55 protein-coding genes (2 of these 55 running past the window's edge) are annotated in these 55,355 nt (G+C 67.4%); 36 read left to right on the forward strand and 19 right to left on the reverse strand.

Annotated features, from left to right (window positions below; translation table 11 throughout):
• From serC to aroA, 5 genes are all read left to right on the forward strand, one after another.
• Positions 1-603 carry the 3' portion of a 3-phosphoserine/phosphohydroxythreonine transaminase gene (serC, locus tag CBM2586_RS04060; protein ID WP_115662784.1) on the forward strand. Its footprint begins 555 nt before the window's first position, so the window shows 603 of its 1,158 coding nt (coding positions 556-1,158); its start codon lies beyond the left edge, outside the window; the stop codon is at positions 601-603.
• A gap of 104 nt (positions 604-707) precedes the next feature.
• Positions 708-1,871 (forward strand): prephenate dehydratase, encoded by a 1,164-nt coding sequence (gene pheA, locus CBM2586_RS04065; protein WP_115686894.1) that lies wholly within the window; start codon positions 708-710, stop codon positions 1,869-1,871.
• A gap of 27 nt (positions 1,872-1,898) precedes the next feature.
• On the forward strand, positions 1,899-3,029 hold the full coding sequence (hisC, locus tag CBM2586_RS04070; protein ID WP_115686895.1) for a histidinol-phosphate transaminase: 1,131 nt from the start codon (positions 1,899-1,901) through the stop codon (positions 3,027-3,029).
• Positions 3,030-3,116: 87 nt separating this feature from the next.
• On the forward strand, positions 3,117-4,016 hold the full coding sequence (locus CBM2586_RS04075; RefSeq protein ID WP_115688629.1) for a prephenate dehydrogenase: 900 nt from the start codon (positions 3,117-3,119) through the stop codon (positions 4,014-4,016).
• A 49-nt stretch (positions 4,017-4,065) separates the two neighbouring features.
• A complete protein-coding gene (aroA, locus tag CBM2586_RS04080) occupies positions 4,066-5,370 on the forward strand; it encodes a 3-phosphoshikimate 1-carboxyvinyltransferase (protein ID WP_115662781.1) in 1,305 nt (434 codons plus the stop codon).
• On the opposite strand, the gene CBM2586_RS04085 is transcribed toward aroA, so the two are convergent.
• Positions 5,360-5,605, reverse strand: coding sequence for a DUF2061 domain-containing protein (locus tag CBM2586_RS04085; RefSeq protein WP_115686896.1), 246 nt, complete (start codon positions 5,603-5,605; stop codon positions 5,360-5,362). The genes aroA and CBM2586_RS04085 overlap by 11 nt on opposite strands.
• Positions 5,606-5,730: 125 nt before the next feature.
• Here CBM2586_RS04085 and cmk point away from each other — a divergent pair, with 125 nt between their 5' ends.
• The 11 genes from cmk (at position 5,731) to cysM (ending at position 17,171) form a co-directional block, all read left to right on the forward strand.
• Positions 5,731-6,399 (forward strand): (d)CMP kinase, encoded by a 669-nt coding sequence (gene cmk, locus CBM2586_RS04090; RefSeq protein ID WP_115686897.1) that lies wholly within the window; start codon positions 5,731-5,733, stop codon positions 6,397-6,399.
• A 164-nt stretch (positions 6,400-6,563) separates the two neighbouring features.
• A complete protein-coding gene (rpsA, locus tag CBM2586_RS04095) occupies positions 6,564-8,258 on the forward strand; it encodes a 30S ribosomal protein S1 (protein WP_012352088.1) in 1,695 nt (564 codons plus the stop codon).
• Positions 8,259-8,288: 30 nt separating this feature from the next.
• Complete coding sequence (locus tag CBM2586_RS04100; RefSeq protein ID WP_111518906.1) at positions 8,289-8,708, forward strand: integration host factor subunit beta; 420 nt, start codon at positions 8,289-8,291, stop codon at positions 8,706-8,708.
• Between the two features lie 280 nt (positions 8,709-8,988).
• A complete protein-coding gene (locus CBM2586_RS04105) occupies positions 8,989-9,330 on the forward strand; it encodes a lipopolysaccharide assembly protein LapA domain-containing protein (RefSeq protein WP_115686898.1) in 342 nt (113 codons plus the stop codon).
• Positions 9,331-9,333: 3 nt separating this feature from the next.
• Positions 9,334-10,563, forward strand: a complete 1,230-nt coding sequence (gene lapB, locus CBM2586_RS04110; protein ID WP_115686899.1) for a lipopolysaccharide assembly protein LapB — start codon at positions 9,334-9,336, stop codon at positions 10,561-10,563.
• Positions 10,564-10,598: 35 nt separating this feature from the next.
• The gene (locus CBM2586_RS04115) at positions 10,599-11,990 is read left to right on the forward strand and encodes a UDP-glucose dehydrogenase family protein (protein WP_115686900.1); all 1,392 of its coding nucleotides are present in this window, start codon (positions 10,599-10,601) and stop codon (positions 11,988-11,990) included.
• 78 nt (positions 11,991-12,068) lie between these two features.
• The gene (rfaE1, locus tag CBM2586_RS04120; protein WP_115662775.1) at positions 12,069-13,016 is read left to right on the forward strand and encodes a D-glycero-beta-D-manno-heptose-7-phosphate kinase; all 948 of its coding nucleotides are present in this window, start codon (positions 12,069-12,071) and stop codon (positions 13,014-13,016) included.
• A 27-nt stretch (positions 13,017-13,043) separates the two neighbouring features.
• Positions 13,044-14,039 (forward strand): ADP-glyceromanno-heptose 6-epimerase, encoded by a 996-nt coding sequence (rfaD, locus tag CBM2586_RS04125; RefSeq protein WP_115662774.1) that lies wholly within the window; start codon positions 13,044-13,046, stop codon positions 14,037-14,039.
• A gap of 164 nt (positions 14,040-14,203) precedes the next feature.
• Positions 14,204-14,608: a ComEA family DNA-binding protein gene (locus CBM2586_RS04130; RefSeq protein WP_115662773.1), complete on the forward strand. Its 405-nt coding sequence runs from the start codon at positions 14,204-14,206 to the stop codon at positions 14,606-14,608.
• Between the two features lie 236 nt (positions 14,609-14,844).
• A complete protein-coding gene (locus CBM2586_RS04135) occupies positions 14,845-16,146 on the forward strand; it encodes a solute carrier family 23 protein (RefSeq protein WP_115662772.1) in 1,302 nt (433 codons plus the stop codon).
• Positions 16,147-16,268: 122 nt separating this feature from the next.
• The gene (gene cysM / locus CBM2586_RS04140) at positions 16,269-17,171 is read left to right on the forward strand and encodes a cysteine synthase CysM (protein ID WP_115662771.1); all 903 of its coding nucleotides are present in this window, start codon (positions 16,269-16,271) and stop codon (positions 17,169-17,171) included.
• A gap of 69 nt (positions 17,172-17,240) precedes the next feature.
• Here the strand turns inward: cysM and mltB are convergent, their stop codons facing one another.
• Positions 17,241-18,347 (reverse strand): lytic murein transglycosylase B, encoded by a 1,107-nt coding sequence (gene mltB / locus CBM2586_RS04145; RefSeq protein ID WP_115663807.1) that lies wholly within the window; start codon positions 18,345-18,347, stop codon positions 17,241-17,243.
• A 169-nt stretch (positions 18,348-18,516) separates the two neighbouring features.
• On the opposite strand from mltB, the gene CBM2586_RS04150 reads away from it, so the two are divergent.
• The 8 genes from CBM2586_RS04150 (at position 18,517) to CBM2586_RS04185 (ending at position 26,746) form a co-directional block, all read left to right on the forward strand.
• Positions 18,517-19,440 carry a histone deacetylase family protein gene (locus tag CBM2586_RS04150; protein WP_115686901.1) on the forward strand — a complete coding sequence of 308 codons (924 nt, stop codon included), beginning with the start codon at positions 18,517-18,519 and terminating at the stop codon, positions 19,438-19,440.
• Between the two features lie 12 nt (positions 19,441-19,452).
• Positions 19,453-20,256, forward strand: coding sequence for an enoyl-CoA hydratase (locus CBM2586_RS04155; RefSeq protein WP_115686902.1), 804 nt, complete (start codon positions 19,453-19,455; stop codon positions 20,254-20,256).
• A gap of 165 nt (positions 20,257-20,421) precedes the next feature.
• Positions 20,422-21,456 (forward strand): methionine ABC transporter ATP-binding protein, encoded by a 1,035-nt coding sequence (locus tag CBM2586_RS04160; RefSeq protein ID WP_115663806.1) that lies wholly within the window; start codon positions 20,422-20,424, stop codon positions 21,454-21,456.
• Positions 21,446-22,099 (forward strand): methionine ABC transporter permease, encoded by a 654-nt coding sequence (locus CBM2586_RS04165; protein ID WP_115662768.1) that lies wholly within the window; start codon positions 21,446-21,448, stop codon positions 22,097-22,099. The genes CBM2586_RS04160 and CBM2586_RS04165 overlap by 11 nt, the downstream gene beginning before the upstream one ends.
• A gap of 32 nt (positions 22,100-22,131) precedes the next feature.
• The gene (locus CBM2586_RS04170) at positions 22,132-22,929 is read left to right on the forward strand and encodes a MetQ/NlpA family ABC transporter substrate-binding protein (protein ID WP_115662767.1); all 798 of its coding nucleotides are present in this window, start codon (positions 22,132-22,134) and stop codon (positions 22,927-22,929) included.
• A gap of 219 nt (positions 22,930-23,148) precedes the next feature.
• Positions 23,149-23,898, forward strand: coding sequence for an electron transfer flavoprotein subunit beta/FixA family protein (locus CBM2586_RS04175; RefSeq protein ID WP_115662766.1), 750 nt, complete (start codon positions 23,149-23,151; stop codon positions 23,896-23,898).
• Positions 23,899-23,916: 18 nt separating this feature from the next.
• Positions 23,917-24,852 carry an electron transfer flavoprotein subunit alpha/FixB family protein gene (locus CBM2586_RS04180; protein WP_115662765.1) on the forward strand — a complete coding sequence of 312 codons (936 nt, stop codon included), beginning with the start codon at positions 23,917-23,919 and terminating at the stop codon, positions 24,850-24,852.
• 109 nt (positions 24,853-24,961) lie between these two features.
• Positions 24,962-26,746 (forward strand): acyl-CoA dehydrogenase, encoded by a 1,785-nt coding sequence (locus CBM2586_RS04185; RefSeq protein WP_115662764.1) that lies wholly within the window; start codon positions 24,962-24,964, stop codon positions 26,744-26,746.
• An 87-nt stretch (positions 26,747-26,833) separates the two neighbouring features.
• Here the strand turns inward: CBM2586_RS04185 and CBM2586_RS04190 are convergent, their stop codons facing one another.
• Complete coding sequence (locus CBM2586_RS04190; RefSeq protein ID WP_115662763.1) at positions 26,834-28,138, reverse strand: D-amino acid dehydrogenase; 1,305 nt, start codon at positions 28,136-28,138, stop codon at positions 26,834-26,836.
• Positions 28,139-28,247: 109 nt separating this feature from the next.
• Here CBM2586_RS04190 and CBM2586_RS04195 point away from each other — a divergent pair, with 109 nt between their 5' ends.
• On the forward strand, positions 28,248-28,751 hold the full coding sequence (locus CBM2586_RS04195; RefSeq protein ID WP_115662762.1) for an Lrp/AsnC ligand binding domain-containing protein: 504 nt from the start codon (positions 28,248-28,250) through the stop codon (positions 28,749-28,751).
• An 11-nt stretch (positions 28,752-28,762) separates the two neighbouring features.
• Entirely contained in the window at positions 28,763-29,989 is a 1,227-nt protein-coding gene (locus tag CBM2586_RS04200) for a PA0069 family radical SAM protein (RefSeq protein WP_373424213.1), read from the forward strand.
• 318 nt (positions 29,990-30,307) lie between these two features.
• Here the strand turns inward: CBM2586_RS04200 and CBM2586_RS04205 are convergent, their stop codons facing one another.
• From CBM2586_RS04205 to CBM2586_RS04220, 4 genes are all read right to left on the reverse strand, one after another.
• Positions 30,308-30,799 (reverse strand): NINE protein, encoded by a 492-nt coding sequence (locus CBM2586_RS04205; protein ID WP_115662759.1) that lies wholly within the window; start codon positions 30,797-30,799, stop codon positions 30,308-30,310.
• A gap of 144 nt (positions 30,800-30,943) precedes the next feature.
• Complete coding sequence (locus CBM2586_RS04210) at positions 30,944-31,102, reverse strand: hypothetical protein (RefSeq protein WP_172583272.1); 159 nt, start codon at positions 31,100-31,102, stop codon at positions 30,944-30,946.
• 270 nt (positions 31,103-31,372) lie between these two features.
• The gene (locus tag CBM2586_RS04215) at positions 31,373-31,768 is read right to left on the reverse strand and encodes a hypothetical protein (protein WP_115662758.1); all 396 of its coding nucleotides are present in this window, start codon (positions 31,766-31,768) and stop codon (positions 31,373-31,375) included.
• Positions 31,769-31,921: 153 nt separating this feature from the next.
• On the reverse strand, positions 31,922-33,046 hold the full coding sequence (locus tag CBM2586_RS04220) for a PQQ-dependent sugar dehydrogenase (RefSeq protein WP_115662757.1): 1,125 nt from the start codon (positions 33,044-33,046) through the stop codon (positions 31,922-31,924).
• Positions 33,047-33,198: 152 nt separating this feature from the next.
• Between CBM2586_RS04220 and rpsP the strand changes: the two genes are divergently transcribed.
• From rpsP to CBM2586_RS04245, 5 genes are all read left to right on the forward strand, one after another.
• Positions 33,199-33,450: a 30S ribosomal protein S16 gene (gene rpsP / locus CBM2586_RS04225; RefSeq protein ID WP_115662756.1), complete on the forward strand. Its 252-nt coding sequence runs from the start codon at positions 33,199-33,201 to the stop codon at positions 33,448-33,450.
• Positions 33,451-33,571: 121 nt separating this feature from the next.
• Positions 33,572-34,195: a ribosome maturation factor RimM gene (gene rimM, locus CBM2586_RS04230; protein ID WP_172587058.1), complete on the forward strand. Its 624-nt coding sequence runs from the start codon at positions 33,572-33,574 to the stop codon at positions 34,193-34,195.
• Between the two features lie 53 nt (positions 34,196-34,248).
• Complete coding sequence (trmD, locus tag CBM2586_RS04235; RefSeq protein ID WP_115662754.1) at positions 34,249-35,031, forward strand: tRNA (guanosine(37)-N1)-methyltransferase TrmD; 783 nt, start codon at positions 34,249-34,251, stop codon at positions 35,029-35,031.
• A gap of 74 nt (positions 35,032-35,105) precedes the next feature.
• Positions 35,106-35,498, forward strand: a complete 393-nt coding sequence (gene rplS / locus CBM2586_RS04240; protein WP_115662753.1) for a 50S ribosomal protein L19 — start codon at positions 35,106-35,108, stop codon at positions 35,496-35,498.
• Between the two features lie 143 nt (positions 35,499-35,641).
• Positions 35,642-36,322 carry a CoA pyrophosphatase gene (locus tag CBM2586_RS04245; protein WP_115663805.1) on the forward strand — a complete coding sequence of 227 codons (681 nt, stop codon included), beginning with the start codon at positions 35,642-35,644 and terminating at the stop codon, positions 36,320-36,322.
• A 15-nt stretch (positions 36,323-36,337) separates the two neighbouring features.
• Here the strand turns inward: CBM2586_RS04245 and CBM2586_RS04250 are convergent, their stop codons facing one another.
• Entirely contained in the window at positions 36,338-37,186 is an 849-nt protein-coding gene (locus tag CBM2586_RS04250) for a sulfurtransferase (RefSeq protein ID WP_115662752.1), read from the reverse strand.
• Positions 37,187-37,393: 207 nt separating this feature from the next.
• Between CBM2586_RS04250 and dnaE the strand changes: the two genes are divergently transcribed.
• Entirely contained in the window at positions 37,394-40,906 is a 3,513-nt protein-coding gene (gene dnaE / locus CBM2586_RS04255; RefSeq protein WP_115688633.1) for a DNA polymerase III subunit alpha, read from the forward strand.
• A 30-nt stretch (positions 40,907-40,936) separates the two neighbouring features.
• Here dnaE and CBM2586_RS04260 read toward each other — a convergent pair whose 3' ends face one another.
• Entirely contained in the window at positions 40,937-42,001 is a 1,065-nt protein-coding gene (locus CBM2586_RS04260) for a glycosyltransferase family 4 protein (protein ID WP_115686905.1), read from the reverse strand.
• A 51-nt stretch (positions 42,002-42,052) separates the two neighbouring features.
• On the reverse strand, positions 42,053-42,817 hold the full coding sequence (locus CBM2586_RS04265) for a glycosyltransferase family 2 protein (protein WP_115662750.1): 765 nt from the start codon (positions 42,815-42,817) through the stop codon (positions 42,053-42,055).
• Between the two features lie 289 nt (positions 42,818-43,106).
• Here CBM2586_RS04265 and CBM2586_RS04270 point away from each other — a divergent pair, with 289 nt between their 5' ends.
• Both CBM2586_RS04270 and msbA read left to right on the forward strand, forming a co-directional pair.
• Complete coding sequence (locus CBM2586_RS04270; protein WP_115662749.1) at positions 43,107-43,880, forward strand: glycosyltransferase family 25 protein; 774 nt, start codon at positions 43,107-43,109, stop codon at positions 43,878-43,880.
• A 99-nt stretch (positions 43,881-43,979) separates the two neighbouring features.
• Positions 43,980-45,704, forward strand: coding sequence for a lipid A export permease/ATP-binding protein MsbA (gene msbA, locus CBM2586_RS04275; RefSeq protein WP_172587086.1), 1,725 nt, complete (start codon positions 43,980-43,982; stop codon positions 45,702-45,704).
• 74 nt (positions 45,705-45,778) lie between these two features.
• On the opposite strand, the gene waaC is transcribed toward msbA, so the two are convergent.
• Positions 45,779-46,756 carry a lipopolysaccharide heptosyltransferase I gene (gene waaC / locus CBM2586_RS04280; protein WP_115662747.1) on the reverse strand — a complete coding sequence of 326 codons (978 nt, stop codon included), beginning with the start codon at positions 46,754-46,756 and terminating at the stop codon, positions 45,779-45,781.
• Positions 46,757-46,936: 180 nt separating this feature from the next.
• Between waaC and CBM2586_RS04285 the strand changes: the two genes are divergently transcribed.
• Positions 46,937-47,527, forward strand: a complete 591-nt coding sequence (locus tag CBM2586_RS04285; protein WP_092308235.1) for a peroxidase-related enzyme — start codon at positions 46,937-46,939, stop codon at positions 47,525-47,527.
• Between the two features lie 30 nt (positions 47,528-47,557).
• Here the strand turns inward: CBM2586_RS04285 and CBM2586_RS04290 are convergent, their stop codons facing one another.
• Entirely contained in the window at positions 47,558-48,067 is a 510-nt protein-coding gene (locus CBM2586_RS04290; RefSeq protein ID WP_115662746.1) for a hypothetical protein, read from the reverse strand.
• Positions 48,068-48,358: 291 nt separating this feature from the next.
• On the opposite strand from CBM2586_RS04290, the gene CBM2586_RS04295 reads away from it, so the two are divergent.
• Positions 48,359-48,682, forward strand: coding sequence for a hypothetical protein (locus tag CBM2586_RS04295; protein ID WP_115686907.1), 324 nt, complete (start codon positions 48,359-48,361; stop codon positions 48,680-48,682).
• 85 nt (positions 48,683-48,767) lie between these two features.
• Here the strand turns inward: CBM2586_RS04295 and rng are convergent, their stop codons facing one another.
• From rng to purD, 7 genes are all read right to left on the reverse strand, one after another.
• Positions 48,768-50,234, reverse strand: coding sequence for a ribonuclease G (gene rng, locus CBM2586_RS04300; protein WP_092308241.1), 1,467 nt, complete (start codon positions 50,232-50,234; stop codon positions 48,768-48,770).
• Between the two features lie 137 nt (positions 50,235-50,371).
• Complete coding sequence (locus CBM2586_RS04305; protein WP_115686908.1) at positions 50,372-50,986, reverse strand: Maf family protein; 615 nt, start codon at positions 50,984-50,986, stop codon at positions 50,372-50,374.
• Positions 50,987-51,017: 31 nt separating this feature from the next.
• Positions 51,018-51,497 (reverse strand): 23S rRNA (pseudouridine(1915)-N(3))-methyltransferase RlmH, encoded by a 480-nt coding sequence (gene rlmH, locus CBM2586_RS04310; protein WP_092308244.1) that lies wholly within the window; start codon positions 51,495-51,497, stop codon positions 51,018-51,020.
• Between the two features lie 50 nt (positions 51,498-51,547).
• Entirely contained in the window at positions 51,548-52,279 is a 732-nt protein-coding gene (gene rsfS, locus CBM2586_RS04315) for a ribosome silencing factor (protein ID WP_115662742.1), read from the reverse strand.
• Positions 52,280-52,341: 62 nt separating this feature from the next.
• Positions 52,342-53,079 (reverse strand): nicotinate-nucleotide adenylyltransferase, encoded by a 738-nt coding sequence (locus tag CBM2586_RS04320; protein ID WP_115686909.1) that lies wholly within the window; start codon positions 53,077-53,079, stop codon positions 52,342-52,344.
• A gap of 10 nt (positions 53,080-53,089) precedes the next feature.
• Complete coding sequence (gene hemF / locus CBM2586_RS04325) at positions 53,090-54,001, reverse strand: oxygen-dependent coproporphyrinogen oxidase (protein WP_115686910.1); 912 nt, start codon at positions 53,999-54,001, stop codon at positions 53,090-53,092.
• Between the two features lie 137 nt (positions 54,002-54,138).
• On the reverse strand, positions 54,139-55,355 hold the 3' portion of the coding sequence (gene purD / locus CBM2586_RS04330) for a phosphoribosylamine--glycine ligase (RefSeq protein WP_115686911.1). 52 nt of this gene lie beyond the right edge of the window; the window shows 1,217 of its 1,269 coding nt (coding positions 53-1,269); its start codon lies beyond the right edge, outside the window; it ends in the stop codon at positions 54,139-54,141.

Consider the following 55,355-nt stretch of genomic DNA (forward strand, 5'->3'; position numbering starts at 1 on the left):
GGCCAGGTCAAGGGCGACCGCGTCGTGGTGGCGGATGCTTCCAGCCACATCCTGTCGCGCCCGATCGACTGGTCGCGCGTGCAGGTGGTCTACGGTGGCGCGCAGAAGAACATCGGTCCGGCCGGCGTCACCATCGTGATCGTGCGCGAAGACCTGATCGGCCATGCCCATCCGCTGTGCCCGTCGGCATTCAACTGGCGCCTGGTGGCCGAGCACAACTCGATGTACAACACGCCGCCGACCTATGCGATCTATATTGCCGGCCTGGTGTTCCAGTGGCTCAAGCGCCAGGGCGGCGTGCCGGCGATCGAGCAGCGCAATATCGCCAAGGCCTCGGCGCTGTACGACTACCTCGACCAGAGCGATTTTTATCGCAACGAGATCCACCCCAGCTGCCGCTCGCGCATGAACGTGCCGTTCTTCCTGGGCGACGAGTCGCGCAACGAGGCCTTCCTGCAGCAGGCCCGGGCCAACGGCCTGGTGCAGCTGAAGGGGCACAAGACCGTGGGCGGCATGCGCGCCAGCATCTACAACGCCATGCCGCTGGAAGGCGTGATGGCCCTGATCGAATTCATGCGCGAGTTCGAGCGGACTTCCGCCTGACGCGCATTCCCGCTGGCGGGCGCGCGCATGCCAGGCACGGCATGCCGGCCCGCGCGGGCAGTTTTCTGGCCGCCGCGCCCGGCGGTCCATCGGATTGATACAACATGACAAGCGAAGACCGCACCCCCGCGCGCGAGGAGACGCCGCCCAATGCGCCGCAGAACGGCGACAGCCACCTGAGTGATGCCGAGCGCAAGCTGTCGGTCGAATTGGGGCCGCTGCGCGAGCAGATCGATACCGTCGACCGCGAACTGCTGGCGATGCTGAACCGCCGCGCCAGGCTGGCGCTCGAGGTGGGCGAGGTCAAGAAGAAGTACGGCGCGCCGGTGTTCCGGCCGGAGCGCGAGCTGCAGGTCATCCGCAAGGTGCAGGGGGCCAACCCCGGTCCGCTGCTCGGCGAAAGCGTGGCGGCAATCTGGCGCGAGGTGATGTCCGCCTGCCGCGGGCTGGAGAAGCCGCTTGAAGTCGCGTTCCTGGGTCCGGCCGGCACGTTCTCGGAGCAGGCGCTGTACGCGCATTTCGGCCACGAGGTGTCGGGCGTACCCTGCCCCAGCATCGACGAGGTGTTCCGCGCGGTCGAGGCAGGCACGGTCGAATACGGCGTGGTGCCGGTCGAGAATTCCACCGAAGGCGCGGTGTCGCGCACGCTTGACCTGTTCCTGCAGACCTCGCTGAAGATCAGCGGCGAGATCGCCCTCAAGGTGCACCACAACCTGATGGCGTCGACGCCCGACATGAGGGGCGTCACGGTGGTGCGCGCGCATGCGCAGGCGCTGGCGCAGTGCCAGCACTGGCTGACCGCCAACTATCCGCAGCTCGAGCGCCAGGCGGTGTCGAGCAACGCCGAAGCGGCGCGCATGGCCAGCGAAGATCCGACCGTGGCCGCGATCGCCGGCGAGTCCGCCGCCAACCGCTACCACCTGCACCTGGTGCGCACGCATATCCAGGACGATCCGCACAACCGCACGCGCTTCGCCGTGATCGGCCGCTATGAGACCGAGCCCTCGGGCAGCGACCAGACTTCGCTGATCCTGTCGGTGCCGAACAAGGCCGGCGCGGTGTACCAGCTGCTGGCGCCGCTGGCGGCGAACGGCGTGTCGATGTGCCGCTTCGAGTCGCGTCCGGCGCGCAGCGGCGCGTGGGAATACTACTTCTACGTCGACGTGGAAGGGCACCAGCATGAGCCGGCGGTGGCCCGCGCGATCGAAGAACTGCGCCGCAACGCCGCCTACCTGAAGGTGCTGGGCTCGTATCCGTCGAGCAAGTAAGGCAGCCGCAACGCAAAAGGAGACGAGATGGCAGAGCAGGGCAAGCAGGGCGGCGCAACGGCTTTCGGGCCGGATTATGTGCGGGCGATTTCGCCATACGTGGCGGGCAAGCCGATTGCCGAAGTCGCGCGCGAGTTCGGCCTGGACGAGGCCGGCATCGTCAAGCTCGCTTCCAACGAGAATCCGCTGGGCATGCCGGAATCGGCCCGCCTGGCGGTGGCCGAGGCCGTGGCCGAACTGGGCCGCTATCCCGATGCCAACGGCTTTGCGCTGAAGGGCGCGCTGTCGGCGCGTTTCGGCGTCCCGGCCGACTGGCTGACGCTGGGCAACGGCAGCAACGACATCCTGGAACTGGCCGCGCATGCGCTGGTGGAGCCGGGCCAGTCGATCGTCTATGCCGAGTACTCGTTCGCGGTGTACGCGCTGGCAACGCAGGAGATCGGCGCCCGCGCCATCGAAGTGCCCGCGCGCGCCTACGGCCACGACCTCGACGCGATGGCCGCTGCGATCGCCCCGGATACGCGCCTGGTCTTTATCGCCAACCCCAACAACCCGACCGGCACCTTCCTGCCGGCGGCGCAGATCGAGGCCTTCCTGCAGCGCGTGCCACGCCAAGTCGTGGTGGTGCTGGACGACGCCTACAACGAGTACCTCGACGCCGACCAGCAATACGACGCGATTGCCTGGGTGCGCCGCTACCCCAACCTGATGGTGTCGCGCACGTTCTCCAAGGCCTATGGCCTGGCGGGGCTGCGCATCGGCTACGCGGTGGCGCAGCCGGAGCTGACCGACCTGCTGAACCGCATCCGCCAGCCGTTCAACGTCAACAGCGTGGCGCAGGCCGCGGCCATCGCCGCGCTGGCCGATGCCGGCTTCCTGCGCCGCAGCGCCGAGCTGAACCGCGACGGCAAGCGGCAACTGACGCAGGCGTTCGAGCGGCTGGGCCTGGAATACGTGCCGTCGTCCGGAAACTTCGTGCTGGTGCGCGTTGGCGACGATGACGGCGCCGGCGCGCGCGTGAACCTGGCGTTGCTCAGGCAGGGCGTGATCGTGCGCCCGGTGGGCAACTACAACCTGCCGCGCTGGCTGCGCGTGACCATCGGCTTGCCGGAAGAGAACGCGGCGTTTATCGCGGCGCTGGAGCGGGCGCTGGCCTGAGGCCGGCCGCGGCGAACGCCGCGGGTTGCGCCGCCCATTGATTGACCTCGGTCTGGACCGAACTACCGCCGCTTGCGGCCTGTGATTGTGAGTGCATTGCATTTTTCCCGTGTTGTCATTGTCGGCGTCGGCCTGATCGGCGGCTCGCTCGCGCTCGCGCTCAAGCGCGCCGGCGTGGTGGGCTCGGTGGTCGGGGTCGGGCGCTCGGCGGCTTCGCTGCAGAAGGCGCTGGACCTGGGCGTGATCGACGAGGCCGCGTCGCTGGCCGATGCCGCGCGCGGCGCCAGCGTGATCGTGCTGTGCGCGCCGGTGGCGCAGAATTTTGCCCTGCTGCATGCGCTCGAGCCGCACCTGCAGCCCGGCACCATCGTCACCGATGCCGGCAGCACCAAGTCCGACGTGATCATCGCCGCCAAGACCGCGCTGGGCGACAAGGCGGCGCAGTTCGTGCCCGCCCATCCGATCGCCGGACGCGAGCTCAACGGCGTCGAGGCCGCGCTGCCGGACCTGTACCACGGCAAGAAGACCGTGCTCTGTCCGCTGCAGGAAAACGGGCGCGCAGATGTTGCCGCCGTGCGCGCCATGTGGGAAAGCGCCGGCGCCCATTGCCATGTGATGTCGGCGGTCCAGCACGACGCGGTGTTCGCCGCGGTCAGCCATCTGCCTCACGTGCTGTCGTACGCGCTGGTGGCGCAGGTGGCCAATGCCGAGGATGCGGCGCTGAAGCTGGATTTCGCCGGCGGCGGCTTCCGCGACTTCACGCGGATTGCGGCCTCGTCCCCGGAGATGTGGCGCGACATCTGCGTCGCCAACCGCGACGCGCTGCTGCGCGAACTGAATACCTACCAGTCGGTGCTGGCGCACCTGAAGACGTTGATCGAAAAGGGCGACGGCGACGCGCTCGAGCGCATCTTCACGCGCGCCAGCAAGACCCGCCTGGCCTGGGGCGCCGAGCGTGCCGCGGGCAGCAACCATATCGAACCCTGATGGCCCCGGCCCATCGCCTGAACACGGCGCCCCGGCGCCCACGACATCCATGGAACACCTGACGCTAGGCCCCCTGACCCGCGCCCACGGCACCGTCCGGCTGCCGGGCTCGAAGAGCATCTCCAATCGCGTGCTGCTGCTGGCCGCGCTGGCCAACGGCGAGACCCGCGTGCGCGACCTGCTCGACTCCGACGACACGCGCGTGATGCTGCAGGCGCTGCGCGCGCTGGGCGTGGCCTGGCGGCAGGAGGGCGCCGACTACATCGTCACCGGCGCCGGGGGCAACTTCCCCAACAAGTCGGCCGAGCTGTTCATGGGCAATGCCGGCACCGCGATCCGTCCGCTGACCGCCGCGCTGGCGCTGCAGGGCGGCAGCTACAAGCTGTCCGGCGTGCCGCGCATGCACGAGCGGCCGATCGGCGACCTCGTCGATGGCCTGCGCCAGGTCGGCGCGGTGATCGACTACCTTGGCAACGAAGGCTTCCCGCCGCTGCAGATCCAGCCTGCCAGCGTGCGCATCGACGCGCCGATCCGCGTGCGCGGCGATGTCTCGAGCCAGTTCCTGACCGCGCTGCTGATGAGCCTGCCGCTGGCGCAGGCGGCCAGCGGCCGGATCGAGATCGAGGTGGTGGGCGAGCTGATCTCGAAGCCGTATATCGAGATCACGCTGAACCTGCTGGCGCGCTTCGGCATCGAGGTGGAGCGGCAGGGCTGGGAGCGTTTCATTTTGCCCGCGGGGGCGGCTTACCGTTCGCCGGGCGAGATCTTCGTCGAGGGCGATGCGTCGTCGGCTTCGTATTTCCTGGCCGCCGGCGCGATCGGCGGCGGGCCGGTGCGGGTCGAAGGCGTCGGCATGGCCAGCATCCAGGGCGATGTCCGCTTTGCCGAGGCGCTCAACCGCATGGGCGCCAACGTGATGGCGGGCGACAACTGGATCGAGGTGCGCGGCACCGAGCGCGACGACGGGCGCCTGCACGGCATCGAACTGGACTGCAACCATATCCCCGATGCCGCCATGACGCTGGCGGTGGCGGCGCTGTTTGCCGAAGGCACCACGACCCTGACCAATATTGCCAGCTGGCGCGTCAAGGAAACCGACCGCATCGCGGCGATGGCGACCGAACTGCGCAAGCTGGGCGCCGTGGTGGAGGAGGGCGCCGACTACCTGCGCGTGACGCCGCCGCAGCCGTGGCAGACCCCGGCCGACGGCATTGGCACCTATGATGACCATCGCATGGCGATGTGTTTCTCGCTGGCGGCGTTCGGCCCGCTGCCGGTGCGGATCAATGATCCGGGCTGCGTGGCGAAAACGTTCCCGGACTACTTCAGCGTGTTCGCGGGCGTCACGCGCTGACCAGGCCGGCCTCGGCGCCAGGGCTGGCGGAGGTTGCCGCGCTGTCGCGGGTGGCCGGCGCATGGCGGTGCCGGCGCTTGTCCCAGTACTTGTCGAAGAAGTAGTGGGCCACGGTATTGACGGCCGGCTCGATGAAGGTGACGGCACCGCTCACGGCCAGGCTACCGGTCAGCGCATAGGTCACGCTGAACGCGATGCCGAGGTGCATGATGCCGAACGTCAGGGTTTTTGCCATGGTAGATTGCCTCGCGACCAATACTGAGGGATGCGCCGCGCTTGCCGCGGCACTATGCCATGGATCAAATGATAATGATTCGCAATAGAATTAACAATCAATCGTTTCACTGGGTGCCATAAGCAATGACTATCGTCAACGTCATCACCATTGACGGACCGACCGCCTCCGGCAAGGGCACGGTTGCGCACAAGGTTGCCGACGCGGTGGGCTTCCACCTGCTCGACAGCGGCGCGCTGTACCGGCTGGTAGCGCTGGCCAGCGACCGCGCGGGTGTTGACCTGGCCGACATGGACACCCTGGCGCGGATTGCTGCGCGCCTCGATGTGAAATTCGGCCCCGACCGGGTCTGGCTGCAGGGCGAGGAGGTCAGCCTGGCGATCCGCGCCGAGGCGATCGGCAACCGCGCCTCGGCGATCGCCGTGCACCAGCCGGTGCGCGACGCGCTGACCCAGCTGCAGCGCAGCTTCCGCAAGCTGCCCGGGCTGGTGGCGGACGGCCGCGACATGGGCACCGTGATCTTCCCGGACGCCCAGCTCAAGGTGTTCCTGACCGCAAGTGTCGAGGCGCGCGCGCGCAGGCGCTATAAACAATTGATTGATAAGGGAATTTCTGCTAATATCGAAGACCTTTTGCGTGACCTCGAGGCGCGCGACACGCGGGATCGCACCCGTGCCGCCGCGCCGCTGCGTCCCGCCGAGGATGCAAAGCTGCTCGATACCTCCGACATGACGGTGGATCAGGCAGTGGCGCAGGTGCTGGAGTGGTTTGCCGCTGTGCGGCCCGATGCATGAATGCATCGGGCGCATCCGTAGAAGCGGCGCGCCCCTTCCGTACCCGATGGCGCCAGTCCGGGCCCGTGCCCGTGCTGGCTTTTGTCAAACCTGACCCCGCTGCCCTGGCAGACTGAGCGCGATCGTCGCGCCGGCCAGCGTACCGCGGATTTCACCTTACGTTTATGTCCGACCTGCAAACTAACGAATCCTTTGCCGCACTGTTCGAGGAATCGATCGCCCGCTCCAATATGAAGGCTGGCGAAGTGATCTCCGCTGAAGTCGTGCGCATCGACCACAACTTCGTGGTCGTCAATGCCGGCCTCAAGTCCGAGGCATTTGTGCCGGTGGAGGAGTTCCTGAACGACCAGGGCGAACTCGAAGTGCAGGCCGGCGACTATGTCTCCGTGGCCATCGATGCACTCGAGAACGGCTATGGCGACACCATTCTTTCCCGCGACAAGGCCAAGCGCCTGGCATCGTGGCTGAACCTCGAGAAGGCGCTGGAAGACGGCGAGATCATCTCGGGTACCGTGACCGGCAAGGTCAAGGGCGGCCTGACGGTCATGGTCAACGGCATCCGTGCGTTCCTGCCGGGCTCGCTGGTCGACGTGCGTCCGATCAAGGACACCACCCCGTACGAAGGCAAGACCCTGGAATTCAAGGTCATCAAGCTGGACCGCAAGCGCAACAACGTTGTGCTGTCGCGCCGTGCCGTGGTCGAAGCCACGCTGGGCGAAGAGCGCCAGAAGCTGATGGAAACCCTGAAGGAAGGCGCCATCGTCAACGGTATCGTCAAGAACATCACCGACTACGGTGCGTTCGTTGACCTGGGCGGTATCGACGGCCTGCTGCACATCACCGACCTGGCCTGGCGCCGTGTCCGCCACCCGAGCGAAGTGCTGTCGGTTGGCCAGGAAATCACCGCCAAGATCCTCAAGTTCGACCAGGAAAAGAACCGCGTCTCGCTGGGCGTGAAGCAACTGGGCGAAGATCCGTGGGTCGGCATCTCGCGCCGCTACCCGCAAGGCACCCGCCTGTTCGGCAAGGTGACCAACCTGACCGACTACGGCGCGTTCGTCGAGATCGAAGCCGGCATCGAAGGCCTGGTGCACGTGTCGGAAATGGACTGGACCAACAAGAACGTGGCTCCGTCGAAGGTTGTCCAGCTGGGCGACGAAGTCGAAGTCATGGTGCTGGATATCGACGAAGACAAGCGTCGTATCAGCCTGGGCATGAAGCAGTGCAAGGCCAACCCGTGGGACGATTTCTCGCGCAACCACAAGAAGGGCGACAAGCTGAGCGGCCAGATCAAGTCGATCACCGACTTCGGCGTGTTCATCGGCCTGCCGGGCGGCATCGACGGCCTGGTGCACCTGTCCGACCTGTCCTGGCAAGAGTCCGGCGAAGAGGCCGTGCGCAAGTACAAGAAGGGCGACGAAGTCGAGGCCGTGGTGCTGGGCATCGACGTCGACAAGGAACGCATCTCGCTGGGCATCAAGCAGCTGTCGGGCGATCCGTTCAACAACTTCATCTCGGCCAACGACAAGGGCTCGCTGGTTCAGGGCACGATCAAGGCGGTTGACGCCAAGGGTGCCGTGGTTCAGCTGGCCGACGACGTGGAAGGCTACCTGCGCGCATCGGAAATCTCCGCTGACCGCGTGGAAGACGCCCGCAACGTGCTGAAGGAAGGCGAGCAGATCACCGCCCTGGTGGTGAACGTCGACCGCAAGTCGCGCAACATCAACCTGTCGATCAAGGCCAAGGACAGCGCGGAGCAGCAGGAAGCGATGCAGAAGTTCCAGGCCGACACCGGCACGGCTGGCACGACCAACCTCGGCGCCCTGCTGAAGGCCAAGCTCGGCCAGGACAACCAGTAATCGCAGGCCCCCGCGCTTGCGCGTATGCCCATGACCAAGTCGGAGCTCGTCGAAAAGCTGGCTGCCCGCTTCCCCCAGCTGCTGCTGCGGGATGCGGACATCTCGGTGAAAACGATACTCGACGCGATGTCCGAAGCGCTGGCTGACGGCCACCGCATCGAGATCCGCGGATTCGGCAGTTTTGGTCTGAACCGGCGTCCGCCTCGCGTGGGGCGCAATCCCAAATCCGGCGAGCGAGTGCTGGTACCCGAAAAACGGGTGCCGCACTTCAAGGCGGGCAAGGAATTGCGCGAACGGGTTGACCGTAGCCAGCCGGTGCCTGCGGGCGCCAACGGCAACGGCCATTCCGGCGGCACGGCGCAAGCCCTGCCGGGCAAGGCAGGCCAGGGCGCGGCATCCGCCGCGCCGACGGGGTTGCACGAGAGCGGACTGGATTTCATTCGTTCCTGACCTGGCACTGCCTGCTGCTGACCTGTCAAAATAAGCGCTCCTTGGGGCGCTTTTTTTTATGGTCGATGCGAGCCGGTGCGGCATGCCGCAGCGTCTGCAAGCCAGAGCGTCGGCGCCCGCGAGGCCCGAGCCGAAACACCATTACCGCCACGTTACCGAATCCGTGAAGTGATTCCGTTACAATGCCGGGGTCTTTGCCGGGCCTTGCACAGGGCGTCCTGCCAGCCGCAGTCTTTGTGCTCGCCCGCCCCAACGCCATGCTGCCTCGCCGCCTACCCGCATGAAACTGTTTGCCTGGATCGTCCGCATCGTCGTATTCGTGCTGCTGTTCGTGCTGGCCCTGCGCAATACCGCAGAAGCCTCGCTGCAGCTGTTCTTCAATGCCGTCTGGCATGCGCCGCTGATCCTGATCCTGTTTGCCGCGTTTGCACTGGGCGCGGTGGCGGCGCTGGCCTCGGTGGCGCCGGGACTGATGCGCCAGCGCATGGAACTGGCCAGGTTGCGGCGCGCGGCCGCGGACGCACGGGGGTCGATGGCGGCGTCATCGGCGCCACCGGCAGGTGCCTCCCCGGTGCCGCGCGAAGGCAAGTCTCCCTATAACGTAGTCGGCCCGAAAGTCTGATCCATGATGTTCGAAACCTGGTGGCTGTTGGCGCTGCCACTTGTCTTTGGCCTTGGCTGGATGGCGGCGCGCTTCGATGTGCGCCAGATGATGAGCGAGCAGGGCGCCTTGCCGCGCTCCTACTTCAAGGGACTCAATTTCCTGCTCAACGAGCAGCCCGACAAGGCCATCGACGCCTTTGTCGAAGTCGCCCGGCTGGATCCGGAAACCACCGAACTGCACTTTGCGCTGGGCGCGCTGTTCCGCCGCCGCGGCGAAACCGAGCGCGCCATCCGCGTGCACCAGAACCTGGCCACGCGCCCCGACCTGCCCGAGCCAGAGCGCGAGCACGCGCTGTTCGAGCTGGGCGAGGACTACCTGCGCGCGGGCCTGCTTGACCGAGCCGAGGAATCGCTGCGCCGGCTGATGTCGGGCCCCTACGCCGCGTCGGCCAAGCGCGTGCTGCTCGAACTCTATGAAGTCGAAAAGGAGTGGCAGAAGGCGATCGATGCCGCGCGTGAGCTGCGGACGCTGGAGCAGAAGAGCTACAGCCTGCAGATCGCGCAGTTCTGCTGCGAACTGGCGCAGGACGCGCTGCAGCGCAAGCGCCCGGAAGACGCAGTGAAATGGCTGAACCAGGCCGTGGCCGAAAATCCCGCCAACGTGCGCGCACCAATCCTGCTGGGCGACGTCGCCGCGGCGGCGGGCGATGCGCGCGCGGCGCTGGGCCACTGGCTCGGCATCGAGCGCCAGGACGCCTCCTTCCTGCCGCTGGTGGCCGAGCGCGTGGTCAAGGCTTACGCCACCCTGAACGAGCAAGGCGTGGCGCTGGAATGGCTGCGCGGGCTGCTCAAGGGCAAGCTCGCGCCCGAGGTGCTCGACACCGCGTACAAGGCGGAGCTGGAAGTGAATGGTCCTGAGGCCGCGGCGCGCCTGATGCGCGAGCAGCTGCGCCGCCAGCCCACGCTGCTGGCGCTGACCAAGTACTTCGAGGCGCAGGCGGCAGTGGCCGCCGTGCCCGCCGCGCAGGCCGCGGCGGTCGAGGCCGCGGCCGGACAGGGCGAAGGCGCCGAAGACGGCGACGAGGCCAGGGAAACCACCGCCATCCGCGACCTGCTGCAACTGCGCACGCGCAACCTGGCGCGCTATACCTGTCGCGAATGCGGGTTCCGTGCGCGGCTGTTCTATTGGCAGTGCCCGGGTTGCAACCGCTGGGAAACCTATGCCCCGCGGCGTTCCGAAACGCTCGGCTGATCTCGCTGGCCGTGCAACGGATGTGAATTGATGCTATGAAAGTCACCATTATCGGCAGCGGCTACGTCGGTCTTGTCACCGGCGCCTGCCTGGCGGAGCAGGGCAACGATGTGTTCTGCCTGGACCTGGACGAGCAGAAGATCGCGCTGCTCAACGCGGGCGGCGTGCCGATCTACGAGCCAGGCCTGCAGGAGCTGATCCAGCGCAACCGCGAGGCCGGCCGCCTGACGTTTTCAACCGACGTGGCGGCCAGCGTGGAGCATGCCGACGTGCAGTTCATCGCCGTAGGTACGCCGCCGGACGAGGATGGCTCGGCCGACCTCAAGTACGTACTGGCGGCGGCCCGCAATATCGGCCGCCACATGACCGGCTTCAAGGTGGTGGTCGACAAGTCGACGGTGCCGGTGGGCACCGGCGACCGCGTCACCGCCGCGATCCGCGAGGAACTGGCCGCACGCGGGCTGGAAGACCTGCAATTCTCGGTGGTGTCGAACCCCGAATTCCTGAAAGAGGGCGCCGCGGTCGAGGACTTCATGCGCCCCGACCGCATCGTGCTGGGCTGCAATGCCGACGCCGCCGGCCGGCACGCGCAGGCCACCATGCGGCAGCTGTACGCGCCGTTCAACCGCCATCATGAGCGCACGTTCTACATGGACGTGCGTTCGGCCGAGTTCACCAAGTACGCCGCCAATTCGATGCTGGCCACGCGCATCTCGTTCATGAACGAGCTCGCCAACCTCGCCGACGAGGTCGGTGCCGATATCGAGCTGGTGCGCATGGGCATCGGCTCGGATCCGCGCATCGGCTACAGTTTCCTGTATGCCGGCGCCGGCTATGGCGGGTCGTGCTTCCCCAAGGATGTGCAGGCGCTGATGCGCACCGCCGCCGACCACGGCAAGCCGATGCGCGTGCTCGAGGCGGTGGAAGCCGTCAACGGCGCGCAGAAGCGCGTACTGGGCGAGAAGATCGTGGGCCGCTTCGGCGACGACCTGAGCGGTCGCGTGTTCGCGGTATGGGGCCTGGCCTTCAAGCCCAATACCGACGACATGCGCGAGGCGCCGTCGCGCGTGCTGGCGCGCGAGCTGGTGTCGCGCGGCGCGTCGCTGCGCGTGCATGACCCGGTCTCGATGGCCGAGGGGCGCCGGGTGCTGGAGGCCGACCTGGCCGACGTGCCGGGCGGCGCGGCGCGCGTGAGCTTCCACCAGCACCAGATGGATGCGCTCGACGGCGCCGACGCCCTGGCGATCGTGACCGAATGGAAGGTGTTCCGCAGCCCGGACTTCGGGCAGATCAAGCGGCGGCTGAAGTCGCCGGTGATCTTCGATGGACGCAATCTGTATGAGCCCGAGGCGATGCGCGAGACCGGCGTGGAATACCACGCCATCGGCCGCCCCACCCGCAAGGCCGCGCCGGCGGCGAACGAATAAGCCGCGCGGGTCAACGGACTCATCAACCGATAAGCTAACGCGGCGGCTGCTGCCGCCGCGATCTTGCCAAGGATCTTCATGAACAAGACCGTCATTCCGCAGGAGCAGATCCGGCAGTCCCATATCCTGGTGGTCGGCGACATGATGCTGGACCGCTATTGGTTCGGCGACGTCGAGCGCATTTCGCCCGAAGCGCCGGTGCCGGTGGTGCAGGTCAAGCGCAGCGACGAGCGCCTGGGTGGCGCCGCCAACGTGGCGCGCAACGCCGCGGCGCTGGGCGCGCGCGTCGGCATGCTGGGCGTGGTCGGCGACGACGAGCCGGCGCGCACGCTCGAGGCGTTGCTGGCCGAAAGCCACGTGCAGCCCTATCTGCACCGCGATGCCAAGATCAACACCACCATCAAGCTGCGCGTGGTGGCGCACCAGCAGCAGCTGCTGCGCGTCGATTTCGAGAACGCGCCGGCACACGAAGTGCTGCTCGCGGTACAGGACCGCTTCCAGAGCCTGGTCAACGATTACCAGGTGCTGGTGCTGTCCGACTACGGCAAGGGCGGGCTGACCCATGTCACGCGCATGATCGATGCCGGCCGCGCGGCCGGCCGCAAGGTGCTGGTCGACCCCAAGGGCGACGACTACTCGCGCTACCGCGGCGCCACGCTCATCACCCCCAACCGGGCCGAAATGCGCGCCGTGGTCGGGGCCTGGAAGACCGAGGCCGACCTGACCATCCGCGCGCAGAACCTGCGCCGCGCGCTGCAGCTCGAAGCGCTGCTGCTGACGCGCTCGGAAGAGGGCATGACGCTCTATACCGAGGCCGAAGTGCTGCACGTCTCGGCCCAGGCCCGCGAGGTCTATGATGTATCCGGTGCCGGCGACACCGTGATCGCCACGCTCGCCACCATGATGGGTGCCGGCGTGCCGCTCAAGGAAGCCGTGCAGCATGCCAATCGCGCCGGCGGCATCGTGGTCGGCAAGCTGGGCACCGCCGTCGTCACTTATCCCGAATTGTTCGGCGCCGCTGCCTGAGGCGCGGCGCCCCATCCTGATCCGACCATGACCATCATCGTCACCGGTGCCGCGGGTTTTATCGGCAGCAATCTCGTCAAGGGCCTGAACGAACGCGGCGAGACCAATGTCATCGCCGTCGACAACCTGACCCGCGCCGACAAGTTCCACAACCTGGTCGACTGCGAGATCTCCGATTACCTGGACAAGCAGGACTTCCTCGCGCGCTTTGCCCGCGGCGAGTTCGGCAAGGTCCGCGCGGTATTCCATGAAGGCGCGTGCTCCGACACCATGGAGACCGACGGCCGCTACATGATGGAGAACAACTACCGCTACACGCTGTCGCTGATGGAGAGCTGCCTGGAGCAGGGCACGCAATTCCTCTATGCATCGTCGGCGGCGACCTACGGTGCCTCGCAGGTGTTCCGCGAAGACCGCGAGTTCGAGCGCCCGCTCAACGTGTACGGCTACTCCAAGTTCCTGTTCGACCAGATCGTGCGGCGCCGGCTGCCGTCGGCGCTGTCGCAGATCGTCGGCTTTCGTTACTTCAACGTGTACGGTCCGCGCGAAACGCACAAGGGTCGCATGGCCTCGGTGGCGTTCCACAACTTCAACCAGTTCCGCGCCGACGGCACGGTGAAGCTGTTCGGCGAATACGGCGGCTATGGTCCCGGCATGCAGAGCCGCGACTTCATCTCGGTCGAGGATGTGGTCAAGGTCAACCTGTTCTTCTTCGACCATCCGGAGAAGTCCGGCATCTTCAACCTGGGCACGGGCCGCGCGCAGCCGTTCAACGACATCGCCACCACCGTGGTCAACACGCTGCGCGAAGCCGAAGACAAGCCGCCACTGTCGCTGGACGACCTGGTGCAGGAAGGGCTGGTCGAGTATGTCAAGTTTCCCGACGCACTGCGCGGCAAGTACCAGTGCTTCACGCAGTCGGATGTGTCCAAGCTGCGCGGCGCCGGCTACGGCGAGCGCTTCCTGACCGTGGAGGAAGGCGTGGCGCGCTACTGCCGCTGGCTGCTCGAGCGCAACGGCTGAGCCCCGCATCGTCACTGTCTCACCTCGGCCGACACGCTTTCGTGCGGCCGGTGTCAACTTTTGTTGCCGCATGCGCCGCCCTCGCGGCGCGCCCCTATCCTGACCTGACCTCGCCGCCCCGGCGGGGTGGTACCTCAGACCATCCACAGGAAAGGAGAGCCTTCATGGCCAAGCACTGGATCCGGCAACTAGCCCGGCATTTTTCCCTGATCTCGCTCGCGGCAACCTTGTGCCTGCTTGCCGGCGGCACCGCCCGTGCCGCGGTCGACGTCAACACCGCGGACGAGGCGGCGCTGACCTCGGTCAAGGGCGTAGGCCCGGCCACGGCCCGCCACATCGTCGAAGAGCGCAACAAGCGCGGACCATACAAGGACGCCGCCGACCTGGCCGAGCGCGTCAGCGGCATCGGGCCGAAGTCCGTGGCCAAGCTGCAGGACGCCGGCCTGACCATCGCCGGCAAGGGCGCGCCCGCTGCCGCACTCTCCGCAGCGCCGCCGGCCACGGCCTCGCCCGCCGCGTCCACCAAAGGGGCAAAGGCCACGCCCGCGCCGGCAAAGCCGGCCCGCTAGCCTGTCGGCGCTGCCCTGTGCCCGGCCGTGCTGCGGCCGGGTGCGTTGTGGCTGGTACGCGTTGTGCTAAACGTTGCCGGCTTCGCAGCCCCCGTGGCGGCGGAGTATCATGCGGACGCCGCGCAGGCAGGACCTGCCGTGCGGCTGCCGACCGGCATTCCACAACCTAACAACCAGGCACAAGCGCGGCGGCCGCCGATCCGGTGGCCAGCCCGGACCACAGGGAGCAAGACAATATGGCGAATGGCGAGGACGCGGGATTCCTGCCGCAATGGCGGCTCAAGACCGAGGGCGTGATCGGCCCCGACGAGCGACTGCCCGCGGGGCAGACCCTGCTGGCCGGGATCCAGCACGTGGTGGCGATGTTCGGCTCGACCGCCATCGCGCCGATCCTGATGGGCTTCAACCCGAATATCGCCATCCTGTTTTCCGGCATCGGCACGCTGATCTTCTTCCTGTGCGTGCGCGGCCGGGTGCCCAGCTACCTGGGCTCCAGCTTCGCCTTCATTGCAGTGGTGATCGCCGCCACCGGCTATGCCGGCAGCGGCCCCAACCTCAACATCCCGGTGGCGCTGGGCGGCATCATTGCCGCCGGTGCGCTGTACACCGTGATCGGCCTGGTGGTGCAGGCGGCGGGCTACGCCTGGGTGGAAAAGCTGATGCCGCCGGTGGTGACCGGCGCCATCGTCGCGGCGATCGGGCTGAACCTGGCCCCGGTGGCGGTCAAGGCGGTCAGCGGCGCGGCGCTCGATACCTGGGTGGGGCTGCTCACCGTGGTCGCGGTGGGGCTGGTCGCGGTCCGCGCGCCCGGCATGATCGGCCGCCTGCCGGTGCTGATCGGCGGCCTGGCCGGCTACGTTGCCTACTACCTGGGTACCAATGTGATGGGGCTGGGCAAGCCGATCGATTTCTCCGGCGTGGCCGCCGCCACCTGGTTCGGCCTGCCGGCGTTCACCGCGCCGACGTTCGAGCTGGGCGCAATGCTGCTGATCGCGCCGGTGGCGATTGTGCTGGTGGCCGAGAACCTTGGCCATATCAAGGCCATCGGCGTGATGACGGGCCGCAACCTGGACCCCTACATCGGCCGCGCCTTTATCGGCGATGGCATCGCCACCATGCTGTCGGCCAGCGGTGGCGGCACCGGCGTGACCACCTATGCCGAGAACATGGGGGTGATGGCGGTCACCAAGATCTATTCGACGCTGATCTTCGTGGTGGCGGCTGCGGTGGCCATCCTGCTGGGCTTCTCGCCCAAGTTCGGTGCCTTGATCCTGACCATCCCGGGACCGGTGATCGGCGGCCTGACCATCGTCGTGTTCGGCCTGATCGCCGCCACCGCGGGCCGCATCTGGGTGCAGAACCATGTGGATTTCTCCAGTTCGCGCAACCTGATCACCGTGGGCGCCACGCTGACGGTGGCCGCCGGCGACCTGACGCTGAAGCTGGGCGGCATGACGCTGGGTGGCATCGGCACCGCCACCTTCGGCTGCATTCTGCTGTACCACCTGCTGGGCGAAGGCAACCGCGAAGAGGCCTGAGCCACCGCGGATGCGGGCGGGTGGGGCAAATCCCGCCTGCCGGCGAGGGATAGGGGTCTGGATTACAATGGCCGGCGAATTGGCATCCCCCGGCATCCTCCGTTTTGACCTTCCTTCGCCCCATGGCCTACAAGACAATTGAAGACACCATCGGCAATACGCCGCTGGTCAGACTGCAGCGCATCCCCGGCGCCGCCAACGACGCGCGCGGCAATGTGATCCTCGGCAAGCTCGAAGGCAATAACCCGGCCGGTTCCGTCAAGGACCGCCCGGCGGTGTCGATGATCGCCCGGGCCGAAGCGCGCGGCCGCATCAGGCCGGGCGATACCCTGATCGAGGCGACCTCTGGCAATACCGGCATCGCGCTGGCCATGGCGGCCGCCATCCGCGGCTACAAGATGGTGCTGATCATGCCCGAGGACCTGAGCCTCGAGCGTCGCCAGAGCATGGCCGCCTACGGCGCCGAGATCATCCTGACTCCGGTCAAGGGCGGCATGGAGTATGCGCGCGACCTGGCCGATTCGATGGAGCGCGACGGCAAGGGCGTGATACTCGACCAGTTCGCCAACCCGGACAACCCGCAGGCGCACTACGAGGGCACCGGCCCCGAGATCTGGCGCGATACCGACGGTCGCATCACCCACTTCGTTTCGGCGATGGGTACCACCGGCACCATCACCGGCGTGTCGCGCTTCCTCAAGGAGCAGAATCCCGGGATCCAGATCGTCGGCGCGCAGCCGGCCGAAGGCTCGCGCATCCCCGGCATCCGCAAGTGGCCCGAAGCCTATCTGCCCAAGATCTACGATCCCAAGTTTATCGACCGCACCGAGCCGGTCAGTCAGGGCGACGCCGAGCACATGGCGCGCCGCATGGCATCCGAGGAGGGCATCTTCTGCGGCATTTCCGCCGCCGGCGCACTGTGCGTGGCATTGCGCGTCGCCGAGGAAGTCGAGAACGCCACCATCGTCTTCGTGGTGTGCGACCGTGGCGACCGCTACCTGTCGACCGGCGTGTTCCCGGCCTGACCCGCAGCGCCGCCGCAAAACAACAAAGGCCTCGCTCATGCGAGGCCTTTGTGCTTTGGCCGTGCCACCTCAGCCCATCGCTGCCTTGACCGCCTCGCCCAGCTGGTACACCGCCAGCGCATAGAAGAAGCTGCGGTTGTACCGCGTCAGCACATAGAAGTTGCGCAGGCCGAGCAGGTACTCGGTGGGCTGGTCGGGCGTGGGCAGGTCCACCACCAGCACGCCGGTCTCGCCTTCGCGCGCCAGGTTGATGGGCTCGTCCACGCGCAAGCCGGCGCGGGTCAGCTGGTTGAGGGTGCGTGTCGGCCACGGCTCGCCATCAGCCGCCGCGGTGGCGACGCCCAGGCTGCCGGCGTCAGGGGCGATGCGCCACACCACCGGACGGCCCGGCTCCCAGCCGTGCAGTTGCAGGAAGCGCGCCACGCTGCCGATGGCGTCGGTGGGGCTGTTGCGCAGGTCGATGTGGCCGTTGTTGTCGTAGTCGATCGCGTATTCGCGCAGGCTGGTCGGCATGAACTGCGGAATGCCGATGGCGCCGGCGTACGAGCCCAGCACCGAGTAGACGTCGGTACGGGTGTCGCGGCACCACACCAGGTAGTCGGCGAGCTGGTTGCGGAACAGCGTGCTGCGGGCTTCGCGGTTGGGCGTGGCCGGGTAGTCGAAGGCCAGCGTCGACAGCGAATCGAGCACGCGGAAGGTGCCCATGTCGCGGCCGTAGATGGTTTCGACGCCGATGATGCCGACGATGACCGAAGCCGGCACGCCGAACTCGGCTTCGGCGCGGCGCAGCGTGTCGCGGTTGTCCTGCCAGAAGCGCACGCCAGCATTGATGCGGATCGGCTCGATAAAGCGCGAGCGGTAGGTGCGCCAGCTTTTGCGGCCGGTGGTGGCGGGCGGCATGATCAGCCTGACTACGGTGGCCGAGTAGACCGCCTGTCCGAACCACTCCTGCAGCATGCCGCGGTCAAAGCCGTGGCGCGCCACCATCTCGTCGATGAAGGCACCTGCTTGCGGGTTGTCGCGATAGCGGCCGGGTTCGATTTCTTCCTCGCGCACGCTGACGCGGCGTTTGTCGGCGGCGAGCAGGGTCGGAGAGAGGCCGCAGAGTCCGAGTGCGGCAGCGGAAAGCGCGGCGCCCAGCAGGGGGCGTCGCAGTGAGCGCTGGGTGTCGGTCATGGTGTCCTTTGCAAGTCGCACCGAGTATAGCGGATGCCACTGCGCCATCCGCGTCGGGGCGGACACCATCTGGCGCGCCAGCGCCGCTGGGTGCCATGGCCGTGCGTGTGCTAACGTAACGTTTGGAGACAACATGGCGACGCATTGCGATCCATTGCGACGATAAGAGATGCCGACAGGCTATTACACGCACCCTGAGTTCCAGCGGCACGAGATGGGGCACTTCCACCCCGAGTGCCCGGAGCGCCTGCAGGCGATCGAGGATCACCTGATTTCGCATGGCCTGGACGGGCTGCTGGAGCGCCGCGAGGCGCCGCCCGCCACGCGCGAGCAACTCGAGCGCGTGCACTGTCCCGAGCACGTCGACGCGCTGCAAAGCGCCAGCCCGTCGAGCGGTTACCACGCGATCGATCCGGACACCTCGATGAACGCCCACACGCTGGCCGCGGCGACGCTGGCCGCGGGCGCGGCCGTGGCCGCCACCGACGCGGTCATCGCCGGCGAGTTCGAGAACGCATTCTGCTGCGTGCGCCCGCCCGGCCACCACGCCGAACCCGACCGCGCCATGGGCTTCTGCTTCTACAACAACGTGGCCATCGCCGCGCGCCACGCACTGCAGGCGCACGGGCTCGAGCGCGTGGCGATCATCGACTTCGACGTGCACCACGGCAACGGCACCGAAGCCGCGTTCCGCGGCGACGAGCGCGTGATGATGTGCAGCATCTTCCAGCACCCGTTCTATCCCTACAGCGGCACCGAGCACCTGGCGCCGAACATGGTCAACATCCCGCTGCCGGCCTACAGCAACGGCATGGCGGTGCGCGAAGTGGTCGAGACCATCTGGCTGCCGCGCCTCAATGAATTCCGTCCGCAGATGCTGTTCATTTCGGCAGGTTTCGACGCGCACCGCGAGGACGACCTGGGCCAGATGGGCCTGGTGGAGCAGGACTATGCCTGGATCACCGGCCAGCTGGTCGAGGTCGCGCGCACTCATGCGCAGGGCCGCATCGTCAGTTGCCTGGAGGGCGGCTACAACCTCAGCGCGCTGGGCCGCAGCGTGCTGGCTCACCTGAAGGTGTTGCTGGAGCATTAGGAGACCGCCGCCATGGCCGAGAACGATGCGCGCGTCGACGCGCCGCTGCTGACCGAATCGCGCGACGCCGCCGGCGTGGCGCGCCTGACCATGAACCGGCCGCAGGCGTTCAACGCCTTGTCCGAGGGGCTGCTCGATGCGCTTACCGATGCGCTGCGCCGGCTCGCCGCCGATCACAGCGTGCGCGTGGTGGTGCTGGCTGGCGCCGGCAAGGCCTTCTGCGCCGGGCATGACCTGCGCGAGATGCGCGCGTCGCCGTCGCATGATTACTACCGGCGTTTGTTCGACCGCTGCACGCGCATGATGATGGCGATCCAGCAGATGCCGCAGCCGGTGATCGCGCGGGTCCACGGCATCGCCACCGCGGCCGGCTGCCAGCTGGTGGCGATGTGCGACCTGGCGGTGGCGGCGGACGATGCGCGCTTTGCCGTGTCGGGCGTCAACCTGGGGCTGTTCTGTTCGACCCCCGGCGTGGCGCTGTCACGCAACCTGCACCGCAAGCAGGCCATGGAGATGCTGCTGACCGGCGACATGATCGACGCGGCCGGCGCGCGCGAGCGCGGGCTGGTCAACCGGGTGGTGCCGGCCGGCGAACTGGACGCCGAAGTGGCGCGGCTGGCCGCCAGCATCTGCGCCAAGCCGGCCGCCGCCGTCGCCGCCGGCAAGGGGCTGTTCTACCGCCAGCTCGAGATGGGCATCGAGGCGGCCTACCAGCTTGCCGGCCAGACCATGGCCTGCAACATGATGGACGATGCGGCGCTGGAGGGCGTGCAGGCCTTCATCGACAAGCGGCTGCCGTCCTGGCGTGGCGCCTGACCGACTTTTACCGTCTTTATATGCCGGGAACGCATAAAGACATCGGCAAAAAGTCGTTTATGGTATGAAGCGAATCGCATAAAATACGCGCTTCAGAAAAATAACGAGCGGCAACAGCGCTGGAGATCCCTCGCCTGTTGCCGTTTTCTTTTGGTCACCTTTTCCATGATCGAACTGCAAGGACTGTCGCAGCGCTTCCCGGGCGCGTCTGGCGACGTGCATGCATTGCGGGACGTCAGCCTGTCGATTGCGGCGGGCGAAGTCTTCGGCATCATCGGCCGCAGCGGCGCGGGCAAGAGCACGCTGGTCCGCGCCATCAACCTGCTGAACCGGCCCACCAGCGGCCGCGTGGTGGTCGCCGGCCAGGACCTGACCGCGCTGGATAACAGCGCGCTGCGCCTGGCCCGCCGCGACATCGGCATGATCTTCCAGCACTTCAACCTGCTGTCGTCGCGCACCGTCTATGACAACGTGGCGCTGCCGCTGGAGCTGGCGGGCAAGCCCAAGGCGGAAATCGCCGCCACCGTGCTGCCGCTGCTGGACCTGGTCGGCCTGTCGGCGCTGAAGGACCGCTACCCGGCGCAGATCAGCGGCGGGCAGAAGCAGCGCGTGGGCATTGCGCGCGCGCTGGCGAGCAAGCCCAAGGTGCTGCTGTCGGACGAGGCCACTTCCGCGCTGGACCCGGAAACCACGCGTTCCATCCTGGAGTTGCTCAAGCAGATCAACCGCGAGCTGGGCCTGACGATCGTGATGATCACGCACCAGATGGAAGTCATCAAGCAGGTGTGCGACCGCGTCGCCGTGCTCGAGGCCGGCCAGGTGGTGGAGAGCGGGCGCGTGATCGACGTCTTCCTGCGCCCGCAGCACGAGGTCACTCGCGCCATGATCGGTGACGTCATCTCGCAGGAGCTGCCGGCGAGCGTGCTCAAGCGCGTCGAAAGCCGGCTCGGCAACGGGCGCGACCACGTCTACCGCCTCGCCTTCACCGGCGAGGGCGTCGACCAGCCGGTGCTGGCGCAGGCGATCCGCCGCTACGGGCTGGACTTCAACATCCTGCACGGCCATATCGACGAAATCCAGGGCCAGGCCTTCGGCTCGCTGGCGATCATGGCCACCGGCGAGCTGGCCGACGTGAAGGCGGCGATGGAATACCTGCAGGCGCAAGGCGTCGTGGTGGAGGAGTTCGAGCATGTGGTCTGAAATGTTTGATCTGTTCCTGACCTCGTTCAACGAGACCCTGCTGATGGTGGCGATCTCGGGCGTGGTCGGCGCGCTGCTGGGCGTGCCGCTGGGGGTGCTGCTGCACCTGACCAACCGCGGCGGCGTGCTGTCGCACCCGCTGTTCAACCGCACCATCGGCGTGATGGTCAACGCGGTGCGCTCGATTCCGTTCATCATCCTGCTGGTGGTGGTGATCCCGTTCACGCGCTTTATCGTCGGCTCGTCGATCGGCACCACCGCGGCGATCGTGCCGCTCACCATCGCGGCGATCCCGTTTATCGCGCGCCTGGTCGAAAGCGCGCTGCGCGAGGTCGACAGGGGTCTGGTCGAGGCGGCCCAGTCGATGGGCGCCACCACCGGCCAGATCGTGTGGAAGGTGCTGCTGCCCGAGGCCATGCCCGGCATCGTCGCCGGCCTGACCATTACCTTCGTCAGCCTGGTCGGCTATTCGGCCATGGCCGGCGCGATCGGCGGCGGCGGCCTGGGCGACCTGGGCATCCGCTATGGCTACCAGCGCTACATCACCGAGGTGATGGTGGCGGTGGTGGTGATCCTGATCGTGTTCGTGCAGGCGGTGCAGAGTTTCGGCGACTGGCTGGTCCGCCGCATCAGCCATCGCTGAACCCCAACTTTATCGAGATAGGAACGTACATCATGCAACGTCGCAGCCTGCTGCAATGGATCCTCGGCGCCGCGCTCGGCGCCTCGCTGGCCACCGGCGCGGTCGCCCAGGACAAGCCGATCCGGATCGGCGTCACCGGCGGCCCGCACGCCCAGATCATGGAACAGGTGAAGAAGGTCGCCGCCAAGGACGGCCTCAATATCCAGGTGGTCGAGTTCAGCGACTACATCCAGCCCAACGCCGCGCTGGCCGCCGGCGACCTGGATGCCAACAGCTACCAGCACCTGCCGTACCTGGAAGCCCAGATCAAGGACCGCGGCTACAAGTTCACGCATATCGCCTACACCGTGACGTTCCCGATGGGCGTGTACTCGAAGAAGATCAAGTCGCTCGACCAGCTCAAGCAGGGCGCGCGCGTGGGCGTGCCCAACGACCCGACCAACGGTGGCCGCGGGCTGTTGCTGCTGCAGAGCAAGGGCGTGATCAAGCTCAAGCCCAACGCCGGCCTGAAGGCGACTCCGCTGGACATCGCGGAGAATCCGAAGAAGATCCGCATCGTCGAGCTCGATGCCGCGCAGCTGCCGCGCTCGCTGGATGACCTGGATGCCGCCGCCATCAATGGCAACTATGCCGAGTCCGCGGGCCTGTCGCCGACCAGGGACGCGATTGCCATGGAAGGCCCGAAGGGGCCTTACGCCAACCTGATCGCGATCCGCGAGGCCGACAAGAGCAAGCCCTGGGTGGCCAAGCTGGTGAAGGCGTACCATTCGCCGGAAATCAAGCAATACGTCACATCGGCTTTCAAGGAATCGGTGATCACGGCCTGGTAAGCCGGCGTCACTCCGGGTTTCATCCAATCGGACGAGGCCTGCCGGCCTGGCTTTGCAGCACAATCGCCTGACCGGTAAAAAAGGTGCCGGGCCTATGCCCGGCATCATTTTGCCGATAAAATAGTACGATCGTTCGAAAAACAGGAGAGCCGCCGACCCGGTGGTTATAATGACGAGCGAACAAAATTTCTGACTATCAGCAATCAGTGGAGTGAGCGCATGAAAGTACTCGTCGCAGTCAAGCGGGTGGTGGATTACAACGTCAAGGTCCGCGTCAAGGCGGACGGCTCGGGCGTCGATCTGGCCAACGTCAAGATGAGCATGAACCCCTTCGACGAAATCGCCGTGGAAGAGGCCGTGCGCCTGAAGGAAGCCGGCGTTGCCACCGAAGTGGTCGCCGTGTCGTGCGGTGTCACGCAGTGCCAGGAAACCCTGCGCACCGCGATGGCCATCGGTGCCGACCGCGGCATCCTGGTGGAATCGACCGAAGACCTGCAACCGCTGGCCGTGGCCAAGCTGCTGAAGGCGCTGATCGACAAGGAACAGCCGCAACTGGTGATCCTGGGCAAGCAGGCCATCGACGACGACTCCAACCAGACCGGCCAGATGGTGGCCGCGCTGGCCAACCTGCCGCAAGCCACGTTCGCCTCGAAGGTGGTGGTGGCCGATGGCAAGGCCTCGGTCACGCGTGAAGTCGACGGCGGCCTGGAAACGCTGTCGCTGAACCTGCCGGCGGTGGTGACCACCGACCTGCGCCTGAACGAGCCGCGCTACGTCACGCTGCCGAACATCATGAAGGCGAAGAAGAAGCCGCTCGACACCGTCAAGCCGGAAGACCTCGGCGTCGACGTCAAGCCGCGCCTGTCGACCCTGAAAGTGGTCGAGCCGCCCAAGCGCAGCGCGGGTGTGATGGTGCCGGACGTCGCGACGCTGGTGCAGAAGCTGAAGAACGAAGCCAAGGTTATCTGAGCGCGGGGGAGATAGAACATGACTGCACTCGTCATTGCTGAACACGACAATCAATCGATCAAGGGCGCCACGCTCAACACCGTGACCGCCGCAGCCCAGTGCGGCGGCGACGTGCACGTGCTGGTGGCCGGTTCCAACGCCAAGGCCGCGGCGGACGCCGCCGCCAGGATCGCCGGCGTGACCAAGGTCCTGCTGGCCGACGCCGCCTACTTCGGCGACGGCCTGGCCGAAAACGTTGCCGAGCAGGCGCTGGCTATCGCCAACGACTACTCGCACATCCTGGCCCCGGCCACCCCGTACGGCAAGAACATCCTGCCGCGCGTGGCCGCCAAGCTGGACGTGGCCCAGATCTCGGAAATCTCCAAGGTCGACGCCCCGGACACCTTCGAGCGTCCGATCTACGCCGGCAATGCCATCGCCACGGTCAAGTCGGAAGACAAGATCAAGGTCATCACCGTGCGCGGCACCGCCTTTGACGCCGCCGCCGCCGAAGGTGGCTCGGCCGCCGTCGAGACCCTGCCGGCCGTGGCCGACGCGGGCGTTTCGCAGTTCGTTTCGCGCGAAGTGGCCAAGAGCGACCGTCCGGAACTGACCGCCGCCAAGATCATCGTCTCGGGTGGCCGTGGCGTGGGTTCGGGCGAGAACTACACCAAGGTGCTGACGCCGCTGGCCGACAAGCTCAACGCCGCGCTGGGCGCCTCGCGCGCCGCCGTGGACGCCGGCTTCGTGCCCAACGACTACCAGGTCGGCCAGACCGGCAAGATCGTCGCGCCGCAGCTGTACATCGCCGTCGGTATCTCCGGCGCGATCCAGCACCTGGCCGGCATGAAGGACTCCAAGGTGATCGTCGCGATCAACAAGGATGCCGAGGCCCCGATCTTCTCCGTGGCCGACTACGGCCTGGTGGGCGATCTGAACACCGTGGTGCCGGAGCTGGTGGCAGCACTGGGCTGATGCCGCGCCGGCCGCACTGCGGCCGGTACGGACAGCAGCAGGCAGCAAGCAACGAGCCGTTCCGGGAGCAACCCGCGAACGGCTTTTTCATACATGTTGGGAGACATCGATGACCTACCGTGCGCCGATCAAGGACATGCTGTTCGTCATGAACGAACTGGCCGGCCTTGAGGCCGTCAGCCAGCTGCCAGGCTTCGAGGAAGCCACCCCCGAGACGGTCGAGGCCGTGCTCGACGAGGCGGCCAAGTTCAACGAGCAGGTGCTCGCGCCGCTGAACCGCGCCGGCGACCTGGACCCGAGCAGCTGGAAGGATGGCGTGGTCACCACCACGCCTGGCTTCAAGGAGGCGTTCCGCCAGTTCGGCGAGGGCGGCTGGCAGGGCGTGCTGCATGCGCAGGAGTTTGGCGGCCAGGGCCTGCCCAAGCTGATCGCCACGGCCTGCAACGAGATGCTGAACAGCGCGAACCTGTCGTTCGCGCTGTGCCCGCTGCTGACCGACGGCGCCATCGAGGCGCTGCTGACGGCAGGTTCCGATGCGCAGAAGGCCACCTTCCTGCCCCGGCTGATCTCGGGCGAGTGGACCGGCACCATGAACCTGACCGAGCCGCAGGCCGGCTCGGACCTGGCCGCGGTGCGCACCCGCGCCGAGCCGCAGGGCGACGGCACCTACAAGGTGTTCGGCACCAAGATCTTCATCACCTATGGTGAGCACGACATGGCGCAGAACATCGTCCATCTCGTGCTGGCGCGCACGCCCACCGCGCCCGAAGGCGTGAAGGGCATCTCGCTGTTCATCGTGCCCAAGTTCCTGGTCAATGCCGATGGCAGCACCGGCGCGCGCAACGATGTGCATTGCGTCTCGATCGAACACAAGCTGGGCATCAAGGCCAGCCCCACCGCGGTGCTGCAGTTCGGCGACCATGGCGGCGCGATCGGCACGCTGGTCGGCGAAGAGAACCGCGGTCTCGAGTACATGTTCATCATGATGAACTCGGCGCGCTTCTCGGTCGGCATGCAGGGCATCGCGGTGTCCGAGCGCGCCTACCAGCACGCGGTGGCCTATGCGCGCGAGCGCGTGCAGAGCCGCCCGGTCGATGGTTCGGCGCGCGAGGCCGTGACCATCATCCACCATCCCGACGTCAAGCGCATGCTGATGACCATGCGCGCGCTGACCGAAGGCGCGCGCGCGGTGGCGTACGTCGCCGCTGCCGCCAGCGATGCGGCGCACCAGCATCCCGACGAAGCCGTGCGCAGGCAGAATCAGGCGTTCTACGAGTTCATGGTCCCGGTGGTCAAGGGCTGGAGCACCGAGCTGTCGATCGATGTCACCAGCCTCGGCGTGCAGGTGCACGGCGGCATGGGCTTCATCGAGGAAACCGGCGCGGCGCAGCACTACCGCGACGCGCGCATCCTGCCGATCTACGAAGGCACCACGGCGATCCAGGCCAATGACCTGGTCGGCCGCAAGACCGTGCGCGACGGTGGCGCGGTGGCGCGCGCGATCTGCGCGCAGATCGCCGAGACCGAGGCCGCGCTGGGCCGGCACGGCGGCGCCGCCTTCACCGCGGTGCAGGCGCAGCTGGCCAGGGGCCGTGCCGCGCTCGAAGCCGTGGTCGAGTTCGTCGTCGCCAACGCCAAGTCCGATCCGAACGCGGTGTTTGCCGGCAGCGTGCCTTACCTGAAGCTGTGCGGCATCGTGTTCTCCGGCTGGCAGTTCGGCCGCGCCATGCTGGCCGCCGATGCAAAGCGTGCGGACGATCCGGCATTCCACGAAGCCAAGATCGCGACCGCGCATTTCTTCGCCGAGCACATCCTGTCGCAGGCAGGGGCCTTGCGCGATGCCGTGGTCAGTGGCGGCGCGCCGGTCAATGCGTTGAGCGCCGAGCAGTTCTGAGTGCTGCGCGCGGGCGCGCGCAAAGCAGTCATGGCAAAAGGGCGACCCTGCAGGGTCGCCCTTTTTGCTGGCGGGACTGGCCTTGTATCAGGCGGCCGCCGGGCGCGGCGCCAGGTGATGGCGCGCCGGCTTCAGGTAGCGGCTGACCGACAGGTCGTCGGCGCGGATCGCCGGCGACTTGCCCGACACCAGGTCCGACAGCAGCTTGCCCGAGCCGCAGGCCATGGTCCAGCCGAGCGTGCCGTGGCCGGTGTTCAGCCACAGGCCGCGCACCTGGGTCGGGCCGACGATGGGCGTGCCGTCCGGCGTCATCGGGCGCAGGCCGGTCCAGAAGGTGGCCTGGCTGACATCGCCGGCGCCCGGGAACAGGTCGGTCACCACATGCTCGAGCGTGCGGCGCTTGGCCGGGTCGAGGCTGCGGTCATAGCCGACGATCTGCGCCATGCCGCCGACGCGGATGCGGTCATCGAAGCGGGTCAGGGCCACCTTGTAGGTCTCGTCCAGCACCGTCGAGACCGGGCCGCGCGAGGCATCGCTGAGCGGCACGGTGATCGAGAAGCCCTTGAGCGGATACACCGGCAGGTTGGACATGCCGCGCAGGAAGGGCTTGACCAGCTGCGTCGACCAGCTGCCCAGCGCCACCACCACCAGGTCCGCCGACATCGGCTCGCCATCGACCACGGCGCCGGTGACGGCGTCGCCCTGGCTCATCAGGCCGTCGATCGAGCGGTTGTACAGGAAGCGGACGCCGAGCGTGCCGGCCATGCCGGCCAGGCGTTGCGTGAACAGCGCGCAGTCGCCGGTTTCGTCGTTGGGGAGGCGCAGGCCGCCGGCCAGCTTGTGGCGGACGGCGGCCAGCGCCGGTTCGCTCGCGGCGAGTTCCTCGCGCGAAAGCAACTGGTACGGAACCCCGGCCTGCTCCAGCACCGCGATGTCCTTGGCCGCGCCGTGCATCTGCTCGTCGGTTCGGAACACCTGCAGCGTGCCTTGCTGGCGGCCTTCGTAGGCGATGCCGGTTTCCGCGCGCAGCGCGCGGATGCAGTCGCGGCTGTACTCGGCCAGCCGCACCATGCGCTCCTTGTTGACGGCATAGCGGCCGGCGCTGCAGTTCAGCAGCATCTGCCACATCCATTGCAGCTGGAACAGCGTGCCGTCGGGGCGGATGCTGAGCGGCGCGTGTTCCTGGAACATCCACTTGATCGCCTTGAGCGGCACGCCGGGCGCCGCCCACGGCGACGCGTAGCCGGGCGAGATCTGGCCCGCGTTGGCAAAGCTGGTGCCGAGGGCGGGGCCGGCTTCGCGGTCAACCACGGTCACTTCGTGACCGGCCTTGGCCAGGTACCACGCACTGGTAATGCCAATCACGCCACTGCCAAGTACGAGAACGCGCATTTCGGGGGGGCTCCAACTGCGATGACTGCGGTATAAAGGATTTGTCTCTATACTATTGAATGCATTCCAGTCATAGTTACCGAATTTTTGAGGAAAACAGAAAAAACTCATGAGAACGAGTCGCCAGCCCCAACGCACGCTCGACCGGCTCGACCGCAAGATCCTGGCCGCGCTGCAGAGCGACGGCAGGATGTCGATGAAAGACCTGGCCGAGGCGGTCGGGCTGACCATCACGCCGTGCATCGAGCGCGTCAAGCGCTTGGAGCGCGATGGTGTCATCATGGGCTACTACGCACGGCTGAATCCGGCCTTGCTGGGCAGCGCGCTGCTGGTGTTCGTCGAGATCTCGCTGGGCAACAAGTCGGGCAATATGTTCGAGCAGTTCCGCCGCGAGGTCCTGCGCATTCCGGAGGTGCTGGAATGCCACCTGGTATCGGGCGATTTCGACTACCTGATCAAGGCGCGCATCCGCGAGATCGGCGAATACCGCCGGCTGCTGGGCGACATCCTGCTGCAGCTGCCCGGCGCCGCGCAGTCGAAGAGCTATGTGGTGATGGAAGAGATCAAGGAGACACTGGCCATCTCGGTCGAGGAGAAGAGCCAGGCCGCGTGACGAAGGCCAGCATGGAGCGCCCCCCGCCAAAACCCAAATTCCCCCGACACCTCGCCAGCGCGACGCGGCGCGAGGCCGACCCGGACGCGCAGGCGCCGCCGGCCCTTGTGCGCCCGCCCGTTGCGCGCAAGGGCCGCGGAGCCGTCAGCAATCTGCAGGGACGTTTCGAGCATGACCAGCGCGAGGCGTTCGACGATGGCTGGGGCGCCGTGCCGGAAGACGCCGCCACTACCCCTGAGGCCGTGACCGGTGCGGACGACGCTCCGCTGCCACCGCTGCGCACCGAGGTCCATCTCGAGCGTGCCCGTTCCGTGCTGACGCGCAATGCCTCGCCGGATGTCCCGTTCGATGTTTCGCTCAATCCCTACCGCGGCTGTGAGCATGGCTGCATTTATTGCTTCGCGCGTCCGACGCACGCCTACCTCGACCTGTCGCCCGGGCTGGATTTCGAAACCCGGCTCTATGCCAAGGCCAATGCCGCCGAGCGCCTGCGCGAAGTGCTTTCGCGGTCGTCGTACCGGTGCGAGACCATCGCGCTGGGCGTCAACACCGACGCCTACCAGCCGATCGAGCGTGAACAGCGCATCACGCGCAGCCTGCTGGAGGTCCTGCACGAATGCGACCACCCGGTGGCGCTGATCACCAAGTCATCGTTGATCGAGCGCGATATCGAACTGCTCGCGCCGATGGCGGCCAAGCGGCTGGCGGTGGCGGCGCTCACCATCACCACGCTGGACGCCGGCATCGCACGCACGCTCGAGCCGCGCGCGGCGACGCCGTCGCGGCGGCTGCGCACCATCCGCACGCTGACCGACGCCGGCATCCCGGTGGGGGTCAGCATTGCCCCGGTGATCCCCTTCATCACCGAACCCGATCTGGAGCGCGTGCTCGAAGCGGCGCGCGAGGCGGGCGCCGTCTATGCGAACTACATCGTGCTGAGGTTGCCGTGGGAAGTGCGACCGCTGTTCGAGGAGTGGCTGCAGGCGCACTTCCCAGATCGGGCCGAACGGGTCATGAACCGCGTGCGGGACATGCGCGAAGGCAAAGACTACGATGCCAGCTTTGCCACGCGCATGCGCGGGACCGGCGTGTGGGCGGACTTGCTGCGCCAGCGCTTCTACAAGGCCGCCGAACGGCTCGGCTTCCGCTACAACCGGTTTGAACTGGATACTTCGCGTTTTCGGCCGCCGGCGGCGGCTCCCAGCGGCAAGGACGATCCGCAGGGTTCGCTGTTCTGAGCCTTCAGAGCGGCTGCCGTGGCCAGCTGGTCGCCGATCATGCTGCTGGCGAGTTCCAGCGCGGCCTTGGCGCTCGATGGCGGCAGTCCCGAGGACAGCGCCAGCCGGACGGCGATCGCCGCCAGGCGTCCTTCCTCATAACTTGGCATGTCGATTGTTGCTCCTTTGCGCTGCCGGGGCTTGGCCTCGCCGCGCATCGCGCCGCCAGGATCGGACGGCTCTACCAGTATGGGCGAATTGGCCGAAAGGGGAACCGGCGATTGCGGCCGCCTTGACCGGGGACAAATCCGATGCGCGAACAGGGCAGTGCGCAGGCGCTTACTGCGACAGTTCGCGGGCAGCCTCGACCTGGGCTTCGAAGAAGGTCTGGAAACTGATGGCCAGCCCCGCCATCAGCAGGCCAGTACCGATCAGCAGCGACAGGATTACCAGGATCACCACCGGCCAGCCCGAGCGCGTGGCTTTGCCGTGCGGGTTGAAGCGGGCGTCCCATTTGTCATCCGGGCGCAGCCCATAGACGATGGCCGCCAGGAAGGCGCTGATGACGGAAATGCCGCCGGCCACGGCAAAGGTCCAGTTCAGTGCCGGGCCGCCCGCGCCGGTGGCCATCGAGGCCACGCCGATGGCGCCCGCCAGCAGCGCCAGCAGGTGCGCCCAGCCATACAGGTCGCGCAGGCCGCCCAGGTAGAAGCGGTGCGCGCCCAGGCTGCCGAACAGGAAGGCCAGCGCCACCGTCAGCAGCTTCGATTTTCCGCGCACGGACGGCGCGGCGAGCGGAGAGGCGTGGCGGGCTGGCGTGGCTGCGGGCATGGTCGGAAAGAGAGTTTCGGGCCTCGGGTGCAGGCCGGCGTTGCGCCGGCACGGAAGGTGGCGGCACAAGGGTACCGGCCGGCCCACATTGTACGCCGGCAGTCAACGCAAGGAAGGGAAGTGCGTCAAAAGGCGCCAGCGGCGCTAATGCCAGCCGCCGGCGATCAGGCCACGGATAAAGGCCGAAGCGTGCTCGCTGATGTGGGTTTCGCCGTAGAGAACCAGGGTCAGGATGCCCATGAACAGGATCGACAGCGATAGCTGGCCCGCGTGTTCGGCCAGGTCGCTAAGCAGGGGTGACATGACAAACCTCACAGAATTATTGTCATTCTGGAGGCTGCGCCCGGGCCGTCTTGGTCGGGTCCCGGCAGGAGGTGTCGGGCAGAGGCAGGTCAGTTCGATTGCCGTCCGCACATGACGGCACGCTGTGAGCCCCGGACAGCGCCGGGCGGCAGCCTGTGCGCGCGCCTGGAATCGGGCACACACTTAAGTAAAGACAGGCCGGGCGGGGGAGGAGTTCCGCAGCGAGGTGGCGGCGCGCGGTTTCAGCGCCGGGGACGGCGCCAGCGGCGCTCAGCGGCCGTTGTCGCGGCCGCGCGCCTGCCAGCCGGGACCTACCTGGCCCTCGCGCGGCTCGTTGCGGACGTCATTGGCGGCATTGCGTTCCTGGCCGCGGCCGCGGTTGTCGTCGCGGGCGCCGGCGAGCGCGGCGCGGCGGCCGCTGAGGCGGTCGTCGGCGCGGGCGCGCGCCTCCATGCGGTCGATCTGGGCCTGTACGTGTTCACGGCTTTCGGCGCGCACGCTGGCCATCTGCCAGCCATCGCCGGACTGGACCCGGTTGGGGCGGCCCTCGGAACGGACTTGTTGCCAGAACGCGACCTGGGCATGGCTGGCGGCTACCGCGCCGACCAGGCCCGAGGCCACCAGGATGCCAGCCACCAGGTCGCGCAGGAGAGAGCGGGTGAGCATGCGGATTCCCAGGGTCCTGTCGCGCTGTGTTGCTGTTGGAAGATGGGTTCATGGTACGCATGGGGCATCGGGGCGCCTATGCCAATCCCGTTACCGGTGTAACGGATTGTTTCGCACGCACAAAGCCCCGTCGGGCGGGGCTTTCAGGCGGATTCAGGGTTGGTAGCGGATGCGGTAAATCGCCCCCGCGTGGTCGTCGCTGACCAGCAGCGAGCCGTCCGGCGCGACCAGGACATCGGCGGGCCGGCCCCAAGCCCTGCCGCCGCGCAGCCAGCCCTGGGCGAACACCTCCTGGCGCACGGCCTTGCCGGCGCCGTCCAGCACCACCCGGACCACGCGGTAGCCGGAAGGCTCGCTGCGGTCCCAACTGCCGTGTTCGGCGATCAGCACGTTGTTGCGGTAGTCCGGCGGGAACTGCGTGCCGGTGTAGAAGCGCATGCCCAGCGCGGCGACGTGCGCGCCCAGCCGGGCCACCGGCGGCACGAATTCGGAGCAGGGGCGCTTGCCGCCATATTCGGGGTCGGCGACGTTGCCGGCGTGGCAGTACGGGTAGCCGAAATGCTGGCCGGGCGCGGTGACGCGGTTCAGTTCGTCGTCGGGCACGTCGTCGCCCATGCGGTCGCGGCCGTTGTCCGTGAACCACAGTTCGCGCGTGGCGGGGTGCCAGTCGAAGCCGACGGTGTTGCGCACGCCGCGCGCCACCACCTCCAGGCCGGTGCCGTCGGGCTTCATCCTGACGATGTTGGCATAGCGGCTTTCGTCGGGCTCGCACACATTGCACGGGGCACCGGTCGCGACGTACAGGTAGCCGTCAGGGCCAAAACCGATGAATTTGCCCCCGTGGTGGCCGTCCGGGGGAAAGCGGTCACTCACCACGTTGGGCGCAGGCGGCTGTTCCAGGCGGGATTCGATCTGGTCGAGTCGCACGATCTTCGAGACCGAGGACGCGTACAGGCTACCGTCATGGAATGCCACCCCCAGCGGATTGCGCAAGCCGGTGGCGACGGTGCGCACCCGCGGGCGCGTGCCGAGCGCATCGCTGACCGCATAGAGCTTGCCTTCGCTGCGCGATCCCACGAACAGCGTGCCCGACGGCGACATCGCCATGGCGCGCGCGCCCGGAACGTCGTCGGTCAGCACCTCGATGCGGAAGCCGGGCGGCAGGCGCAACTGGTCCAGCGGCAGGGCGGCCAGCGCGGACTGGCTCGTTGCCAGTACCATGAGCGCCAGCAGCGCACGCGGTAACATGCCAACCATGAAGTGCAGAGCGGGGCGCATGTGGGGCCTCCTGTCGCGGTTTTTGCCACGATGCCCGCGCCGCGTTCACGCGTCAACCACCTAAGTGTTTGTTTGGCCTCGGGAATTGGGCTATACTCTTACGTTTCGTGTTCGAACGCCCTTGAACACCCCGTTTTCTGAGGAATCATTCCATGGTCGTTATCCGTCTGGCTCGCGGCGGCAGCAAGAAGCGCCCGTTCTTCAACATCGTCGCCACCGACTCGCGCAACCGTCGCGATGGTCGTTTCATTGAGCGCGTTGGTTTCTACAACCCGCTGGCAGCCGAAGGTGAAGAAGGCCTGCGCCTGTCGCAAGACCGCCTGACCTACTGGCAAGGCGTCGGCGCCCAGCTGTCGCCGACCGTTGCTCGCCTGGTCAAGCAAGGCGCCAAGGCTGCTGCCTGATTGCCACTTGCAACGCGCCCTGCCGTAACCGGCGGGGCGCGTTTGCATTGGACCACGCGCACCCGTGACTGAGCGAAAGCAGGACGCCGGGCGGCCGACGCGGCCGCCGCTGAATCGGTCCATGAACCGGCCGCAAGGCGAGCCGGCCAAGGCGCTCAGGCTGCCCGCGGCGCTGCTGTATGCCGATCCGCTGCCGGAGGACCTGGTGGAGGTCGGCTATGTCAGCGCTGCCTATGGCATCCGTGGCTGGATCAAGGTCCAGCCGCATGCCGACGATGCGTCGGCGCTGCTGCATGCCCCCCGCTGGTGGCTGCTGAGCCCGCCGCAGGCGGGATTGGTGGCGGCCGAAGCGGCGCGGGCCGAGCCCGTCTGCGTGAAGATCGCGCAGTCGCGCGAGCATAGCGGCACGGTGGTGGCGCAGGCTGCCGGCGTGGCCGACCGCAATCTTGCGGAAGCGTTGCGTGGCCGTCGCGTGTGGATCCGGCGAGCGGATTTTCCGGCGCCGGAAGAAGATGAGTTCTATTGGGTCGACCTGATCGGCTGCAGCGTCAGCAACGAGCAAGGCGAATTGCTGGGCGAAGTGTCCGGGCTGATCGACAACGGTGCCCACCAGATCCTGCAGGTTGCCTTCGTGCAGCCCGACGGCACGGCCGGCGAACGGCTGATTCCATTTGTCGACGCGTTCCTGCGCACGGTGGATACCGCGGGCAAGCGCATCGTGGTGGACTGGGGGCTCGATTACTGAACCGTGCCTGCGCAGGTGCAGGTTATGTGCGGAATAGGGAAGGGAGAGAGCGGATGCAGTTCGACGTGATCACGCTGTTTCCCGACATGTTTCGCGCGCTGACCGACTGGGGCATTACCAGCCGGGCGGCCAAGCAGCAGCGGTATGCGTTGCGCAGCTGGAATCCGCGCGATTTCACCGTCGACAACTACCGCACCATCGATGACCGGCCCTATGGCGGCGGTCCCGGCATGGTGATGCTGGCCAAGCCGCTGGACGATGCGATCGATGCCGCGGTGGCGGCGCAGGCGCAGGCCGGCGTGCCGCAGCCGCATGTGGTGCTGATGTCGCCGCAGGGCAAGACGCTGACGCATGCCAAGGTCATGGAGCTGGCGCAGCGGCCGGGCCTGGTGTTGCTGTGCGGCAGGTACGAGGCGATCGACCAGCGGCTGATCGACCGCCGCGTTGACGAGGAAATCAGCCTCGGCGATTTCGTGCTGTCGGGCGGCGAGTTGCCGGCGATGGCGCTGATCGACGCGGTGGTGCGCCACCTGCCCGGCGTGCTGGGCGACGCGCAGTCGGCGGTGCAGGACAGTTTCGTCAATGGCCTGCTCGATTGCCCGCATTACACCCGGCCGGAAGAATATGAAGGCGTGCGGGTTCCCGACATCCTGCTCGGGGGCCATCATGCCGAGATCGAAAAATGGCGGCGCCAGCAGGCGCTGGCCAATACCGCGAGCAAGCGCCCCGACCTGATCGAGGCGGCCCGCGCGCAAGGTTTGCTGACCCGTGCCGACGAGAAATTCCTGTCGGAATGGGCGGTGAAGGAAGGGCGGGGGGAAACTCCCGCCAGGTAAAACCCCATCCTCTGCCGGGGCCCGGGAAGTCCTGGGGCATACAACGCCGGCACGATGGTTACGGAGAAGAAACGATGAACCTCATCGAACAGATCGAGAAGGAAGAGATTGCGCGCCTTACCGCGAACAAGACCATCCCCGCATTCGCGCCCGGCGACACCGTCGTCGTCAGCGTCAACGTGGTGGAAGGTAACCGCAAGCGCGTGCAGGCCTACGAAGGCGTGGTGATTGCCAAGCGCAACCGCGGCCTGAACTCGTCCTTCATCGTGCGCAAGATCTCGTCGGGTGAAGGCGTGGAGCGTACGTTCCAGCTGTACTCGCCGCTGATCGCCGGCATCGAAGTGAAGCGCCGCGGCGACGTGCGTCGCGCCAAGCTGTACTACCTGCGCCAGCGTTCGGGCAAGTCCGCACGTATCAAGGAAAAGCTGGTGTCGAAGGCTGCTGTCGCCGCCAAGGCTGCGCAGTAAGCCGGGCATGCCGGCCGGGGCGACCCGGCCAGCGTTTCCTCAGGAAGGGCACCCCAGGGTGCCCTTTTTGCATGGTCGCGCGGCTCTGCGGCCGCGCTTTGCTGCGGCGCCAGATCGCGCGCTTCTGTCATACTTGCGATGTTATGCGTCCCGCCTTCGATCCCGAATCCCTTCCCGTCATCGATACCGACCTGCGCAATGGTGCGCTGAGCGCGCCGCGCCTGCAGGTGGACTTTATCCGCCACCGCTTCCAGGCCCCGCCGACGTGGGCGCCCGAGCTGACCGACGAGTCGCGGGTCTACGATCGCAGCCGCGGGCTGCGCGATGCCGCGGTGCTGGTGCCGCTGGTCGAGCGCAGCGATGGCCTGACGGTGCTGCTGACGCAGCGCAATGCCAACCTCAGCGCGCATGCCGGGCAGATCAGCTTCCCCGGCGGGCGGCAGGAGACGTGGGACGTCAACCGCATCGACACCGCGCTGCGCGAGACGGAAGAAGAAGTGGGGCTGGCACGCGACTATGTCGAGGTGCTGGGCGCGCTGCCGGACTACATCACCGGCACCGGCTTCCATGTGAGCCCGGTGGTGGGGCTGGTGCGCGATGGCTTCACGCTGCGCCCCGACGCCTCGGAAGTGGCCGATGTCTTCGAAGTGCCGCTGGCCTTTCTGATGGACCCGTCGCACCACGAGCGGCGCCTGTTCCGCTGGGTCGACGGTGAACGCATGTTCTACGCCATGCCCTATCCGCGCGAGAACGGCGGCCAGCGCTTTATCTGGGGTGCCACCGCCGGCATGCTGCGCAACCTCTACCACCTGCTGGCGGCCTGAGGCGCGCGGGAATCCTCAGGCGGCGGCCCGGTCCTTGCCGCCGATGCAGTGCGGGCAGCTCTTGCCGACCACATAGTGCGGGCTTTGCTGCTGCTCGGGCGTGACCACGGCGCGGCAGGCAAAGCACTGCTTGGGCCCGGCCGGCTCCAGGCTGGGGTTCAGCGCGGTGCGGTAGTCGAAGACAAAACAGTCGCCGCGATAGTGGCTGCCGCCGACTTCCTCGAAATACTTCAGGATGCCGCCTTCGAGCTGGTAGACGCGCTCGATGCCGGCTTCCTGCATATGGATCGCGGCCTTCTCGCAGCGGATGCCGCCGGTGCAGAACGAGACCACGGTCTTGCCTGCCAGGTCTGCCTTATGCGCGGCGACGGCGTCGGGAAACTCGCTGAACTTGGCGATGTCGTACTCGACCGCGTTCTCGAAGGTGCCGACCGCCACCTCGAAATCATTGCGCGTATCGAGCATCACCACCGGGCGGCCTTCGTCGTCGTGCCCCTGGTCCAGCCAGCGCTTCAGGTCCACCGGCCGCACCGACGGCGCGCGCCCCGCCTCGGGGCGGATCAGCGGCATCTTCATGGTGATGATTTCCTTCTTGGCGCGCACCAGCATGCGCTTGAAGGGCTGGTGGTCCGACAGGCTTTCCTTGGGCGCGATATCGGCAAAGCGCGCATCGGCATGCAGCCAGGCCATGAAGTCGTCGATCGCGTCGCGCGGGCCGGCCAGGAACATATTGATGCCTTCCGGCGCGAGCAGGATCGTGCCCTTCAGGCCGGCCGCCTCGCAGCGCTCGCGCATGGCCGGGCGCAGGGTCTCGATGTCGTCCAGCGAGACAAACTTGTAAGCGGAAATATTGACGATCTGCATGGGACCCTGCGGCGCCGCGGCGGCGTCCCGAGGGGCGCCGACTGCCTGCGATAACTGCCTGATTGGAAAGGCGAAATTATAGCCTGCGCGCAACCGCCGCGTGGCGCATTTCCGAGCACGCCGATCAGCTTTGCGGCGCGCGCGGGCGCAGCCGCGGCGCGCAACATTGGCGGCATGCGGGCGGGCCGAGCCGGTACAATGTCGCCCATGTCTGCACCCCGCTTCGTACACCTCCGCCTGCATTCCGAATACTCCATCGTCGACGGCATCGTCCGCCTCGATGATGCCGTCAAGGCCGCCGCCGCCGATGGCATGGGCGCGCTCGCCCTGACGGATCTTGCCAACGCCTTCGGGCTGATCCGCTACTACAAGGAAGCGCGCGGCAAGGGCGTGAAGCCGGTGGTCGGCGCCGACGTCTGGCTCACCAACGCCGAGGATCGCGACAAGCCCACGCGCCTGCTGCTGCTGGTGCAGGATCGCCGCGGTTACCTGAACCTGTGCATGCTGCTGTCGCGCGCGTGGCTGGGCAACCAGCACCGCGGCCGCGCCGAGATCGACCCGGCCTGGTTCCAGGAGCCGGGCGAAGACGACCTGCCGTTGGCCACTGGCCTGATCGCGCTGTCGGGCGCGATGGGTGGCGATATCGGCATGGCGCTCGCCAACGGCAACGCTGAAGGCGCGCGCCGCGCCGCGCAGCACTGGGCGTCGGTGTTCCCGCAGCGCTTCTATGTCGAACTGCAGCGTGCCGGCCATGCCGGCACCGATGCCTACGTGCAGCAGGCCGTGCAACTGGCGGCCGAGCTGCAGTTGCCGGTGGTGGCCACGCACCCGGTGCAGTTCATGACGCCGGACGACTACACCGCGCACGAGGCGCGCGTGTGCATCGCCGAGGGCGAGCTGCTGGCCAACCCGCGCCGCACCCGGCGCTTCACCACCGACCAGTACTTCAAGACCCAGGACGAGATGTGCGCGCTGTTCGCGGATATCCCCTCGGCGCTGGAGAACGCGGTCGAGATCGCGCGCCGCTGCAACCTGACGCTGGAGCTGGGCAAGCCCCGCCTGCCGCTGTTCCCGACGCCGGACGGGATGTCGCTCGACGACTACCTGGTGTTCATGGCCAAGGAGGGCCTGGAGAAGCGCCTGGCGGTGCTGTTCCCGGACGAGGCGGTGCGCGAGTCGAAGCGCCCGGAATACTACGCGCGGCTGGAGTTCGAGACCGGCACCATCATCAAGATGGGCTTCCCCGGCTACTTCCTGATCGTGGCGGACTTTATCAACTGGGCCAAGAACAACGGCGTGCCGGTCGGTCCGGGCCGCGGCTCCGGCGCCGGTTCGCTGGTGGCGTATGCGCTCGGCATTACCGACCTGGATCCGCTCAAGTACGCGCTGCTGTTCGAGCGTTTCCTGAACCCGGAACGGGTGTCGATGCCCGACTTCGACATCGACTTCTGCCAGCACGGCCGCGATCGCGTGATCACCTACGTGAAGGAGAAGTACGGCAAGGACGCGGTGTCGCAGATCGCCACCTTCGGCACCATGGCGGCCAAGGCCGCGGTGCGCGACGTAGGCCGCGTGCTCGACCTCGGCTACGGCTTTGTCGACGGCATCGCCAAGCTGATCCCGTTCAAGCCGGGCAAGCTGGTCACCATCGAAGAGGCGAAGAAGGAAGAGCCGCTGCTGACCGAGCGCGAGCGCAACGAGGAAGAAGTGCGCCAGCTGCTGGAGCTGGCGCAGCGTGTCGAGGGCATGACCCGCAACGTCGGCATGCACGCCGGCGGCGTGCTGATCGCGCCCGGCCGGCTGACCGATTTCTGCCCGCTGTACACGCAGGGCGCGCAGAACGACGGCATGAGCGGCGTGGTCAGCCAGTACGACAAGGACGACGTCGAGGCCGCCGGCCTGGTCAAGTTCGACTTCCTGGGCCTGACCACGCTAACCATCCTGGACTGGGCCGAGCGCTATATCCGTCGCCTCGACCCGAGCAAGGCCGACTGGAACTGCAGCCAGATCCCGCTCGCCGACGGGCCCGCCTTCGACATCCTGAAGACCGCCAACACGGTCGCCGTGTTCCAGCTGGAAAGCCGCGGCATGCAGGGCATGTTGAAGGACGCCAAGCCTGACCGCTTCGAGGACATCATCGCGCTGGTGGCGCTGTACCGCCCGGGCCCGATGGACCTGATCCCCAGCTTCTGCGCGCGCAAGCACGGCCGCGAGAAGGTCGAGTATCCCGATCCGCGCGTCGAGCCCGTCCTGAAAGAGACCTACGGCATCATGGTCTACCAGGAGCAGGTGATGCAGATGGCGCAGATCATCGGCGGCTACTCGCTCGGCGGCGCCGACCTGCTGCGCCGCGCCATGGGCAAGAAGAAGCCCGAGGAAATGGCGCAGCACCGCGTGATGTTCCGCGAGGGCGCCGACAAGAACGGGTTGTCCGCGCAGCAGGCCGACGACATCTTCGACCTGATGGAGAAGTTCGCCGGCTACGGCTTCAACAAGTCGCACGCGGCCGCCTATGCGCTGCTGGCGTACTACACCGCCTGGCTCAAGGCCCACCATCCGGCCGAATTCATGGCAGCCAACATGTCGCTGGCCATGGACGACACCGACAAGGTCAAGATCCTCTACGAGGACTGCAAGCTCAACAAGATCGCGGTGCTGCCGCCGGACGTCAACGCCAGCGAATACCGCTTCGCGCCGACCGACCCCAAGACCATCCGCTATGGCCTGGGCGGCATCAAGGGCAGCGGGCAGGGCGCCATCGAAGACATCCTGCGCGCGCGCGAGGAGCGGCCGTTCACCGACCTGTTCGATTTCTGCGAGCGCGTCGACCGCCGCCAGGTCAACCGCCGCACCATCGAGGCGCTGATCCGCGCCGGTGCCTTCGACAGCCTCAACGACAACCGCGCCCAGCTGCTGGCGTCGGTGCCGATCGCGATGGAAGCCGCCGAGCAGAAGGCCGAATCCGCCAACCAGGTGTCGCTGTTCGACCTGATGGGCGATGCCGGCGACGCGCACCGCCCGGAGCTGCTCGACGAGCCGCGCTGGAGTCCCAAGCGCACGCTGCAGGAAGAAAAGCAGGCGCTCGGCTACTACTTCTCGGGCCACCTGTTCGACGCCTACCGCGACGAGGTGCGCCGCTTCAACAAGGGCACGCTGGCAGCGCTGGAAAAGGAAGTGCAGGGCAACGGCGGCGGCTTCGGCCGCGACGTGCGCGGCAAGACCATCGCCGGCGTGATCAGCGGCATGCGCACGCAGATGACCCAGCGCGGCAAGATGCTGATCGTCACGCTCGACGATGGCACCGGCCTGGTCGAGATGACGGTGTTCAACGAGGTCTTCGACGCCAACCGGCAGATGTTCCGGGAGGACGAACTGCTGATCGCCACCGGCAATGCGCGCCACGATACCTTCACCGGCGGGGTCCGCTTCACCGCCGAATCGGTGATGGACCTGGTCGGCGCGCGCGTGCGCTTTGCCAGTGCGGTGCGGCTGTCGATGAACGGCAATTCCTCGACCGGCATGCTGCGCGAGCTGCTGATGCCCCATCTGGCGCGCGCCAGCGGCGCGCAGGGCTTGCCGGTGCGGATTCGCTACGAGGCGAAGTCCGCCAGCTGCGAGGCCATGCTCGGCGCCGACTGGCAGGTGGTGCCTTCCGACGAGGCCCTGACCGCGCTGCGCCAGGTGCTGTCGGCGGATGCCGTCAGCACGGTCTACGACTAAGCGCTGCCGGCGTTCGCGCCGGGTGCGGCTTCAGGCGGCGCGCTGTGCGGCGGCGGCGAGCCGCAGCAGGGTGTCGACATGGACCTCGATATCCGGATCGTAGTCGAGCAGCGCCAGCGGGTCTGCCAGCCGCGCCTGGCCGCTGCGCACCGATGCAACCGCGGCGCGGATGGCATGGTCCAGCGTCTCGCTGCGCTCGCGCGCGAACGCATGCACGGCCTGCGGGCGGATCACTTCCAGGCAGGCGATATTGTCGGCAAACACCAGCGGCGTGCCGCACAGCACCGATTCCACCCCCACCAGCCCGAACGGCTCATAGCCCGAGGCCAGGATGGTGAAATCGGCGGCGCGATAGAGCGCGTCGATGCGGCTGCTGTAGCCCAGCTCGCGCACGCGCGCGATGGTGCGCCCGACCGGGCGGCCCGCCACCGCCAGCGTGATCGGCAGGTCCGAGCGGGAGAAGTAATCGGCGAGCAGGTCGAAGCCCTTGCGCGCATGGCCCGACGACGGGAACAGGAACACGATCTCGTCGTCGCCGAAGCCGAACTCGCGCCGCAGTGCCGCGCGCGCGCCGGCATCGACCGGTGTGAAACGCTGCGTGTCGACCGGCGGGTAGACCAGCTCGACGCGCTCGGGGGCGATGCCATACAGCTCGATCACCTCCCGCCGCATCAGCGCGGAATGCGCCACCACGCGGTCCGCGCCGGCATACTGCGCGCTTTCCAGATCGATCTGCCACTGGTCCGAGCGCCGTGCCGGCGTGCCGCGCGCGGCAAGGTAGCCGCGATGGGTGCCGCCGCAGATGGCGATATCGGAACCGCGCACGCGGTTGCAGCCGATCAGCACTTCGCCGGCATCGCGCCGCGCTTGTAGCCGCCACGAGAAATAGCGGTCGCGCAGCTTGCCCGGCAGCCACGACACCACGATCCGATGCGCGGCAATCCCGGCCGACGCGGCCACGCCGGCGTCGAACCGGCGCGCGTAGACCGAGACTTCGGTATCGGCGCGCTTCGCCATGGCCCGGCTGATGTCCAGCGCGTAGCGCTCCAGGCCGCCGCCGGCGCCGAAGCGATTGCAGGAGATGCCAACTTTCATCGATCGAGAAGGTAAGGTAAGGGATGGGGCGGCGCGGCCGCGTCGGGCGCTTCAGCCGGCGGCCCGGTTGTCCGCCGCGGCGTGCAGCTGCGCCAGCTTGGCGTACTTGTAGTAGCTCGCCTGCGCATTCATCAGCGCGACGCCGAAGCCGGCGCCGCCGTCGAGGAAGCCGCGCTTGAGCAGGTAGGTGCGCACGAATGCCCACAGGCCGTGGCCCGCCGCCGACGCGACCGAACTGCGCTTGCCACGGGCGTAGGCCTGCTGAGCGCCGGCGCTGGAATAGCTGTCGATCTTGCGCAGCACGTCGGACAGCGAGCGGTAGCTGTAGTGCACCAGCGGCTCGCGCAGCCGCGTGACCGGGTCGTCCACCTTGAGGTGTTCGTGCACGAGATCGTCGGTGAAGCGGCCGCGGCCCTTGCGGAAGACCCGGGTGACGTAGTCGGGATACCAGCCGGCGTGGCGCACGAACGTGCCGCAGAACGCAGACAGGCGCGGCAGCGCCAGCGCCTGGGCATCGGCCTGCTGCAAGTGGTGCAGGATTTCGTCGCGCAGCGCGGGGGTGACGCGCTCATCGGCGTCCAGGCTGAGGATCCAGTCGCCGCTGGCGGCCTGGACCGCGCGGTTTTTCTGCGGGCCGAAACCCGGCCAGTCGTCGGTCTGGATCACGGTGGCACCGGCGGCACGCGCAATCGCCACCGTGTCGTCCGTGCTGGCCCAATCCACTATAATCGCCTCTTCGCACCAGGACACGCTTTCAAGGCATGGCCCGATATTGTGAGCTTCATTCCTGGTAATGATGACGGCGGAGACTTTCATGGAACGTAGGGGCGCGCCCCGTCCGGGCCAGGCCGGCGGGACGCCGGCGTCGCCGCCAGCCGGGCGCTGATGGAAGAGCGCGTATTCTACCGCACCGGCGCAGTGGCCCCGCAGCCGCCCGCCCTCGGTGGCCGGCGGCGCGTCGAAGCCAGATCTCAGTTGCCAACTTGATGACACGAGCACATTGGTCCCGATTCACAGGGATGGAAACGGTTTTATCCCTGGTGGCGTGTGCCGCATCGATCTCCCTTTCACGCCGGATCGGCCAGCACGCAGGGGCGGTGGCGGCATGATCGGCGCCTACGTGATCAATCTCGAAAGCGCCGAGGCCCGCCGCCAGCGCATTGCCGGCCAGCTGACTCGTCTCGGCGTGCCGTTCCAGGTGTTCCCCGCCGTGAACGGCCGCGCCTTGTCCGAGGATGAAGTCGCGCGCCGCTACGATGCGCAGGCCGCCAGCGCCAGCTACCGCCCGATGAGCCGCGGCGAGATCGGCTGCGCGCTGAGCCATCTCGGGGTCTACCGCAAGATGCTCGAAGACGGCGCCAGCCTGGCCCTGGTGCTGGAAGACGATGCGCTGCTGGGCGATGACGTGCCGGCGGTGCTGGCGGCGCTGGCGGCCGAGATGGACCCGGCCCGCCCGGACGTCGTGCTGCTGTCGCATGTCGACAAATTCACCCGCTGGGGCACCCGGCCGCTGGGCCCGGGGCGCAAGCTGGTGCGACGCTATGGCGAATGGTGGCGCGCCCATGGCTATGTCGTCACCCGTGCCGCGGCCGAGCGGCTGGTGGCCGGGCTGCAGCCGACCTGGTGCGCTGCCGACTACTGGTCCGCGTTCGAGCGGCGCGGGCTGGTGTCGGTGCGCGCCGTGGTCCCGTACTGCATCGGCCTGACCGAACTGGCCGAGGCCTCGTCGCTGGAAACGCATCGCGCCGACCTCGACGCCACCGACAAGGCGCGCCGCAGTGTCGGCTATTATCTGCGCCGCTATGTCTACCAGCGCTTCCTGTTCCAGGTCTTCGTCAGGCCCTTCCTGCGCGTCGCGCGCCAGAAGCGGCCGGGCTAGCGCGATGCCCTGGTGCCGCAACGCCGCCTTCATCCAGTAGAAAACCCAGTGACCACATCCAAACCGCCCATTTCGCCAGGTGCCGCCGTGCCGTCCAGCATGGCCAGCCGGCTCTGGTCTTACCTGCGCCCCGAGTTGCGCATCTTCATCGGCGCCATCCTCGCCATGGCGGTGGTGGCCGCCAGCGAAGGGGTGATCCCCAAGGTGGTCAACGACCTGCTCGACAAGGGCTTCGGCGGCGACTACGCCGGCACGCTGTGGCATGTGCCGGCGATCCTGACCGGCGTCGCGCTGATCCGCGGCGTGGCGCAGTTTGCCTCGGGCTACCTGCTCAACCTGATCTCGAACCGCGTGCTGCTGAAGATGCGGCTGCAGATGTTCGAGCGCCTGCTGCAGGCGCCGGCGTCGTTCTACCACCGCAATACCGCGGCGTCGCTGATCAACGCGGTGATCTTCGAGGTCAACCAGGTGCTGCAGATCCTGACCAGCGTGTTCATCACGCTGGTGCGCGATTCGCTGACCGTGGTCGCGCTGCTGATCTACCTGTTCTACACCAACTGGCGCCTGACGCTGATCGTCGCGGTGATCCTGCCGGTGATCGGCTACCTGATGTCGAAGATCAACCGCCGGCTGCGCAAGCTCAACCGCGATCACCAGACCTATACCAACAATGCCGCCTATGTGGTCGAAGAGGCCGTGGGCGGCTACAAGGTGGTCAAGCTGCATGGCGGCGAGGCCTATGAGCTGCGGCGCTTCCGCACCGTGGCCGAGCGGCTCAAGAACTACTCGATGCGCATGGCGGTCGCGGGCGGGCTGAACCAGCCGGTCACGGCGTTCCTGGCGGCGCTGGCGCTGTCGGTGATCATCACCATCGCCATGGTGCAGGCGCAGGCCAACCAGACCACGGTGGGCGGCTTTACCGGCTTCGTGATGGCGATGCTGCTGCTGATCTCGCCGCTCAAGCACCTGACCGATATTAACCAGCCGCTGACGCGCGGCATCACCGCCGCCGAGATGATCTTCCGGCTGATCGACGAACCGGTCGAGCCGCAGGATGGCGGCAAGGCGCTCGCCCGCGCCCGCGGCGAACTGGCGTTCGAGCAGATCGGCTTCCGCTATGGCGAGGCGCCGCGGGCCGCGCTCGAAGGCATCGACCTGCGCGTCAGCCCGGGCGAGGTGGTGGCGCTGGTGGGGCCGTCGGGCAGCGGCAAGACCACGCTGGTCAACCTGGTGCCGCGCTTCTTCGACCCGACCTCCGGGCGCATCCTGCTCGACGGGGTGCCGCTGACCGAGCTGGCGCTCAAGGACCTGCGCAACCAGATCGCCTTCGTCAGCCAGGACGTGGTGCTGTTCAACGACACGGTCGCGGCCAATGTGGCCTATGGCGCGCAGCCCGGCAGCGAGATCGACATGGGGCGCGTCGAGCGCGCGCTGGCGGCGGCCTACCTGACCGAGACCGTCAAGGGCCTGCCCGAGGGCGTGCAGACCAATATCGGCGACAACGGCATGAAGCTGTCCGGCGGCCAGCGCCAGCGCCTGGCGATCGCGCGCGCGCTGTACAAGGATGCACCGATCCTGATCCTGGACGAGGCCACCTCGGCGCTGGACTCGGAATCGGAGCGCCAGGTGCAGGCGGCGCTGGAAGAGCTGATGAAGGGCCGCACCACGCTGGTGATTGCGCACCGGCTGTCGACCATCGAGAATGCCGACCGCATCGCCGTGCTCGACCACGGCCGCGTCGCCGAGACCGGCACCCACGCGCAGCTGCTCGCGGCCAATGGCCTGTACGCCGGGCTGCACCGGATCCAGTTCGCCAGCCATTAGGCGGTTGCGGACCATCCAGCAAAAAAGGGCCGGTGCGAATGCACCGGCCCTTTTTTTTCGCCGTGACGGCGGGATCAGTTGGTCGAAGTGACCTGCGGCATCACTTCGTCGATGGCAGCCAGCACCTCGTCCCGTTGCGGCACCACGCCGCCGCCGCCCAGCGACACCGCGCGGCCCGGCGTATCGACGCCATAGAGGTGGCGCGAGGTGGTCGTGAACAGGATTACCGTCGGCCGGCGCAGCGCGTCGGCAATATGCACGAAGCCGGTGTCCATCCCGACCACCAGCGACGCCTTGCCCACCACCTGCGCCACGCCAGTGATGCTCAGGCGCGGCATCACCTCGGCGCCGGGCACGCTGGCGGCGATGGTTTCGGCTTCCAGGCGCTCGGCGTCATTGCCCCAGGGCACCAGCACGCGCAGCCCGCGCGCCGAGATGGCGCTGCCCACGCTGATCCAGTCGGCCACCGGCCACTTCTTTTCTTCGCTGGAAGTGGCGTGGAACAGCATCGCGTAGGGACCCTTGCCGGCCGCCGCGGGCGTGTCCGCCGGCATTTCCAGGCCGTAGTCCATGTCCCGGGTCATGGCGTAGCCTAGCGCGCGGCTGACCGCGCGGCGCATGCGGTTGCGCGCGCAATCCTCTTCCACGAACGGCTGGAACACATGGTTGTAGGCAAAGCGTGCGCCGCTCTCGCCCAGTTCCTGGACCGGGTAGCCATAGCGGTGGCGCGTGCGGGCGAGGAAGGTGACGATGGCGCTCTTGTAGACGCCGTGGACGTCCAGCACCGCATCGTATTTTTCGCGGCGCAGGGCGCGCAGCGCAGCGAAGATCTCGCGCACGCCGGCCCAGCTGCGCGCCTTCTTGAAGCCGCGCAGCGGCGCGGCGATCACGCGCTCGATATTGGGATTCCAGCGCGGCACGTCGGCGCAATAGGAGTCGGCGATCCAGTCGATCTTGACGCCGGGAAAGGCGCGCTGCAGGTCAGCCACCAGCGGCTGGGTGAACACCATGTCGCCGAGCGAGGTCAGCTTGACGATGAGAATACGTTTCATCGGGAACAGTAGCGCGGCCAGGGGGGCCGCCTGGTTCGGAAGGTGCGTAGTATGCCTGATCCGGTGGACATCTGTCCGTGCGATCCATGGGCGACATGCGGCCCGCCGGCTGGCGCGCGATCCGTTAGTATTGGTGCCAGAAGCCTCACGATGATGATGCCATTCCAACCGGAGACCACCATGTCAGACACGGCATTCCCGATCAGCCGCTACGCCGTTCCGGCGCTGGCCGACCTCCCCGACGATATCCGCGCGCGCATCCTGGAAGTCCAGGAGAAAGCCGGCTTCGTTCCCAACGTCTTTCTGGCGCTGGCGTACCGTCCGGACGAATTCCGCGCCTTCTTCGCCTATCACGATGCGCTGATGCTCAAGGACGGCGGCCTGACCAAGGGCGAGCGCGAGATGATCGTGGTCGCCACGTCCGCCGCCAACCAGTGCCTGTATTGCGTGGTGGCGCATGGCGCGATCCTGCGCATCTACGAGAAGAAGCCGCTGGTCGCGGACCAGGTCGCGGTGAACTACCTGAAGGCCGACATCCCGCCGCGCCAGCGCGCCATGCTCGACTTCGCCATGAAGGTCTGCACCGCTTCGCATGAAGTCGGCGAGGCCGATTTCGACGCGCTGCGCGCGCACGGCTTTTCCGACGAGGACGCCTGGGATATTGCCGCCATCACCGCGTTCTTCGGCCTGTCCAACCGCATGGCCAATACCATCGGCATGCGCCCGAACGACGAGTTCTACCTGATGGGACGGGTACCGAAGGCGAAGTAGCGGCGCCGCGGTGCCGCGGCGCCGGGTGGCTCAGCGCACTTCGGCGCAGGCACCGCTCTTGGGATCGAACAGCACCGGCCACGCCTGCTCGTAGATGCCGGGCGTGCAGTACTTCTCGCAACGGTTATGCGCCAGCGTGACGCGGCGCGGATCCTGCCAGACCAGCAGCTTGCACTGGCTGCCGTCGATCGCCTGCAGCTCGATGTGCGGGGTCGAGCGGACCTGGCGGAACTGCACCAGATTGAATTCGCAACTGCCGCGCCGCGATACCCACAGCTTCCATTTCAGCGCATGCACCTCGTTGGCCCGGACGTCCATCAACGCGTCTTCGCGGAAGCCGTCTTCTTCGGTGCGCTTGCAGGCCGCGGCAAGGTTGATGACCTTGGGCGCGATCGGCGTGGCCCGCTCCTTGGGCGTCTCGGGGACTTCTACCTTGGCTGCGGGCGGCGGCGGCGGCGCGCGCCTGGCGATCGGCAATGGCGCGCACGCCACCGTCAACAGGAGAGCCAGCACACAGGCCCCATGGTTCGTGGCGTTCATGCCGGACTCCTTGCTTGCCGAGCGGCCATACGCGCCAGAACAGCTCGCGCGGACAGCCGGGTGCGGCCCTCGTGCGAAGGCCGCTGACTACCTTCGTTTAGTTATAGCGGATGGCAAACGGAAAAGGGGTAGGGCCATTACCGAGTCCAGAATGGCTGGCCCTGCAGCCTTCGGACAGGCGCCGTCGATGCATCGCGGTTACGTTCGCGGTTACGTAATTAAACAGCTTGAAACACTGCACTGCGCAGGCGCGTGCTAGCCTCGCCCCAACCTGTTCTTGCCCATCCCGACATGAAGCCCCGCCTCCTGGTATCCCTTGTGGTCCTGCCCATGCTTCTCGGCTCCTTCTGCGCCGCCGCCCATGCCGACGACGACTGGGACGACGATGACCGTTACCATGGGCGGCACTATGGCCGCTATCACAAGGGCGACGATTACAAGGAAGAATTCTGGGTCGGCAACTGCAAGATCAAGCGCAAGTGGAAGGACAACGGCGAGTACAAGGAAGAGCGCAAGTGCAAGGGCCGTCCGGTCGTGTACCAGCCGCCGCCGCCGGTGTATTACCAGCCCGAACCGGCGCTGGTGATCAGCCCGCACGTCGTGATCCGGCCGTAAAGCGAAACAGCCCGCCAAGTTGGCGGGCTGTTTCGCTATGGCGACGAAAAGGCGACGAAGGCGGCGGCAAGGCGCGCCGGCCGCTTCACATCAGGATGATGTCGTACTGTTCCTGATGGAAGGTCGATTCGACCTGCAGCGAAATCGGCTTGCCAATGAAGTCGCCCAGCATCGCCAGGTGCTGGCTTTCCTCTTCGAGGAACAGGTCGATCACTTCCTGCGAGGCCAGGATGCGGAACTCGCGCGGGTTGAACTGGCGCGATTCGCGCATGATCTCGCGCAGGATGTCGTAGCAGACCGTGCGCGGCGTCTTGACCTGGCCCTTGCCCTGGCAGACCGGGCATTGTTCGCACAGCACATGCGCCAGCGACTCGCGCGTGCGCTTGCGCGTCATCTCGACCAGGCCCAGCTGCGAGAAGCTGTTGACGGTGATGCGGGTGCGGTCGCGCGACAGCGCGCGCTTGAGCTCGGACAGCACCGCGTCGCGATGCTCGGCGTTCTCCATGTCGATGAAGTCGATGATGATGATGCCGCCGAGGTTGCGCAGCCGCAGCTGGCGCGCGATGGTGTGGGCTGCCTCCAGGTTGGTCTTGAAGATGGTGTCGTCGAAGTTGCGCGCGCCCACGTAGCCGCCGGTGTTGACGTCGATGGTCGTCATCGCCTCGGTCTGGTCGATCATCAGGTAGCCGCCGGACTTCAGGTCGACCCGGCGCGACAGCGCCTTCTCGATCTCGGCGTCGATATTGAATAGGTCGAAGATCGGCCGCTCGCCGGTGTAGTGCGACAGCCGCGGCAGCACCGCCGGGGTGTATTCCTTGGCGAACTCCAGCAGCATCTGGTAGTTCTCGCGCGAGTCGATCTGGATCACGCCGGTGGCGTCGTTGATGAAATCGCGCAGCACGCGCTGAGCCAGGTTCAGGTCCTGGTACAGCAGGCTGGGGGCGGGCAGGGTGGTGGCGTTCTGGCGGATCGCGCCCCAGATCTTGCGCAGGTAGGCGATATCGTTGCCGAGTTCCTCGTCGGTCGCTTCCTCGGCGATGGTGCGCACGATAAAGCCGCCGCGCTCGTCGGCGGGCACCAGCCCCTGCACGCGGCTGCGCAGCGCCTCGCGGTCGACCTCGCCTTCGATGCGCTGCGAGATGCCGATATGCGGGTCTTGCGGCAGGTACACCAGCGTGCGTCCGGCGATGCTGACCTGGGTCGACAGCCGCGCGCCCTTGGTGCCGATCGGGTCCTTGATCACCTGCACCATCAGCGCCTGGCCCTCGAACAGGGTCTTCTCGATGGCGAGCTGGGGGGTGGAGTTGTTGCGGTCCGGGTCGCGCGGATGCCAGATGTCGGCGACGTGCAGGAAGGCGGCGCGCTCCAGGCCGATGTCGATAAAGGCCGACTGCATGCCGGGCAGCACGCGCACCACCTTGCCAAGATAGATATTGCCGACCAGCCCGCGCGTGAGCGTGCGTTCGACATGGAGTTCCTGGACGGCGGCCTGCTGCACGATGGCGACGCGGGTCTCTTGGGGCGTGATGTTGACGAGTATGTCTTCAGTCATAGCGGGTGAAACGCGTCGCCGGGACCGGCCCGGCGAGGGGTCGGATCTGCGGCGGGTAAGCGACCGGATCGGTGGTCGGTTCGGTGGCCGATAAGCGGCCGGATAAGCGGCGGAATACGGTTGGCCGGCGGTGCCGCTCAGAACCGCAGGCGGGCCTGGCGAAGTAACGCGGCCGTCTCAAACAAGGGCAAGCCCATGATACCTGAATAGCTGCCTGCAATCCGCGCCACGAACTCGGCTGCGCGGCCCTGGATGCCGTAGGCGCCGGCCTTGCCCAGGGGCTCGCCGCTGGCGACGTAGCGCTCGATCTCGGCGGGCTGCAGCGGGCGGAAGGTGACTTCCGAAACCGACAGCGCATGGCGCATGCCGGTGGTCGACACCACCGTCACCGCGGTCAGCACGCGATGGGTGGTGCCCGCCAGCGCGCCCAGCATGGCTGCGGCGTCGGCGCCGTCGGCGGGCTTGCCGAGGATGCGGCCGCCGAGGCAGACCGTGGTGTCCGAGGTCAGCACCGGCGCATCGGGCAGCGCGTGGCGCTCGCGCCGGCGCAGCGCGGCTTCGGCCTTGAGCGCGCATACGCGCTGGACATAGTCGTCGGGGGTCTCGTCGGGCAGCGTCGCTTCGAGCGCTTCGGCGTCTTCGTCGTCGTCGGCCAGCAGCAGTTCGTAGCGCACGCCGAGCTGGGTCAGCAGCTCACGTCGGCGCGGGCTTTGCGAGGCGAGGTAGAGGTAGTCGTGCAGGGTGTCGGGCATCGCGGCGAGGGCCTTCCGGCGACGGCCGGGATCAGGCCCGATGGTAGGGGTGGTTCTGCGTGACGGACCACGCGCGGTACAGCTGTTCGGCCAGCAGCACGCGCACCATGCCGTGCGGCAGGGTCAGGCTCGAAAGCCGGATCAGGGTGCTGGCGCGGGCCTTGAGCGCGGGATCGAGCCCATCGGCGCCGCCGATCAGGAAGGCCACGTCGCCGCCCTCGCGCTGCCAGTCGGTCAGCTGCGCGGCGAGTTGCACCGTGGTGAAGTCGCGTCCGCGTTCGTCCAGCGCGACGATGCGGCACTGCTTCGACAGGCTGCCCAGCACCGACTCGATGCGCGCGGCTTCGCGCTGCATCACGGTGGCGGCGTTGTTGCTGGACGAGCGCGTTTCCGGCTTGACCTCGCGCAGCTCGATGCGAAGCTCGGGCGGCATGCGCTTGGCGTACTCGCTGAAGCCGGTTTCGATCCAGCCGGGCATCTTGTGGCCGACGGCCACGATCACCAGTTGCATGGGTCAGTGATGGGATGGGGCGGCGGCCGCCGGACGGCCGCGCACCGGACTCAGGCCGAGCGCGTGGCGCGCTTGCGCGCGGCCGGCTTGGCCGCTGCGGTCCTGGCGGGCGCCTTCTTTGCCGGGGTCTTGGTGGCGGTCTTGGTGGCGGTCTTGCGCGCGGTGGTGCCGGTGGCGGTCTTGCGCGGCGCGGCGGCGCGAGTGCCGGCGGTCTTGCCGGCTGCGGTCTTGGTGGCGGTCTTGCGGGCCGGCTTGCGGATGGTGGCGATGGCGTCGGCGTCGGTGTCCTCATGGCCCATCGGCGGCGACGGCTCCTTCATGCCTTCGGGCAGGCGCGCCAGCGCCGGACGCAGGTTGCTGGCACGGCGCACCGTGCGCACCGGGGTTTCGTCCTCGTCTTCGTCGATGGGCTCGCTGGCCTTGGCCAGGCGGGCACCGGCGGCCAGCTTCATGCGCACCGGCTTGTCGCCCCAGATCTCTTCGAGGTTGTAGTACAGGCGCAGCTGCGGCTGCAGGATGTGGACCACGGCGTCGCCGCAGTCGACCAGCACCCATTCCCCGGTTTCCAGGCCCTCGACCGCGACGATATGGCCGCCCGCTTCCTTTACCGTATCCCGCACCGACGCTGCCAGCGCCTTGGTCTGGCGGTTGGATGTGCCGCTGGCAATCACCACCCGGTCGAACAGTTCCGTCAGGTGGCTGGTGTCGTACACCTTGATGTCCTGCGCTTTGACATCCTCGAGGCCGTCGACGATGGCGCGTTGCAGTTTACGAATATCCATGGGTGTCTTCTTGTTCAGCTGAGATCGGTTTGGGGGTGGGCGCCGGGGCGATGCAAGCCTGGTCATGCCCGTGCCGGGGCGTTGCGGTACAGCCCGTGGCTGGCAATGTAGTGTGCCACGCCGGGCGGCAGTTGGTCATCTGCCGGCTGGCCGGCCGCCAGCCGCTGGCGCAGATGGGTGGAAGAGAGGTCGACGGCGAGCGTCTGGTCGATCCACATCCGGCCGGAGGGCGTGCATTGTATCAGGTGCGTGTCGGCCTGGCGCTCGGCCAGCGCGGCCAGCACCGGACCCTCCAGCGCTGCCAGTGCGAAGCGCGGCCGTGTCGCGGTGCACAAGTGCACGTGCGCGAACAGTTCCTGCCAGCCATGCCAGGTGTGCAGGCGCAGCAGCTGGTCGGCGCCCATCAGCCAGCACAGCGAGGCCTCGGGACCGTATTCGTCGCGCAACTGGCGCACCGTGTCGATGGTGTAGCTGGGGCCGGCGCGATCGACTTCCATGCGGCTGACGCGGACTTTGGCGCCGCTGTCGCCCAGCGCCGCGGCGGCCAGCTCGGTCATCGCCAGGCGGTCGGCGGCCGGGGTCACGTCGTCGCCCTTCTGCCAGGACTGGCCGGTGGGAATCCACACCAGCTCGTCCAGGCCCAGGTGGTCGATGCACAGCCGCGCCAGGGCCAGGTGGCCGACGTGGGGCGGATCGAAGGTGCCGCCCAGGATACCCAGGCGATAGGGGCGGGCGGCGCCAGCCTGTGGCGAGGCGCCCGCGTCGGCGGCGGGTGTGCGGAGGTGCGGGGGATGGGCCATGGCTCAGCCGTCAGGCCCAGGGGCGCGCCGGCAGGAACTCGGTGTACAGCGCCGCTTCGGGGCTGCCCGGTTCCGCTTGCCAGTCATAGCGCCAGGCCGCCAGCGGCGGCATCGACATCAGGATCGATTCGGCGCGCCCGCCCGATTGCAGGCCGAACAGCGTGCCGCGGTCGAACACCAGGTTGAATTCGACGTAGCGCCCGCGCCGGTAGGCCTGGAAAGCGCGCTCGCGCTCGCCGTAGGGCGTGTCCTTGCGCGCTTGCAGAATCGGCAGGTAGGCATCCAGGAAGGCATCGCCGACCGCCTGCATCATGGCGAAGCTGCGCTCGAAGCCGAGCGCCGAGAAGTCGTCAAAGAAGATCCCGCCGATGCCGCGCGCCTCGTTGCGGTGCTTCAGGAAGAAATACTCGTCGCACCACTGCTTGAAGCGCGGATACAGTTCGTCGCCGAACGGCGCCAGCGCCTGCTGGCAGGTGCGGTGGAAGTGCGTGCAGTCTTCGGCGTTGCCGTAGTAGGGCGTCAGGTCCATGCCGCCGCCGAACCACCAGACCGGTTCCGCGCCCGGCTTTACCGCCAGGAAGCAGCGCACGTTCATATGCACCGTGGGCACGTGGGGATTGCGCGGATGGAACACCAGCGACACGCCCATGGCCTCGAAGCTGCGCCCCGCCAGTTCGGGACGGTTGGCCGTGGCCGATGGCGGCAGGGTGTCGCCGCTGACGTGCGAGAAGCCCACGCCGGCGCGCTCCATCACCGCGCCGCCTTCCAGGATACGGGTGCGGCCGCTGCCGCGCAGGCGTTCGGTGGGCGGTTTCTCCCAGGCGTCGGTCAGGAACGGCTGGCCGTCGATGGCACCGATGGCATCGGTGATGCGGTCTTGCAGACCGAGCAGATAGGCACGGACTGCCTGGGAATCGATCATGGTGGGCTGAATCGGATAAACCGGCGAATGGACCGGCCGGATGGCAGTCCGGCAGCCAGTCGGCTGCCGGGTGCGTCACAGCATTGTCACGATTGTACTGGCTGGGCGGCGGTTGGGTCGCCAGCGGCCGCGGCCAGTCAGCGCTTGATGGCGCGGTAGCCGATGTCGGTGCGGTACTGCATGCCGTCGAAGCGGATCTGCTCGACCGCGGCATAGGCGGCACGCTGCGCGGCCTTGACGGTGTCGGCCAGGCCGACCACGCACAGCACGCGCCCGCCCGAGGTCAGCAGGGTGCCGTCCTTGAGCGTGGTGCCGGCGTGGAAGGTCACGCTGTCGTCGGTTTCGGCCGGGATGCCGGTGATGGCATCGCCCTTGCGCGGGTCGTCCGGATAGCCGTGGGCGGCCATTACCACGCCCAGCGCGGTGCGGCGGTCCCAGTCCAGCTCGATGCTGTCGAGCTTGCCGGAGACGGCGGCTTCCATCACGTCGACCAGGTCGGTCTTCAGGCGCGCCAGGATCGGCTGGGTCTCGGGATCGCCCATGCGGCAGTTGAATTCCAGCGTCCTGGGGTTGCCGTCCTGGTCGATCATCAGCCCGGCGTAGAGGAAGCCGGTGTACGGGATGCCGTCCTTTTCCATGCCGCGCACGGTTGGCAGGATGATCTCGCGCAGCGCGCGCGCGTGCAGCGCGGGCGTGACCACCGGCGCCGGCGAATACGCGCCCATGCCGCCGGTGTTGGGGCCGACGTCGGCGTCGAGCAGGCGCTTGTGGTCCTGGCTGGTGGCCAGCGCCAGCACGTTCTTGCCGTCGACCAGCACGATAAAGCTGGCTTCCTCGCCCTCCAGGAACTCTTCGATCACCACGCGCGCGCCGGCGTCGCCGAGCTTGTTGCCGTCCAGCATCATGTCGACGGCCTGGTGCGCTTCCTCCAGCGTCATCGCCACCACCACGCCCTTGCCGGCGGCCAGGCCGTCGGCCTTGATCACGATCGGCGCGCCCTGCGCGTCGATGTAGGCATGCGCCTGGGCGGCGTCGGCGAAGGTCTGGTAGGCGGCAGTGGGAATGCCGTGGCGCTGCATGAACGCCTTGGCGAAATCCTTGGACGATTCCAGCTGCGCCGCGGCCTGGGTCGGGCCGAAGATGCGCAGCCCCTTGGCGCGGAAGATATCGACGATGCCCGCGGCGAGCGGGGCCTCGGGGCCGACCACGGTGAAGGCCACGCCTTCACGCTCGGCGAACGCCGCGATGACCTCGGGATCGGTCAGCGGAACATTCTGCAGGCGCTTGTCGAGCGCGGTTCCGCCGTTGCCCGGCGCGACGTACACCACCTGCACCTTGGGCGACTGGGCCAATT

This window comes from Cupriavidus taiwanensis, from assembly GCF_900250115.1.
Classification (GTDB): Bacteria; Pseudomonadota; Gammaproteobacteria; order Burkholderiales; family Burkholderiaceae; genus Cupriavidus; species Cupriavidus taiwanensis_B.

What these genes read in the sequence shown, in the direction of transcription:
- CBM2586_RS04155 (WP_115686902.1), top strand. Translation starts at nt 19,453, where the DNA reads ATGGCCGAGAACGATGCGCGCGTCGACGCGCCGCTGCTGACCGAATCG.
- cmk (WP_115686897.1), top strand. Translation starts at nt 5,731, where the DNA reads ATGACTATCGTCAACGTCATCACCATTGACGGACCGACCGCCTCCGGC.
- CBM2586_RS04190 (WP_115662763.1), bottom strand. Translation starts at nt 28,138, where the DNA reads ATGCGCGTTCTCGTACTTGGCAGTGGCGTGATTGGCATTACCAGTGCG.
- CBM2586_RS04160 (WP_115663806.1), top strand. Translation starts at nt 20,422, where the DNA reads ATGATCGAACTGCAAGGACTGTCGCAGCGCTTCCCGGGCGCGTCTGGC.
- CBM2586_RS04150 (WP_115686901.1), top strand. Translation starts at nt 18,517, where the DNA reads ATGCCGACAGGCTATTACACGCACCCTGAGTTCCAGCGGCACGAGATG.
- rpsP (WP_115662756.1), top strand. Translation starts at nt 33,199, where the DNA reads ATGGTCGTTATCCGTCTGGCTCGCGGCGGCAGCAAGAAGCGCCCGTTC.
- aroA (WP_115662781.1), top strand. Translation starts at nt 4,066, where the DNA reads ATGGAACACCTGACGCTAGGCCCCCTGACCCGCGCCCACGGCACCGTC.
- CBM2586_RS04320 (WP_115686909.1), bottom strand. Translation starts at nt 53,079, where the DNA reads ATGGCCCATCCCCCGCACCTCCGCACACCCGCCGCCGACGCGGGCGCC.
- CBM2586_RS04295 (WP_115686907.1), top strand. Translation starts at nt 48,359, where the DNA reads ATGAAGCCCCGCCTCCTGGTATCCCTTGTGGTCCTGCCCATGCTTCTC.
- CBM2586_RS04180 (WP_115662765.1), top strand. Translation starts at nt 23,917, where the DNA reads ATGACTGCACTCGTCATTGCTGAACACGACAATCAATCGATCAAGGGC.
- trmD (WP_115662754.1), top strand. Translation starts at nt 34,249, where the DNA reads ATGCAGTTCGACGTGATCACGCTGTTTCCCGACATGTTTCGCGCGCTG.
- rimM (WP_172587058.1), top strand. Translation starts at nt 33,572, where the DNA reads ATGAACCGGCCGCAAGGCGAGCCGGCCAAGGCGCTCAGGCTGCCCGCG.
- CBM2586_RS04165 (WP_115662768.1), top strand. Translation starts at nt 21,446, where the DNA reads ATGTGGTCTGAAATGTTTGATCTGTTCCTGACCTCGTTCAACGAGACC.
- CBM2586_RS04265 (WP_115662750.1), bottom strand. Translation starts at nt 42,817, where the DNA reads ATGAAAGTCTCCGCCGTCATCATTACCAGGAATGAAGCTCACAATATC.
- mltB (WP_115663807.1), bottom strand. Translation starts at nt 18,347, where the DNA reads ATGACCGACACCCAGCGCTCACTGCGACGCCCCCTGCTGGGCGCCGCG.
- rpsA (WP_012352088.1), top strand. Translation starts at nt 6,564, where the DNA reads ATGTCCGACCTGCAAACTAACGAATCCTTTGCCGCACTGTTCGAGGAA.
- pheA (WP_115686894.1), top strand. Translation starts at nt 708, where the DNA reads ATGACAAGCGAAGACCGCACCCCCGCGCGCGAGGAGACGCCGCCCAAT.
- waaC (WP_115662747.1), bottom strand. Translation starts at nt 46,756, where the DNA reads ATGAAACGTATTCTCATCGTCAAGCTGACCTCGCTCGGCGACATGGTG.
- CBM2586_RS04220 (WP_115662757.1), bottom strand. Translation starts at nt 33,046, where the DNA reads ATGCGCCCCGCTCTGCACTTCATGGTTGGCATGTTACCGCGTGCGCTG.
- CBM2586_RS04200 (WP_373424213.1), top strand. Translation starts at nt 28,763, where the DNA reads ATGGAGCGCCCCCCGCCAAAACCCAAATTCCCCCGACACCTCGCCAGC.
- msbA (WP_172587086.1), top strand. Translation starts at nt 43,980, where the DNA reads ATGGCCAGCCGGCTCTGGTCTTACCTGCGCCCCGAGTTGCGCATCTTC.
- CBM2586_RS04105 (WP_115686898.1), top strand. Translation starts at nt 8,989, where the DNA reads ATGAAACTGTTTGCCTGGATCGTCCGCATCGTCGTATTCGTGCTGCTG.
- CBM2586_RS04085 (WP_115686896.1), bottom strand. Translation starts at nt 5,605, where the DNA reads ATGGCAAAAACCCTGACGTTCGGCATCATGCACCTCGGCATCGCGTTC.
- CBM2586_RS04195 (WP_115662762.1), top strand. Translation starts at nt 28,248, where the DNA reads ATGAGAACGAGTCGCCAGCCCCAACGCACGCTCGACCGGCTCGACCGC.
- CBM2586_RS04170 (WP_115662767.1), top strand. Translation starts at nt 22,132, where the DNA reads ATGCAACGTCGCAGCCTGCTGCAATGGATCCTCGGCGCCGCGCTCGGC.
- CBM2586_RS04290 (WP_115662746.1), bottom strand. Translation starts at nt 48,067, where the DNA reads ATGAACGCCACGAACCATGGGGCCTGTGTGCTGGCTCTCCTGTTGACG.
- cysM (WP_115662771.1), top strand. Translation starts at nt 16,269, where the DNA reads ATGGCCTACAAGACAATTGAAGACACCATCGGCAATACGCCGCTGGTC.
- lapB (WP_115686899.1), top strand. Translation starts at nt 9,334, where the DNA reads ATGATGTTCGAAACCTGGTGGCTGTTGGCGCTGCCACTTGTCTTTGGC.
- CBM2586_RS04270 (WP_115662749.1), top strand. Translation starts at nt 43,107, where the DNA reads ATGATCGGCGCCTACGTGATCAATCTCGAAAGCGCCGAGGCCCGCCGC.
- CBM2586_RS04115 (WP_115686900.1), top strand. Translation starts at nt 10,599, where the DNA reads ATGAAAGTCACCATTATCGGCAGCGGCTACGTCGGTCTTGTCACCGGC.
- rng (WP_092308241.1), bottom strand. Translation starts at nt 50,234, where the DNA reads ATGACTGAAGACATACTCGTCAACATCACGCCCCAAGAGACCCGCGTC.
- CBM2586_RS04260 (WP_115686905.1), bottom strand. Translation starts at nt 42,001, where the DNA reads ATGAAAGTTGGCATCTCCTGCAATCGCTTCGGCGCCGGCGGCGGCCTG.
- rfaD (WP_115662774.1), top strand. Translation starts at nt 13,044, where the DNA reads ATGACCATCATCGTCACCGGTGCCGCGGGTTTTATCGGCAGCAATCTC.
- rlmH (WP_092308244.1), bottom strand. Translation starts at nt 51,497, where the DNA reads ATGCAACTGGTGATCGTGGCCGTCGGCCACAAGATGCCCGGCTGGATC.
- CBM2586_RS04285 (WP_092308235.1), top strand. Translation starts at nt 46,937, where the DNA reads ATGTCAGACACGGCATTCCCGATCAGCCGCTACGCCGTTCCGGCGCTG.
- CBM2586_RS04305 (WP_115686908.1), bottom strand. Translation starts at nt 50,986, where the DNA reads ATGCCCGACACCCTGCACGACTACCTCTACCTCGCCTCGCAAAGCCCG.
- dnaE (WP_115688633.1), top strand. Translation starts at nt 37,394, where the DNA reads ATGTCTGCACCCCGCTTCGTACACCTCCGCCTGCATTCCGAATACTCC.
- hisC (WP_115686895.1), top strand. Translation starts at nt 1,899, where the DNA reads ATGGCAGAGCAGGGCAAGCAGGGCGGCGCAACGGCTTTCGGGCCGGAT.
- hemF (WP_115686910.1), bottom strand. Translation starts at nt 54,001, where the DNA reads ATGATCGATTCCCAGGCAGTCCGTGCCTATCTGCTCGGTCTGCAAGAC.
- rsfS (WP_115662742.1), bottom strand. Translation starts at nt 52,279, where the DNA reads ATGGATATTCGTAAACTGCAACGCGCCATCGTCGACGGCCTCGAGGAT.
- CBM2586_RS04100 (WP_111518906.1), top strand. Translation starts at nt 8,289, where the DNA reads ATGACCAAGTCGGAGCTCGTCGAAAAGCTGGCTGCCCGCTTCCCCCAG.
- CBM2586_RS04245 (WP_115663805.1), top strand. Translation starts at nt 35,642, where the DNA reads ATGCGTCCCGCCTTCGATCCCGAATCCCTTCCCGTCATCGATACCGAC.
- CBM2586_RS04205 (WP_115662759.1), bottom strand. Translation starts at nt 30,799, where the DNA reads ATGCCCGCAGCCACGCCAGCCCGCCACGCCTCTCCGCTCGCCGCGCCG.
- CBM2586_RS04130 (WP_115662773.1), top strand. Translation starts at nt 14,204, where the DNA reads ATGGCCAAGCACTGGATCCGGCAACTAGCCCGGCATTTTTCCCTGATC.
- CBM2586_RS04250 (WP_115662752.1), bottom strand. Translation starts at nt 37,186, where the DNA reads ATGCAGATCGTCAATATTTCCGCTTACAAGTTTGTCTCGCTGGACGAC.
- rplS (WP_115662753.1), top strand. Translation starts at nt 35,106, where the DNA reads ATGAACCTCATCGAACAGATCGAGAAGGAAGAGATTGCGCGCCTTACC.
- CBM2586_RS04210 (WP_172583272.1), bottom strand. Translation starts at nt 31,102, where the DNA reads ATGTCACCCCTGCTTAGCGACCTGGCCGAACACGCGGGCCAGCTATCG.
- rfaE1 (WP_115662775.1), top strand. Translation starts at nt 12,069, where the DNA reads ATGAACAAGACCGTCATTCCGCAGGAGCAGATCCGGCAGTCCCATATC.
- CBM2586_RS04135 (WP_115662772.1), top strand. Translation starts at nt 14,845, where the DNA reads ATGGCGAATGGCGAGGACGCGGGATTCCTGCCGCAATGGCGGCTCAAG.
- CBM2586_RS04215 (WP_115662758.1), bottom strand. Translation starts at nt 31,768, where the DNA reads ATGCTCACCCGCTCTCTCCTGCGCGACCTGGTGGCTGGCATCCTGGTG.
- CBM2586_RS04175 (WP_115662766.1), top strand. Translation starts at nt 23,149, where the DNA reads ATGAAAGTACTCGTCGCAGTCAAGCGGGTGGTGGATTACAACGTCAAG.
- CBM2586_RS04185 (WP_115662764.1), top strand. Translation starts at nt 24,962, where the DNA reads ATGACCTACCGTGCGCCGATCAAGGACATGCTGTTCGTCATGAACGAA.